Here is a 57,671-nt window from a genome sequence, read left to right as displayed (position 1 = left end):
TCCACTTTTTTAGTATGACTTTCCTTGATTTTCATTATTGTAGTTTATTAAAGCAGTCTATCCGTTATTGGCTATTTAAGGGAAGCCGATTAGGAGAAACGCCGTATTTCTTTTTGAAAATAAAGGAAAAATGGGAGAGGTCTTCAAAGCCGACTTCGAGGTAAATCTCGGTCGGTTTTTTCTTTTTCTCGGTCAGGTAGTAATGGGCCAGTTCCAGTCTTTTATCAGTCAGCCACTTCTGGGGCGTGGTATGGAATAGTTTTTTAAAATCCCTGTTGAAGGTGGACAGGCTACGGCCGGTCAGGTAGCCCAGTTTTTCCAGAGACATGTTGAACATGAAGTTGCGCTGCATGAAGTCGATCAGGTCAATCTTACCCGGAACATCAAAGTTGGCAAGGACACTATCTATACTGGGATCGATCAGCCGTAGGATGTTGATCGCCTCTTCAATTTTAAGGGTGGCCAGGCTTTCCGGGAACTCACTTTCCACATCAAAATAGGGGATCAGGGAAGCCAGACAGCTTTCCAGTAGCGGGTGGTTGCTGAAACGGTAAATTTTCTGCTGGGGCTGTGTTTTCTTGTTATGCTCGGTTTTTTCATAGAACTTTTTTAACCGCTCGGTAGATAAATGCATCACCACGGTTTTATGCGGCAGGCCGTTTTTCGGATAGTTGATGATTGTAGCCAGTTCGTTCCTTGGGATCAGAAAAATATCGCCTGTTTTAAAGCTGAAGGTGGATTCTGCCTGTATGATCTTAGTTTCTCCGGAAATGAACCATACCAGCATGTGGTCGTCAAACATCAGGTCGGATTTGAACAGCTTATCTTCGTAGCTGGAAAGCTTGATGTCCTTGGTCAGGTATTTGGATATATGTTCCATTGTGATAAAGTTATTGGTTTTTCATTACATTCCATGAGATGCAATGGCCGCCATCGATCAGATACGCTGAGCCAGTGATAACCACCTATGCTCCGTTTTCTTTCAGCTGTTCAACAGCAGCATAGCCGATGCCGCTGTTTCCGTCGGTAATCAGGGCGGTTTTTCCTTTTAAGTTTTTCATGGCCTAGTTCACGTTGAATTTAATTCCTGTCATTTCCTCGGTCAAGTCCCATAGCTTTTTAGCACTGCTTTCATCCAATGAATAGTCCATTGCGCCACTTTGGTGCAGTTTAGCATCAGTTTGAATGGAAGGATTTTCTGACAGCAGTTCGGCGATATCGGTATCTTCGCAGTAAACACCTCCTATGTTGTTGAGCTGTGGACTGGTGGCGGCCCAAATGGATGTTGCAGCACCCTGTTGAATGGTTTTCAGACTGGCCAATATTTCTGGGCGCATATCGCCGTTTTCATCAAAAAAGCCCATTTGTTTGAACAGTTCCATATCGGCATCCCTGGCTAGTTCTGTTCCAGCGATCGATCCGGGGTGTAAGGAGTAGGCCCTTACCTGATGCGCTTTTGCGCGGTTATCTAATTCGAGCGCGAAAAGGTTGCTGGCAGTTTTTGATTGTCCATATCCAAGGAGCGTTTGATATTCCCTGTGCTCGAAATTGGGATCATCGAAATTAAAGGATGCCATGTGGTGACCCAATGAAGAAACGTTAACTACGCGTGCGCCATGAGCATCTTTAAGTGCTGGCCATAATCTTGCGACCAGCTGAAACTGTCCAAAGTAATTGGTGGATAGCTGTGATTCGAAACCACGGCTGTCTCTTTGCAAAGGCACCCACATGATTCCTGCATTATTGATGAGTATGTGCAGTGGTCTGCCTGATGCCAGGAATTTTTCAGCAAACGCATCGATAGTGTCAGGTCTGGCAAGATCCATTATTTCGATTTCCACGTTAGGAATGCCTTGGAGGTTTTTCCTTGCTTTTTCGATGTCCCTTGCCGGTACGATCACGGTTGCACCCGCTGAGGCCAGTACTTTTGTGGTTTCCAGACCGATGCCGGCGTTGCCACCGGTCACGATGGCGATCTTTCCTTTAAGGTCAATGCCTTTGATGACTTCTGCTGCTGTTGAGGTAGCGCTAAAACCTGACCCCAGTGGGTGTTGTAACGCGCCTTGATAATTGTTTTTTTCCATCTTGTTTTTGATTAAATGTTATAGGACAAATGTAGGCGGTTACTCAAAGGTGGATTTTGTTTAGCGTGTCAATTTACTTTGTTTATAAGGTCAGTTTTTTTTGAGCGCGTCGGATTTATGATCGATAGGGGGATTAATGCTTATTGTCTGCTGATTTTTTCGATGATGATGAAGTTCATAAAATCAATATCTTCCTAGGGTTAGATGCCATGGGAATTCCTGTGACAGGAAGAAAAATTGAAGTCAATCCTGGTATCCTGTCAGGTTATTGGAGGGATATATCCGAGAAAAATTTTGTACAGCATAAATAGAAGCTGTATTTTTATCAGTACCAACAGCAAAAATGAGAATCGAAGAGTATATACCGACCGAATTACTGAGACCTTTCATCAAGGCATACAGAATTGTTGAAAGTGAAGTGGAAATGACAAATAGGATTTTGCCGGGAACCTCGCTTGTTGTTGCTTTTCGTTACAAGGGGCAGGTCAGTTACCTATCAGACGATAGAGAAGAACTTTTGCCTGCTTCAACTATTTCTGGTTTAAGAAAGTCGGTAAGACTCATCCACTATTTACAAGATTCCGCTACCATAGTTGTTCAGTTTAAAGAGACAGGAGCTAAAGCATTTTTTAACGAACCGCTCTATGAACTCTTTGAAGAAAGTATTTCTCTTGATGCTTTCATTAAGAGAGATACAATTGAAATTATTGAAGAACAATTAGGCGAAGCTCAAAACAATATTCAGAGGATTGCCATCATTGAGCAGTTTTTATTATCGCGATTAGATAGCCATAAACCTGACAGATTAATCTCAGCAGCCGTAGAAATAATTCATTCAACAAAAGGTGCAATCAGAATAAAAGAATTAGCAGACACGCTTTATATCAGTAATGACGCTTTTGAAAAGAGGTTTAGAAAAACAGTTGGCACATCGCCAAAACAATTCTCCTCTATTATAAGGATGGAGGCAATTGTGAGACAGAAACAACAAGCAGAAAGCCTGGCAGGCATAGCTTTTAACGCAGGATATTACGACCAACCTCATTTCAATAAAGACTTTAAGCTGTTTACCGGGCAAACACCATCAGTGTTCTATAAATCGCCTAACTTTTGGTAATTCAATGATTTTTTACAATGATTTGGCTTGAGTTGTTCTGAAATTTGAAGTATAAAAAATATAACCGATGACTTCAATACTCAGAATAACCTTCGCATTATGCACCGTAATGATGTGCAAGCAAAATAGCTTTTCCCAAGTTACTAACAGGTCACTAGAAAAATCAAATAAAATGGATAACATTAAACAAAAAGGGCTCATTTATTTCCTCTACGATACGGTATTTTTAAAAAAACGGTATGAGAAGTTATCAGAGATAATTTCGCCGGATTATATAAACCAGTTTGGAGCCAAGGGCGCCGCTGGCTTTCAAGAAACAATATCTGAGTTAACAAAAGCATTTCCAGACGCTCAATGGAAAGTAAAAGAGATAATTGCTGGTGGAAATAAAGTAGTCGTGAAACAAAAATTTAGTGGAACTCATAAAAATCAATTCCAGAATATTCCGCCAACCAATAAAACTGTTTCTGTTGATGGAATAGTAACCTATGAATTTAAAAATGGCAAAATAACTGGAAGTCAGACACAAACGGACCGCTTAGGCTTTTTACAACAGTTGGATGTCTTACCCATCAGCCTCACAAATTTATCCAATAAAAAAGAAAATCGTGATGAGGTATACTTCGTTGATAAGTTTTCAGTTCCCAAAGTATCAGTTGAAGAGTTTGTAGAGAGAATGAATTATAACAGGGTGTTTATAAAAACTTTGCCAGGCTTTATAAGTGATCAGGTTTTCGAACAAAAAGACAGTGAGGGTAATTTGGTCATTATAACAATTGCCGCTTGGGAAAATCAGGACAAACTGAATCAAGCGAAAACAACCGTACAAACAGAATATAAGCGAATAGCATTTAATCCTGTTGAATTTTACCAGCGATTAAATATAAAAATGGAAAGAGGACTATATTCAAAATTTAAAGAGTGAGAAATGTGCAAAGATAAATGCAATGTGCCTGACGATCGAAACCACTTTGATGGGATTGAACGGTGAAAAAAAATCTGGGAACATCATTTCAAAAAATGGCATTATCGATTGATTACTATTTACCCCTGTATTCTACGCTATTTGTAGGCTCAACTTTAACTAACTTTTGGTATAAAGGGGTATCTCGCAATTTTTTTAGAAATTGTTACAACTCAATTTCTCCATTCCTCAGCTAATTCGTTTAGGCTTTAAAAATTAAAGTAAGTTAATATAGTGTTTACATGGGGCGAGTAGCTTTGCCTGCATTCTAAGGGACCAAGAATATAAACTAAAACGGTTTAGGGCCGATTACTAATTTTTAATTAACATGAAAAAACCTTTACTGCTTAAGCGGAAGTTTTTGCTATGCGCGTCATTGGCAAGTCTATTATCCGGTGTAATCTCAGTACCTGCAAATGCGGCGATTTATTGGGGTAATGCAGTCCATTCCATAAAAAAGCAAGGCACAGGAACCATCAGCGGTAGGGTCGTTGATGAAAAGGGCGACCCACTCCCGGGTGCGAGTATCCTCATCAAGGAATTAAACAAAGTTGTGCAGAGCAAACCCGATGGTAGCTTTAGCATAAACGTTCCTGATGGAACTTACAATATCCAGGTAAGTTTCATATCCTATACTGCAGTAACCCTGAATAAAGTTGTGGTGAAAAGCAACGAAACAACCACGCTGAATGTAACCCTTAAAGGCGAGACTGGAAGTTTAAACGAGGTGCTTGTTGTGGGATATGGTACCCAAAAGAGGGAAAATGCAACTGGTGCTGTTGATCAGATTACGTCAAAGAGCATTGAGAACAGACCGATTACCAACCTTACACAAGGGCTTCAGGGACTTCTTCCTAATCTAAATCTGAAAATGATGGACGGTAAGCCCACACAATCACCAAACTATAATATCAGGGGTACAACTTCTATTGGTCAGGGGGGTAATGCACTCATCCTTATTGATGGTTTTGAAGGAGATCCGAGTTTGCTTAACCCTAACGACGTTGAAAGTGTCTCTATCTTAAAGGACGCTGCATCTGCGGCCATTTATGGTGCGAGGGGTGTTTTTGGGGTTGTGCTGATCACAACTAAAAAAGCGGAGAAAGGACGCACTAATGTTTCATATTCATCCAACTATGCTATAAAAAGTCCATTGCAGGTTCCCGATTATGTAACTGATGGTTACACCTGGGCAAAAATGTTTGCCGAAGCTTTTGTAAATGGTGATGGTGCTTTTCCTCAAAATGCGAACAAAACTCAGAAATTCTCGCAGGCATATCTTGACGAATTTAAGAAAAGAGCAGAATCTGGTCAGCCTTACAATCAGATCGAGGTTAACCCAACTACCGGAGAATACATTTATTATGGTAGCACCGATTATTATGCCGAGCTGTATAAAAGAAATACTGCTGCTTTTGAAAATAATTTGTCGGTAAGTGGCGGTAGTGATAAAGCTTCGTTTCTGGTTTCAGGCCGTTTCTTAAATCAAGGTGGGTTGTTTAGATACAATAGCGATGATTACGACATGAAAAATATCCGGGCAAGAGGTTCGGTTCAGGTTTTTCCATGGCTGAGTATCGAAAACAATGCCGATTACTCTGTAATGAATTACCACAATCCAATTAATGTGGGTGAAGGTGGTGGTATATGGCGAAACATTGCCGATGAAGGAAAACCAACAATGCCTTTATTTAATCATGATGGATCATTAACGTTTGCTTCTGCGTATACCGTAGGTGATTTTATTTACGGGAAGAACGGGATTGATACCCGACGCCAGGTTTTTAGGAATATTACAGGCTTAAGGAGTAATTTCTTAAATAATAAATTGAGGATAAATGCTGATTTTACTTTTCGTAATACCAACAACGATATCGAACAAAAAAGGGTACAGGTGCCTTATAGCAATGTACGCGGGGTAACTGCCTACGTGGGTACAACCACGAATGATCTGTTGTTCGATAAGCGCGAAACCAATTACCTTGCCACCAATATTTATGCGGAGTTCGAAAACCATTTTGGGGCTGATCATTATTTAAAAGTAATGGCAGGTTACAACTATGAGCAATCTACTTATAACCGTGTTGCCATTCAGCGTAATGGGATTATTTTTGAAGACGCCACAGACCTTAACCTTGCTTTGGGCCAATCAATTAATACAGGTGGAGGTTACGAACAGTGGGCAATTTTGGGTGGATTTTCCAGATTAAATTACGCTTTTAAAGATCGTTATCTGGTAGAGGTGAATGCACGTTATGATGGGTCTTCGAAATTCCCTTCCGATCAGCGTTATGGGTTTTTTCCGTCAGTTTCGGCAGGATGGAGGATCAATAAAGAGCCTTTTTGGAAAGTATCCGATAAGTTTATTTCTGATTTAAAATTAAGGGCTTCTTACGGCTCTCTTGGAAATGGTAATATTGCTTCATACGCATTCCAAGAGATCTTCAATATCAGCCAATCAGGTGTTATCCTGAATGGTGTTAAACCACAAACAACCAAGATTCCGGCAGTATTGCCAGATGGCTTAACCTGGGAAACCTCTACAACGACCAACTTGGGTTTAGATCTGACCATGCTTTCAGGACGTTTGACTTTCACAGGAGATGCTTATATCCGTAAAACTACTGACATGTTTACTTTTGGCCTTACCCCACCTGCAGTATTTGGTGCCGATGTGCCCAAAGGCAACTACGCAGACTTAACAACCCGAGGCTGGGAAGTTTCAATTGGTTGGAATGATCGGATCGGAAGATCAGACAAACCCTTTAGGTATAATGTGAGGCTAACCCTTTCTGATAATAAGACCAAGATCGATAAATACAATAATCCAGATAAGTTATTGAGCGATTACTATGAGGGGCAGACTTTGGGGGAAATTTGGGGTTATGAAACCGAAGGTTTCTTTATTGATGATGCCGATATAGCAGCTCACGCCAAACAGGATCCGCAGATGAGGGCATCTCCAAGCGGTAAATGGTTCGCTGGCGATATCAAACTTAAAGACCTGAATGGAGATGGTTTCATCAATGTAGGCGAGAACAAGGTAGGTAAATCTGGAGATAGAAAAATCATTGGAAACTCAGCACCGCGATATCTTTATGGCATTAATCTGGGTGCAGATTGGCATAATATCTCATTTTCTGTCTTCTTCCAGGGGGTAGGCAAACAGCAATGGTATCCAAGCACAGAAACAGAAATGTTCTGGGGGCAGTATAACAGACCATACAATAATATACCAACTTTTCATTTGGGCAACATGTGGACACCACAGCATACTGATGCCTATTTCCCAAGAACGATGTCGAGGGCTGCATCGAGCAATACCAACCGTACACTGGGCGTGGCGCAAACGAAGTACCTCCAGAATGTGGCTTACTTAAGGATGAAAAATCTTCAGGTTGGGTATAATCTGCCAAGCAAATGGATAAATAAGATCGGTGCACGTAGTGTGAAGGTGTTTTTCTCAGGTGAAAACCTATTTACCTATTCACCGATGTACAAAATTGTAAAACATACCATCGATGTTGAAAATGCGGTGCCTTCAGATCAGGACTTGAATCCGAACAGTACAAATGGTGATGGTTATAACTACCCTTTAATGAAGTCTTATTCTTTTGGATTAAACATTGGTTTTTAGGCTATTGATTAAAAATAATAGAAATGATGAAAAAACAATATATCTGGATTCTTTTAGCCTGCCTGGGTTTGGCGGCCTGCAAAAAATTAGATCAGCAACCAGAATCTACAGCCACTAAAAAAGCGGTTTTCGGTACAGAGAACGGACTTAAATTATATACTAATTCCTTTTATGGTATGGATTTTCTTCCCAAAAACTCTACCAGCCAGGATGCCATGTCCGATTATCTTGCGGTTAAATCTGTGCCTGATTTTATCCGGCAGGGTGGTTTTGCCGCCAATAATAGCTCTGGCTGGACCTGGAGAGATTTAAGGAACATTAATTATTTTATAGAAAACTGTAACGATCCTGCTGTATCGCCAACAGTTCGCAACAACTATCTAGGCATAGCACGTTATTTCCGTGCTTATTTTTATATGGAAAAGGTAAAGCGTTTTGGCGATGTACCCTGGATTAACAAGCCTTTAGATATTGATGACCCGGCATTAAATGCAGGCAGAAATAAAAGAGAACTGGTGATGGACTCTGTACTGGCTGATATCAATTTTGCCTGTGCCAACATTCTGGCTACCAATGATCCCAGTCGCACCACAATTACCAAATGGGTCGCCTATGCTTACAAATCGCGGATCTGTCTTTTTGAGGGCACGTATAGGAAATATCATACGGAGCTAAGTTTGGGTGCAACGGCAAACAAATGGCTGGAAGATGCTGCCTCAGCTGCAGATGAGATTATCAAAAAGGGTGGTTATTCACTCAATACAGCAGGAGGTGCAGGGGCATCTTATCGTCAGGTATTTACCAGCAATACGCCCTTGATAAATGAAGTGCTCCAAGCTGCTGTTGCAGATGTTAACCTTGGTGTATTAAATGAGGCCAATTGGTGGTGGACTAGTGGTACATATGGTGCAAAAGCAAGTTTTACCCGAACCTTTATTAATACCTTCCTAAAACTGGATGGCACGCCATATACCAATGATCCGGCCTACAGTACTATGCTTTTTAAGGATGAGGTGAAAAATCGTGATTTAAGATTGAAACAGACCATCCGCTCAGGCGATTATAAAAGAATAAGTAGTGGACAACAGGTACCCGCGCCACCGGTTTTCTCTTATACCTTTACCGGTTATCAGCCGATCAAATACACACTTGATGATACTTACTTTGATGCAGGTGCACTAAATACCAATGCAATTCCATTGTTTCGTTATGCAGAAGTGCTGCTAAATTATGCGGAGGCAAAAGCCGAGTTAGGCACGCTAACAGATGCGGAATGGGCTTTAACTATTGGTGCACTACGATCGAGAGCGGGAATTACCGGAGGTTTAAATATCAAGCCAACCTTTGCCGATCCATATTTAATTGCCAATTATTTTCCTGGAATTACTGATGCTACTTTGTTGGAAATCAGGAGAGAAAGGGGTATTGAGCTTAGTTTAGAAGGACTGCGTTATGCTGATTTACTGAGGTGGAAAAGAGGCCCCTTGATGGAACAGGAATGGAACGGTTTCTACGTGCCAGCTTTAAATACCCCTATGGATTTAAATGAAGATGGCATTCTGGATGTTGCATTTTATCAGGGTACGCGCCCAACACCTGGAGTGGCTGGCGTAACTTATGTTGATGTTTCTGCAACTATTGGTAGCGCTGCCAATTCGCAATTGTTAAAGAACGGCAGTAATGGCGAACTCACCTGGATGAAAGAAATCTCACGGAAATGGAATGAGCGAAATTATTATTATCCAATTCCTTTAAGCGATCTTCAACGAAACCCTAACCTGAAACAAAACCCAGGTTGGGAATAATTACTGATTTACAGATAAATAAAGATGAAAATAAAATTATTATTACCTGCAACCTTGTTATCCTTTACAACATTGATGGTGAAGGCGCAGCAAATTACCATTGGTACCTTTAATATCCGTTATGATAATCCTTCCGATTCAGGCAACCTATGGGTAAACAGGGCACCTATTGTTTCCAACCTTATCCGCTTTCATAAGTTCGATGTACTTGGAATTCAGGAAGGTTTAAAGAACCAGTTGGATGATATCTCTAATGCACTTCCAGAATATGCACGATATGGCAAAGGAAGAGATGATGGCAAGGATGGCGGGGAGCATTCTGCTATTTTTTACCGTAAAGACCGTTTTAAACTACTTAAAAGTGGCGACTTCTGGTTATCTGAAACTCCTGATCAACCGGGGAAAGGATGGGACGCCACGTGTTGCAATAGAATTTGCTCGTGGGTGTTCCTCGAAGATGTGAAAACCAAAAAGAAGTTTTACACCTTTAATGTGCATTACGATCACCAAGGGGTTATTGCCCGCAAAGAGAGCAGTAAACTGATATTAAAAAAGATTGCTGAAATTGCCGGCACTACACCAACATTGTTAACTGGCGATTTAAATGGGGGAAGAGACAGCGAATGGTATCAAAGCATCGCAACTTCAGGTGTTTTATCAGATACACATTCAAAAGTTAAGTTTCCGTATGCCAATAACTCATCTTCAAATGGCTTCCGTACGCCACGTGGGCAAACTGTAATTGATCATATTTTTATGAGTAAACAATTTACAGCAACCAGGTGGGGTATTTTGACTGATACCTATTTTGGTAAATTCCCTTCAGATCATTTTCCGGTATTGGCCGAGATTGAGCTGAAATAGTAAACTTATTTGCGGCTGCGCTGCGGCCTAATAATGTAAAAAGGATCTCTTGGATAATTGTTCAAGAGATCCTTCTTTTATGTCTTAAAATTCTCACGATAATTTAACCGCTTTCCTTTATCTTTGCCGCGAATTTAATATTCCCAATCGTGATTAATGTAAATAACATCTCCGTTTCATTTGGCGGAACCACCCTTTTTAGCGATGTAACCTTTTCGATAAACGAGAACGATAAAATCGCCTTAATGGGTAAAAATGGTGCGGGCAAGTCGACCATTTTAAAAATCATTGCAGATGTAGCTAAACCTACTTCTGGTAGCGTAACAGGCCCGAAAGAAGCTGTGATTGCGTATTTGCCACAACATTTGCTCACTCATGACAATGTTACTGTTTTTGAGGAGACTATGAAAGCTTTTGCCGAGGTAAACCAGATGCAAAAAGAACTTGATGAGCTGAATGAACAACTTACTATCCGTACCGATTACGAAAGTGACGACTATATGAAGCTTATTGAGCGGGTATCGGAGCTAAGTGAGCAATTTTATTCGATTGAAGAAACCAATTACGATGCAGAAGTAGAGAAAGTGTTAAAAGGTTTGGGTTTCGAGCGTAAAGACTTTACCCGCCAAACTTCTGAATTTTCTGGCGGATGGCGCATGCGTATCGAATTGGCCAAAATTTTATTAAAGAAACCTGATCTTATTTTACTGGATGAGCCTACCAATCACATGGATATCGAAAGTATTCAATGGCTGGAAGATTTTCTGATCAATTCGGCAAAGGCGGTGATGGTAATCTCCCACGATCGTACCTTTGTAGATAATATTACCAACCGTACTATTGAGGTAACCATGGGCAGGATATACGATTATAAAGCCAAATACACCCATTACCTCCAACTGCGTGCCGAGCGCCGTGTACACCAATTGAAAGCCTACGAAGAACAACAACGTTTTATTGCCGACAACCAGGAATTTATCGATCGCTTTAGGGGAACCTATTCTAAAACCTTACAGGTACAATCGCGTGTAAAAATGCTGGAGAAACTAGAAGTAATCGAGATCGATGAAGTGGATACTTCGGCATTACGATTAAAGTTTCCTCCATCACCACGTTCAGGTCAGTACCCGGTAATGGTCGAAGAGTTGACTAAAACTTACGGCGATCATGTTGTTTTTGAAAAAGCATCTATGGTGATCGAACGAGGAGAAAAAGTGGCTTTTGTTGGTAAAAACGGCGAAGGTAAATCGACTATGATTAAAGCCATTATGGGTGAGATTGATTTTGAAGGTGGTTTAAAAGTAGGGCACAATGCTAAGATTGGCTATTTTGCGCAAAATCAGGCTGCATTGCTGGATGAAAACCTAACGGTATTCGAAACCATTGATCAAATTCCATTAAGCGACGGCTCAATAAAAATCAAAGACCTTTTAGGCGCCTTTATGTTCAGTGGCGATGATACCACAAAAAAGGTTAAGGTACTTTCTGGTGGTGAGAAAACCCGTTTGGCCATGATTAAATTGTTGTTAGAACCCGTAAATGTATTGATCCTGGATGAGCCTACCAACCATTTGGATATGAAAACCAAAGATATTATTAAAGACGCGTTGAAAGATTTTGATGGTACTTTGATTTTGGTATCGCATGACCGTGATTTCTTAGATGGATTAGTTCAGAAAGTATTTGAATTTGGCAATAAACGTGTTCGTGAACACTTTGAAGATATTAAAGGATTCTTAGCTTATAAGAAAATGAATAGCCTGAAGGAAATAGAGCAAAGTTAAACGTATTTCCAATACTAAATTTTTAAAAGCAGTTCTAAAAAAGAGCTGCTTTTTTGTTTTAACAGATTTTGGATTTTAAAGCAATGTAGCTTTGATGATTTTATTTTACTTAAATTCTTACCTTTAATTCTACCTACTATGATGAATAAATGAAAAACATTGTTGTTTTAATTGGCTTACTACTTACTTTCGGATTGGCCAAAGCCCAATCTAATCGTGAAGATCTCGAAATGAACTGGCCTAAAGGTGAAGAACGGGAGCTTGACGAAAAACTATCCTCAACCCAGACCGATTTCTCTCGTCGTCGTCAAAAATGGAACCTGAAGGGCGGTGCTAAAGAAAAATGGCAAGAAATGGTAACGATACTTAGTGAAGATATCACCAAAAATACCATAAGCTTCGATAGTATTAATGCCTTCTTTGATCCATCAAAAACAAAAGGCGCCATTATTAAGTTCTTGAAAGAAAAGAAGGATGGCCCATTTCCTTATAAACTGATCAGTATTGAAAGCGAGAATATTAAATCCAAGCAAATACCTACTTCTACTCTTGTTTATATTATAGATGGTAAAACTTGCAGGCATACTGTCTTCGTTTCGATGATAACCTCAAGGTTTCCGGCAGATTTCCTTAAACAATGGTCAGAGGTGTTGTTAAACAGCAAGGTTATTCCGTCTAAGGCAGGAAACTTTGAGTATACGGATGATGCAGTTTTTGACGTCAAGGAGATAAATGGAAGCAAGACATTTTTAGTTAAGGCCAATTTTAGATCAGTTCAGGAACAACACCTGCTTAAGGGACAGTCTGTTAAAGTTGTTTTAGATGATCTTCCAGAAACCAGCCTTTCTGGTAAAATATTAGAGATTGGCGGATTGAAAAACAACTCGGCCCTGATCTCTCCCAATACCGCGACTGGGAAATTTGTAAAAATGATTGAGCGATTTCCTGTTGTGATTAGTGTAGAAATCCCCTCGGCAACTGAAGATAAGTTTAAAACTGGGATGAGCTGTACAGTTAAAGTGGCTACAGCGCCGTAAAAGTGAAATCTAAAATTGAAATAGATGCGCCTATGGAAAACAGGTTTGAGGAAATGTTGAGCGAATATAACCTGAATAAAGAAAACAGTATTTTACCTCTTTTGGATGATTTTAGAGATGAGGATGAGGTTCGCGCATATTGTATGAGGGTTTTACAAACCTATCCTGACCTGAAAAAAGAAGACTGGATGATTGGGATTGAAGGAGGAGATTACATTTACAGTTTTGAGGGCAATTTTATTTTTATCACGGATGATATCTGGAGTTTTAATTTAATTGCAACGCAGCCCGTATTGGAATTGCTGGCAGGGAAAATGCGAATGCTGAAGCAATCAGAGCTTTGAAAAAGGTAGCATAAGCTAAGGGAAAAAGGTTGTCTTAAAAACTTTTCCCTTTTTAAGCAAATCAATAATTTCTTCATTCGTATTATCTATTAAAATACCTGAACACTTTATTCAGAAATAAGACTACTGTTTAATACTAATTGAAGCTTTTAGTGGGATTTCTAAATTTTTTATGGCACCAATTGGAGCAACCTTAATTGATCTGTTTCCTTTGGATAGGTAGAAATAATAAATACTATTTGTGGCGATCAAATAAATGTCTTCAGATTCGCCGTTCGAATAATTCAGCTTGCGGTCGTATTCGAGTTCGTTATTGCGGATGTGTTTTGATAAGTTTTTCCCTTGTCCAAGTCCAATCCCCAAAAACAGTGATAGTAGTCCGATAGCAAAAATAATAGTGAAAAGTTTTGAAAAATGGTTTTCTACTTCCTCTTCACTAAGTGTTTCAGGGTTTTTTAGGCCAGAAAGACGTTGAGCCCACTTTTTATTCCTACGCCTTACCAGGTAGGTTGGATAGGCATAGGATAATAGAATAAAGCCTGTTGTAACAACCAACACTACCGGATGAGATGTTAGTGTTGCCACCGGACTGATCAATACATCCATAATTGTGGTGTACTTTAAAATGTTTATACCAATCTGATGGTAAAAAATGCTTTCTTTTAGTATTCCCATCACCACAAGGAACAGGTAACCATATGGCAATAGTTTTTGCAAGTTTTCAGAGAGTTTCATTTGCTAATGATGTTATTTAGTCTAGAGGTAGGCTTTGTTTTGAATGCAAAATAGAAAAAATAACTGTCTCTATTGGTTGTTTGTATAATAAGCAAAATTATTGGCCAGAATAATTTAATTTAAAGCTCCAAGCTCCTGTCATTTATTGAACTGAGGACGGAACAAGGGCAACAATTTCTTCTGTTGTGGTTTCTACCTGGCTAACATCTGTTTGGGTGGCAGCAAAACGATCGATAGTTAAATTTGGTGCTTTGCCCATAACCAGCGTGTGGCGATTGGTATTGCCTTTGAGTTTTAATGTACTATTGTCGAGAATTTGAGTATATAGGCCCTCACTACTGGTATCGATATCGGCAAAGGCATTTCCCTTAAGAATGATCTGGAGAAATTTAGTATTGAGCTTTGTTTCTGTTTTTGCTATAGCATTTTCATCAGCCTCAATGCGATAGATGTCGTTTACATAAATAACAAGTTTACACTTCTCTTTATCGAGGCTGGTAATGCGTAGTACCTCGCCCTGCTGGGTAACTTTCACATTTCCGGTGTTATCATCTGCAAAAGATATTCCAATCGCGGGCCGCTGTACCAACATCACTTCTACATTTCCCTTTATCACAATCTTTCTAAAGTTTTGAATGTTGTAAAGCATCGTCGTGTTTTTTTCTGTAGCCTTTAAGTTGTTCGGAAGGGCAGCCGTTAAGGTAATTACTGCTAATGCAATAACGATTAGCGTTTTAATTGAAGTTTTCATCGTATTTTTTATTTAAATGTTAAAATTTATTAAGCTTATGGGTGGTGCACTATTTAAAATCAGCTTGCACCAACATTATTCAGTTTCGTGGTTAACCAAGCAGGTGCCAAAAAGCAAATGTCATCTTAATCGCTTTGTAAGGGCTATTTTTGCTTATTACCCGTTTAAGCATGTTCATTTCCGAACAGTAGTTGTGCGGCAGCGAACAGTTTATGCGTATTAGCAGGTAATTGCTATTTCAATTGTTTATTAGGGCACATGTAAGATTATATTCATTATTTTAGTAAAAGTTAAAGTATATTGAATCAGTCGTTTTGAATAGAAATCACGATGTCAGTAAAAATTAATCGGCAAACACAGCAAAAACTTCAGCAGTTATTGGTCATTATTCTGGCTTGGGTAATGGCTGGGATGGTAATTGCCATTTTTGAAGACCTTGTGCTGCATACCCGAAATTCTTTAGGGCCTGCACCAGGCTATACCTTAATTTCTTCAATTGTACTAAATGCAGTTATTGGCTTGTTTGGTGCACTTTTAGGAGGAAGTTTACTCGTGTTTTTTGTAAATGTAAAATATAACGATAAGCCTTATGGTTATACCCTCTTAATTGTTGCCGGATCGTTTTTAGGCGTTATTTTGATTGTAAACGAGATACTGAGCCTCTATGAATTGGGCGATTCTAAAAGATTTTTAAAAAACGGATTGGTGTGGGCCTTTGTGGTTTCCATAACGCAGTTGCTGCTGCAAATAAACAGTAAGTTTGGGCAAGGTATTTTCTGGGATATTATCAGTGGAAAATACAATACACCTAAAGAAGAATCAAGGATCTTTATGTTTCTCGACTTAAATTCATCAACCTCAATCGCCGAAAGCCTCGGAGATAAAAAATACCACGAATTATTAAAAGATATCTTTATCGATATTACCAATCCTATTTTAGAAAATAGGGGAGAAATATACCAATATGTGGGTGATGAAGTGGTAATTGCCTGGCGGTATGATGAAGGGTTAAGAAACAATAAATGCATCAATTGTTTTTTTGATATCAAAGCGCATCTGTTACTTCTGAGGGATAAGTACATTGGAAAGTATGGTTTAATACCTGCTTTTAAAGCAGGTATTCATTGCGGAAAGATTATAGCAGGCGAAGTGGGGATTATAAAACGCGATATTACCTATTCTGGAGATGTACTGAATACCACTTCAAGAATTCAGAATATGTGCAAGGAGTTTAACCAGGAGATGCTGGTTTCGATAGCGCTAATTGAAGAACTACAGTTAACAGATCATTATACCACGCAAATGTTAGGTGCAATTAAGCTCCGCGGAAAGGAAAAAGAAATGCAGCTTGTAGCTGTACAGCCTGTTTAATACACCCAAAGCATAAAAAATATGCGCAAAACATATTATATTTTATGAGCCTATAAATTATTAGTATGTCAGTCTGAGCGGAGTCGAAGACCCGTTTTTGATATATTAAAAGCAATCGACTCCACTACCATTGACGTTATTTTGCAAATAATTATTAATCAACATTTTAACAAATTTCGCATTTCCATCCAGCTAGGCCATAGTACGGTATCCCCGTTCTACTTAAATCCGGCCTAACAAATTTTTCGGGCCGCACTATCCAAGCCAACGTACACGCTTCGAAAGAAAAATTTTCAGCCGGCATTTTTTGTTTTTTCATGAGCTTTTATGTTTTCAAGGGCATTCAAGCTAGCTACGCTGGTCTTTTGATGCCAAAAAGAAAGAGCCCTTCGGCGGCGGTGAGCCGAGGCAAGACTGCGCCGTAGACCAAGAGAAAACAATTGTACGTCACTCATATTGATTTTAAACAATTAATTATCCCTACCATTGACAGATCTTTTAAGAAGGGTCGTCATTGCGAGGCACGAAGCAATCTTAAAGCGCTCGCTACTAGCGATAGTTGTAAGATTGCTTCGTCGGCTGAAAAAGCCTTCTCGCAATGACGATAATCTGAGGAGATTTAATTTTTTAAATTCTTCTGTCATTAATATTGATTTTTATACAATAAATTACCCCTCAGTGTGACAAAAATATTAGATAAGTAAAAATAATTGCGTCAAATTTAAACAGGCTCTATATATACTGTAATAATTTCTTTACTAAAAAAGCAGGACAGAGCAGGTTGCTTCTTTTTTTTAATTGTGATAGATTGGCTTGATTAACCATTTATAAACCCTATATGTTTTGTCCCATTGGGAGCAATGATATAGTTTAAGCCATGTAATATGTTTACCAATCCGATTAAAACTTCGGGATTTAAAATATTATTTCTTTGTTCTGCGATATGCGCTGGCATACCAGCTTCTGCTCAATATGTAGAACATAAAGGGAATGATGTTACTTCGCCGCTACATCTGTTAAAACCGGCCTATGTTACACCTTATGGTGAAACAAAAATGGCAGATATTAAAGTATCGCTGGATCGCGTTTTTAACTACCTGGATAAAACGACTCCTTTCGAACTGATAGATAAGGCTTCGGGAAAAGTGGTTTCGGATTTAAAAAAAGCAGATTCCACTTCGATATTTAAACCGGGAGACTATCGTTTAACAAGTTACGAATGGGGTGTTACCTATACGGGGATGTTGGAGGTTGCTACTGCAACAGGAGATCAAAAATTTAAAGATTATACCATCAAGCGGGTTAATTTTTTGGCAAATGTTGTTTCTGCTTATCAAAAACATTTAAAAACAAATAAAGGGGTAGTAACGCCCGTTCGTTCGGTAATAGATCCACATGCACTGGATGATGCAGGTTCTATTGCTGCTGCAATGATTAAGGCGCAACGAACAGGAGAGGTGAAAGCCGATCTCCGCCCGGTTATCGATCATTATTTAAATTACATCATGACCAAAGAGTTCCGTTTGAAAGATGGTACATTGGCCAGGAACAGGCCGCAACCCAATACGTTATGGCTTGATGATCTCTACATGAGCCTGCCTGCAATTGCGCAGATGGGCGTATTAACTGGCGATACGAAATATTTTGACGAAGCGGTGAAACAATACAGATTGTTTGCCGAACGGATGTTTAATCCAGAAAAAGGATTGTATATGCATGGCTGGGTTCAGGATATGGATCCCCATCCGCAGTTTCATTGGGCGAGAGCCAACGGTTGGGCACTTATGACCAAAATAGAACTGCTGGATGCCTTGCCTGTAAACCATCCAGGTAGACCCTATATTTTGCAAATGTTAAAAGCACATGTAAAAGGTTTGGCAGCTTTGCAGGATGGGACAGGTTTTTGGCATCAGCTTTTAGATCGTAACGATTCTTATTTGGAAACTTCTGCTACCGCTATTTATAGTTATTGCATTGCCCGTGCAGTAAACAAAGGCTGGCTTGACGCCAAAGCTTATGGCCCTATGGCGCTGTTGGCCTGGAATGCCGTGAGCACTAAAATAAATGCAAACGGTCAGGTAGAAGGTACCTGTGTAGGTACGGGCATGGGCTTCGATCCTGCGTTTTACTATTATAGGCCTGTAAATGTTTTTGCGGCACATAGCTATGGCCCGGTGCTTTTAGCAGGAGCAGAAACTTATCGTTTGTTACAAGCGCACCCTTTCGTAATAAACGATAGTTCGGTACAGATGTACAAATAGTCAGCACCGCATTTAACCAAAATAAAGATGAAATATACATCCTGTTCATTTCTTATTGCCGTTTTTACCTGCATTTTAGTATTTAACCATTACGCTGGCTACGCACAGATAGGAAAACGTTTTCCTTCAGAAAGAAAAGTTGTTAAAGATCCCGTTACGGGTGTTGTACTTACTTTTCTAACCAGTAGGCCGGCAGGAGATTCGAAGATTTATCAGACACATAACCAGTGGACTGCTGATGGACGATGGCTGATATTCCGATCTGGCAGGGTTAAGGGAGAAGCAATGGCGGTAAATGAGCAGACGGGAGATCTTGTTCAGGTTACCGAAGGTGGCTACACCGGAATGTTGAATGTGGCCAGAAAATCGATGAAACTATATTTTATGCGGAATATTGATTCGGGCAAACACATAGGAGGTGCAGTAAAAATTATAGAGTTAGATCTGGCTAAGGTATTTGCCGATAGTAAATCTGGTAAAATGAAACCTGTATCGGCTTATGAGCGTGTTTGTGGAATCACACCCGAAGAAATTGGTGCTGGTGGCGATATGGCGCTTGATGGCGACGAAGACTGGGCCTATTTCAGGGTGGGTAAAGAAGAAGCGGCTAAACATCTTGCAGCAGGAATTAAAATGGAACCAAACTTTGGGCCGCGGAAAATGGGCGCTGGCCCATCGGGTATAGCAGGGATGAATATTTATACCGGCGAAATCAAATATGTAATTTCCGTTCCTTTTCAGATAGGGCATATACAAACCAATCCCTGGCTTGCTGGCGAAATTGTTTTTTGCTGGGAAACCGGCGGGAAATCGCCACAGCGCACCTGGACCGTATTGGCTGATGGAACAGGGTTACGGCCACTATATCCAGAGGCCGATTATGAATGGGTTACCCACGAAGCCATAATTTCGCGTGATGAGGTAGCCATGGCCATAATGGGACATAGGCCTATACCTGGAACTGGTGCTGTATCTGTCCCACAAACTGAAGTGAACGGAGCCAATCCCGGACAAGAAAATGCCTGGGGACCATCAGGCACCCGCGAAAAACCTACCGGGCTGGCCATTGTAAATTTAAGAACAAGGGAAATGAGAATTGAAGGGCAAACGTCAACTGGTAGTGGGCTTTGGCATGTAAGCGGTTCTCCAGACGGAAAGTGGGCCGTTGGCGATGATTTTTCGAGAAGCATTTATCTGATTAATAGAAAAACACATGAAATGAAATTGCTCTCGGCAGGGCATAAGCAAACAGCTGCAGATCATCCGCATCCTACCATGAGCCCTGATGGTAAAAAAATCGAAATCCAGTCAGCAATGTTATCTGAAGACAACCGATCCATGAATATCTGTGTGATTGCTATCCCAGAAGGATGGATGAATATCAAATAACTTTAAACCAAACAACATTACATGCTGCTGCGAATTGCAGGATAGCCCTCTTATTTTGTATTATTTGTTGTACTGTTAATGTTTTTTTTGAACAGTAATGCTGTTGTTTAATTTTTTTTAAAGGCAATAAGACTTGCTTAAAACGATTTAGGTATGCTGAAGATCGATATTATCTTTTTATGATAATATTTTATAGTAAGAAGACAGGATAGTACAGGATGGGAATTTTGTTCTGCCTCTATATATTTAAGAAATAATTCACTAACCAAATAACTTTTTAACCAACTATTTAATTAACGAACGTTAATACGATTCTATGCAGTAAAAATCTACTCACCCTTTAAGTCAGTTTTTGCATTTTTTAATTTCTAATTGATTTAGATCCATAGCTTTTTATTGTCCAGTATTTTAATGGCCGTTTATCCAATGAAATTGCTATGAGTAAAATTTTACAAAAATTTTTAATCGTTAATTTGGCGGTTATATTCATTCTCAGCGCTTGCCGGAAAAAAGAATTTGATGAGTTCTATGGCCGTCCTGAAACATTAGCCGATCCGATTTATCAACAACTTCAGGCCAAAGGGAATTTTACCAGATTTTTAGATTGTATAGATAAATCGGGCTATAAAGAAACCTTAAGCAAAGCAGGTTCGTGGACGGTTTTTGCACCAACAGATGCAGCTTTTGCTACCTACATGACCGAAAACAACTTAACCGAGATAAATGCAACGCTGGCTTCGGCAATTGTACGTTATTCAATGACCTATGATGGAGAGAAAGTAGAACGTTTAAGCGATAATTTAACGGCAAAAGGTTTCGTTAAAAATGTTGGTTTTAGGCGACGTACCGTTTATTACGATTTTGTTTACGATGGCGTAGACAATGATGGTAAAGCGATAAAGGTAATTGCGGGTAACCGAAACGGAACTTATTTGCCAACCGATTTTAACAATAAAAACCTGCCCTATTTCCTTGCCCCCTTCGTCTCTTTTGCAGGCATTAGCGCTTTAGACTATAATTATTTTTATCCCAATACCGAGTATACCGGAAAAAATGTTGGCCCTGGGAAAATTATCGAACAAGATATAGTAGCTGAAAATGGCGTAATCCATATCGTAGATAAAGTGCTTACCCCGCCACAAAGTATTGATCAGTATATAGGTGCTAAAGCGCAATATGGTGCCTTCAAATCCCTTTTGGATAAATATGTAAGCTATAATGTGAACACTGATATTACCCACCGTTATCAGGTGTTAACGGGTAAAAGTGATAATGTTTTCGTTAAAAATTATAGCGTATTGCTTGGTTTTTCGCCTAATAACGAAAATTACCTGAAAGATGATGCCAACGATGCACAGATTGGCATGTATACCATTTTTGCACCAACTGATGACGCGGTTGAGGCCTATGCAAAAGTGCTGTTAAAATATTATGCAAAAAACAGGTTACAGCCGGGAAACTATAAAGCACAGCTGAACGAACTATTTTCTTTAAGATCCGATATCATCAGAGATTTTATCAATTCCCACTTATATAGAACTACGGTATGGCCAAGCAAGTTTAATACGGTTAACAGCTTTTTGGGGGAAGCCACTAAACTTACGCCTGCAAACGTTGTAGACAAGCAGTTTTTAAGTAATGGATTGTTTTATGGCGTAAACGCTGCCCAAAATGCCAATGTATTTTCAACCGTGTATGGGAAGGTAAATTTAGATCCTACCTATTACATCATGAAACAGGCACTTGATGTATTGGGTTATGCTATTCCGATTAAAACGGCCTCATTAAAATACATTGTTATTCCAATTCCCGATGCTACCCTGGTAAGTTTAGGGTTTTCATACGATCCCTTTTATCCTTCGTCGCCAATTAGGGGCGACCTCAATATCTTAAGACGACTCTTGCAAACGCATATTATCCCACTGGGCGACCGTGCCGTACCAAATTTTGCCACAACGGCTGGTATTTTAGAAACTTCGGGTGGTGAATACATTAAATATAACAACGGTTTTTTCTCTTCAGCTGGTACAGAAGATTTACCCGCAGTTGCCGATAAAAGCATTAAGATCGATTCGGTTGCCACAGCTGTTAATGGAGCTGATGCCTATGCTGCCAAAGTACTGATGTATACTATACTTCCGGTAAGCAAGCATATCGAAAAATATGGTACACTAACAACCGATCCTTATTATGCTTTCTTTCAATACCTTAAAAATAACGTTACGCTTTATACAGCTGCTACAGGCGCAATTCAAGGGGTTACCGATGGAAGCGCTTACACCGTTTTCATTCCAACAAATGCGGCTATACAAGCTGCCGTAACCGCAGGATTATTACCAAAACTAGCCAGCGGAGCGCCAAATTATGCGCCAACAGACGCCGGAGATATTAGCAAGGTGGCCAAATTTATCCAATACCATATTATTAAAAGTACAGTAGCAAGCGACGGACAGAAAACTGGTTCTTTTGAAAGTTTGCTTAAAAATGACTCGGGAGATGCAGCCAAGGTTACGGTATTTACCAATACCACTAATACACTCACACTAAGAGATGTAACCAATACTTCTGTGAATGTTTTGCTGGGTACAACCGATAAAAGCAACGTGTTATCTAACAGAACGGTGATTCACCAAATCAATTCTTATTTAAAATATCAATTCTAAACCGAGATGACTAAAAGATATAATTATAGTTTTTTTATTTTACTATGCTGTTTGTTGGTATCGTCCCTAACCTATGCACAACAAATTAACTATGTAAAGGGTAAGGTTATTGATAAAAAAGATAAGCAGCCCATTATTGGTGCATCTGTTGTAATTGTTGATAAAGACAAAAGGGTAATTAAAGGCGTTTCGACAGATATTGATGGAAACTATTCTTTACCTGTAGCAGATAAAACCTATAGGATCTCGGTTTCATATATTGGTTATAGGTCTTCAGCACCTGTTAATATCGATAAAGCAGTAATCAATTTCCAGTTGGAACCTTCTGAAAATCAGATGGATGAAGTTCAGATTGTTTCAAGAGCCAAAACGAACAACGGAAGTGGAATGACGATCGATAAACGCGATCAGACTTCGGCTACGGTTACCATTGATGCCAAAGAACTCGAAGACCTCCAATCGGCATCAATCGATCAGGCTTTGCAAGGCCGCATGGCAGGGGTCGACATTACCGCCAGTACTGGCGATCCGGGCGCGCCGATGCAGATCCGTATCCGCGGTACATCTTCCATTAATGGTGCTACCGATCCGTTAATTGTATTGGATGGTATGCCTTATGATATTACTATTCCTTCTGATTTTAACTTTGCCACCTCTGATGAGAACAATTATGGTCAGTTATTAAATATTGCCCCATCTGATATTAAAGAAATTAGTGTGCTAAAAGATGCTGCGGCTACAGCCGTTTGGGGATCGAGAGCAGCAAATGGTGTATTGATTATTACTACAAAAAGAGGTTCAATTGGTCCGCCAGCTATTTCATATAACTTTAAAGGTTCGTATTCTAAACAGCCAAGTCCGATCCCGATGTTGGATGGCAATCAGTATTCATCACTCGTTTTGGAAGAATATTATAATGCGGGCCGTCAGTTTTCCACTTCAGAATTTGCAAAGCAATTTCAATATGATCCGAACGATCCTTATAATTACTATAATTACAGCAACAATACCGATTGGCTGTCAGCCATAACGAGGGTAGGTTACCTTCAAGATCACAACCTGTCTATTTCTGGAGGTGGTGAAAAAGCCAGATACCGTGCTTCTGTGAATTATTTTAACCAAACAGGTACTACCATTGGCACCGATTTAAACCGTGTTTCGGCAAGGGTGAATTTAGATTATATGGTGTCGAACAAAATCAGGTTCAGTTCTGATATTTCGTACACACACATCGATCAGAATGGACTTTTTACACAGACGGTTAGAGATGTAGCTTATACCAAAATGCCTAACCAGAGCATTTACGAGTACGATGAATATGGGAATTTAACTTCAAATTATTTTAGCCCTGCGGCAACAGCTCAAGGCTTATTTATCTACAACTCCGATAAAAAGGAAAAGGTAAGCGGAACTTTTAATCCATTGGCTATGGCAGCTGCAGGCAGTAATCATCAATTGGGTGAACGGATTACACCTAAATTTAGTTTACAGTACGAGATTTTGCCAAGTGTATTGCGTTTAAATGGAAGTTTTATGGTAAATATTAACAATACCAAGGTAAAAACTTTCCTACCACAGATTGCAACAGGCCGCCCTTATACCGAATCGGTAGTCAATATGGCTTCAGATGCGGATGGCGATTCATTCACCATGAACACCAGTATGACATTGGCTTATACGCCTAAACTGAACGACAGACACGATATCATAGGTTTTTTACGCTTCGATAGTGAAGATAGCCGCAGAACCGGGCAGTACTTGTTTTCTACCAATACGGCATCATCGTATTTATCCGATCCTTCTGTTGATAGCCGTACCAATTACACAGGTTCTGCATCATCGTCTTTAGGACAAACCAGGTCAGTTGGCTTATTGGCTAACGTTCAATACAAATTTTTAGACCGTTATATCATTAATGGTAGCATCAGGGGTGACGGTAATTCCAGGTTCGGTGCCGCTAACCGATATGGTATTTTTCCTTCAGTTTCTGGCCGTTGGCGGATATCTGGCGAACCTTTTATGAAGAAGGCCAATAAATATGTAGATGATTTTAGTTTAAGGGCCAGTTACGGTAAAAGTGGTAATGTGCCGCGTAACGATTATTCTTATTTTAATATTTACCAAAATTATGGTTTTAGTTACCTGGATAATGCCGGGGTATATTCTACCAATATGGAATTAACCGATTTAAGATGGGAAACTGTTACACAGTCCAACCTCGGTATTACCTTAAACCTCTTTAAAAATTTAAACCTCGATTTCGATTTATACCGTAAACGTACAACAGATCTGTTTTATCCGGGTTTACAGGTAGCAAGTTATAACGGTTATGGAGGGGTTGATATGAACGTGGGCACTATGGATAATCAGGGCTGGGAAGTAAACCTGAATGCTACCGTGATCAAAAAGAAAAAGATAAGATTAGATCTTTCTTTCAATATCGCGCACAACGAAAACGTAATCCGTGAGGTTTCGCCGCTATACCCTCGAGAAAACAAAGGTAGGGTAACCAGCAACAATGTGTACAAAGTGTTTGTACAGGAAAATAATCCTTTCGGGTCGTTTTATGGCTTCAAATTTAAAGGTGTATATCCTGATAAAAACGCAACTGTTGCATTGGATGAGAGTGGAAACCAGATTGTTGGGCCGAACGGCGATAAAATTTATATGCGTTTTGCTTATCCATCTATCGATTATGTTTTCCAGCCGGGCGATGCCATGTATGAAGACATTAACCATGATGGGAACATCGATTATAAAGATATTGTGTACCTGGGTAATGGTAACCCGAAACTAACAGGGGGATTTGGATCTAACCTAACCATCAACGGAAACCTTCGTTTAGGTTTTAATTTCACTTTCCGTACCGGATACGATATTATTAACGGTACTAAGATTAACACCACCAATATGTACGGTTTTAATAATCAAAGTACAGCGGTATTGCGCCGGTGGAAAAAAGAGGGCGATGTTACTGATATGCCAAGAGCCATGTACGCTACAGGTTATAACTTTTTAGGCTCCGACCGCTATATTGAAGACGGATCATTTTTAAGATTGAGCTCGGTGGTGTTAAAGTACGATTTTGGCAAAACCTTTATGAAGAGATTGGGCATGAAGTCGCTTACCACCAATCTTACCGTTCAGAATATCTTAACATTTACTAAATATACTGGTCAGGACCCAGAGGTGCCGATTAAGTTAAACGGGTCTAACACAGTGATAGATAATTCTACCACGCCGCCAATTAAGACAATTACTTTCGGTTTAACTGCTAACTTTTAATTCAAAACTGATGAAAAATATTTTATATAGCACTTGTTTGGTAATGATGCTGGTGATGAGCAGCTCTTGCAACAAATGGCTCGATCTTAAACCTAGAGATGGAATTACCAGACAAGAGTTCTGGAAAACGAAAGAAGATGTTTTAGCAGCAGTTTCTGGTTGTTATACCTCATTACTAGCGCCTCCTCCGGGTATTGGTGATAAATCTTTATTGGAGTACATGTTTATGTACGGTGAGCTTAGGGCAGATATGATTGCAGGCGGGCCTAGTATTACAACAGAAGAAACGGATATTATTAATGTAAATATTACCCAGGATAATACAACAGCAAGATGGGCAGCCTTTTACCGTACCATTAACTATTGCAATACGGTGCTCGATTTTGCGCCTGGCGTTAAAGCTACAGATCCCACTTTTACCGATGCAGCATTGAACGGTTATGTGGCAGAAGCACTTACGCTAAGAAGCCTGATGTATTTTTACCTGTTGCGTACCTTTAGAGATGTACCCTTAAAATTAACTGCCACTGTAAAAGATACCGATTTACAGGATCTGCCCAAAACAAAACAGGCTGATATTTTAAAACAAATTGTTGCCGACTTAAAAAAAGCAGAGCAAGGAGCGGTTACCACTTATGGTAGCACAAGGTTTGATAAGGGTAGGGTGACCAAATTTACCGTAAATGCTTTGTTAGCCGATGTGTACCTATGGATGGAAGATTATCCGAACTGTATTACCGAGTGTAATAAAATCATCAGTTCGCAAAGATTTGCCCTGGTTGGTGCAGGTTCGGGCTGGTACAATAATGTGTTTTTTAAAGGTTCATCCATAGAAACCATATTTGAATTTGACCAGGCGATTGAAAACCCGTTTTATACTTTACTGGTAAATCCCAGACGACGTTTTATCGGTTCCCCGTTTTTGAGTACCGAAATCTTTATTCCAGATGACGTTGATCCGGATAATAACTATGATATCAGACCTGACTCTTATTATAATGCAGCCTTTACCATTCAAAAATATGGCACGGAAAATCCTTCTTACGTAAAATGGCAGGCATACCGTTATTCAGATATCATGATGATTAAAGCCGAAGCTTTGGCCTTAACCGGAGGCGGTGTAGAAGCTTTGGCGCTGGTTGATGAACTGAGATTAAGGCGTAATGCTGTAAATGCGACGAAAGTGACTGTAGACCCGTCAGAAACTGAAGCTTTATGCGATTATATTTTGGCTGAACGCGCCAGAGAATTTGCTTTTGAAGGCAAAAGATGGTTCGATCTTTTACGCCACGCCAAACGCAATAACTATAGTCGCATCGATATTTTGTTAGATCTTGCAGCCAAAACAGTATCACCTACGCTTCAACAATCGGCTATTACTAAATTTAGAGATCCCAATAGCCATTACTTGCCGATTTATCAAAGTGAGTTATTTACAGATCCTAATCTCGTACAAAATCCATTTTACACTAAATAGAATAAGTGATATGAAAGTGAAATTAGACATCCGCAACATTACCTATTTGGTTATACTCAGCGCATTTATAATCTTTGTGATTAATGCCTGTAAAAGAGAAAGTTTAACATTAAGTACTACTGATGATGTAAACATTACCGGATTTTTGGAGAAAAATCCAGAAAAATTTTCTCTGTTTACCCAAATCTTAGAAAGGTCGGGTACAAAAGGTTATTTAGCAGCATATGGTAAATACACCATGTTTACTCCTGATAATAATGCGGTTAACGATTGGTTGAAAAGTTTAAATAAAACAGCAGTCGACCAATTATCAGCCGCAGAACTTAAAGACGTTGTTCGTTTCCACGTTTTGCCAGATACCGTTGCTACAGGCAAATTCACCGACGGGAAGTTAACCCAGATCACCCTTTATGGTCAGTATTTGCAAACTGGTGTTACTTTCAAAGATGGTGTAAGTAGTTTTATCATTAACAAACAGGCGCTCATTACCCAGTCGAATGTTCGGGTTGGGAATGGTATTATCCATGTTATCGATCATGTTTTAATACCATCAACCAAAACATTGGCAGCAAGTATAGAAACGAATAACAGGTATAGTATTTTTACGCAAGCCTTAAAAGAAACCGGATTCTATGATTCGTTGAATTATGTGCAATCCGTTATTCCTGATACTACACGTCGTTTTCAAACTGTAATTCTCGAATCCGATTCGGCAATACAAGCTGCTGGTTTTAGTAATTATGCGGCCTTAAAAGCCAAACTTTCAAAAACAGGTAATCCGAAAAGCCATACTGATAGTTTGTGGATGTATGTAGCTTACCATATTTCAACAGGAGCAAGTTATACACCCGATATTGTTTCTTCGCCTTCATTGGCAACATTGGTGCCTAGTGAAATTGTAACCACCAAATTAGTGGGAACCAAAATTTTATTAAATGATGATGAGTTTAATGGTGTGATAGAACCCGGAGTAGAAGTAAACAGAACTTTTAGTAATGTTACTACTTCGAATGGGGTTTTACATGAATCGAAAGGTTTTTACAAAATTAAACCAAGGGTGCCTACGGGTGTTTTCTTCGATATAGGCGATCAGCCAGAATTAAAATTATTAGCAGCCTGGCGGGCCCCTGGACAAACTATTCAGCTTTTACAAAACGGAAAATTGATTACAGCAGGTATAAGGCTTGATGCTTACCGGTCAAACACAATTGGTCCTGTTTATGCTGTTTCCTCAACGCCAATTGGTGCATCTGATGGGAGGAGTTATGCCAACAGGGATGTAATTCAGTTTAACCCAACCACAAGTAATACCGCGCGTTCTATCTGGATGGAAATCAGGACCCCTATGCTGGTAAAAGGTAAATACAAAGTTTGGATCTGTCATACCTACAACGTCTCCGGACCGCTTACGCAGGTTGGGGTAGATGTGGGCACAACACAAGAGCAATTATTGCCGAATTTGGTCGATTTTGCCCAAACATTAGGTAGTTCTGGTGTGCCTACCGCCAATGCTGCCTTGCCTTCTGCAGATGGATTAATGTTAACCAACGGCTTTAAACGCTATATGGCTACCACTGCAGACGTTAATCAGGATGGTGTAAGAGGCATACAGCCCATATCAGTTAATAACCAATGGTCGGTTATGGTCGGGAAATTGGCTGGTGTAGTCGATATCAAAACGACTGATAGACACTGGGTTAGGTTTACTACACTACGTGGTAATGGATCCGGAATTATGAATATGGATATGATTCACTTTATTCCGATTGATGATGATCAGAACTATCCAAGATTTAGTCCGTCGGGCCTGATTTATAAACGCCCATAACTAATTGAGCTATAGAACTAATAATATAAATAATGACTAGAAAATATATAATATATGTTGCCCTGCTCAGTATCAGTGCAGTTTTATATTCCTGTAAAGATAACCTGGAACTGCATAACGAGCTTACCAATGTAGATAACAGTTTAGATCTTGCACAAAAGCTCGATGCCCAGGCTAACCTTAGTGTTTTTAACGGTTATGTTAAAACTACAGGTTATGATAAGGTGCTTGCAGGCGCGCAAAATTATACGGTTTGGGCACCAACCAATCAGGCTTTAGCCAGTTTAGATGCAGCAATTGTTTCGGATCCTGCAAAATTAAAAGATTTTGTGGCCAACCATATTGCATTATCTACTTTCCCGTTAAACAAAGAGGGCGATACCACAAGGTTGAAACTGCTTAATAATAAATTTGGTGTTTTTACCAGCACTAAATTTGAAGAAGGCATTGTTTCTGCTGCTGGCCAGTTCGTAAAAAATGGGGTATTGTATACCGTAGATCAGGCTGTTCCAACCAAACAGAATATTTGGGATTATATGCTCAACAGTACTGATGGTGCTTTGCAAAAAAACTATATTAATAATCTGTCGATTACCGTTATCGATACCGCAAATGCTACTGTTATTGGTTATAATGCATTGGGAAACCCAATTTTTGCCCCCAATCCACCCATGATATCCAGAAATACTTACTGGGTAAATGTAGCCGATCTGAGAGACGAAAGCCAGCAGTACACTTATTTTATACTACAGGATGCCGCTTTTACAGCCGAATCAGCAAAACTTTCAACCTATTATCCAAGTGTAAATCCGAATTTGAATGCTTCCTACTTCTTGGTAAAAGATTTAACCGTTAAAGGTGTTTACCCGATTGAAAAGTTGCCAGATACACTGATTTCTTTACAAGGCGTAAAAGTGCCAGTTAATAAGGCTAATATTATCCGTTCGTATAGGGCCAGTAACGGGATGGTGCATGTGGTAAATGCACTGCCCTTCCGTTTAAAAGATAAAATACCCGAATTTAAAATCGAAGGTGAAAAACCACAAGCCATTAGTGCTGCACGTACGCTTTTATACCGCACAAAACTCGATAATTTAGGGAAAACCTTTAACGATATCGAGGTTTATGATCATAAATATGCCGAATTTGGTGTGTTTTATACCAAAGCCAATTTACCTGTGGTAAAATATAAAGTTTACGCAAGGGCTATTTCTGGTTTGCCTGGCGACCCACAGGTGGCGGCATTTACACAGCGTTACTTCTTTTTTAACCCCGCCACAGTAAGTTATACTTTGTTTTATACCCATCTGGTAAATCCCTTAACCTATAACGAAACCTACTTAGGAGAATACACTCCAGCACAGTTTGGCAATTTTCAGGTGAGGTTAACCGCTGCAAACAGTACGAATGTAAATGTGAGTACGCTCATATTGGATTATCTACGCTTCGAACCAGTTTTACCTTAATTATGAATCTTGCTTTCAAAAAAAATACTATGTATAATTTTACAACGATAAAAAAAGTTTGGGGCATATTGCTTTGCTTACTGGTGTTTGGCTTAGCTGCCCAGGCACAGGAAGTAGATTCGATGAAAACCGAAACAGATACCACTACCGTAAAAGTAAAGGCCCGCGCAGTTAGGGGCGAAAAAATAAAGGGAGTTGTGCTCGATGGGAATACCAATAAGCCTTTAGTGGGCATTAATATCACGGTTACTGGTTTTAATGCCGCCATTACCGACGAAAAAGGAAGGTTTACTGTAGTCGTACCCGATTACAAGGCCAGCATTATTATTTCGGGCAATGGTTTCCAAACCAAGGTGCTCCCGGTTTATAAAGACAAGGAAATCAGAACCAAACTTTACCCGTTATCGTTTGCCTCGGTTTATAACGAGGTAGTTACGCCGATAGGTACGGTTTCTCAGGCACGCGCAATACCTGCCATCAGTAATGTGAGTTTGCAAGGTAACTGGGCCAGCAATTCTGAAAGTGTAATGAGTTACATTCAAGGCAGGGCAGCAGGGGTTAAAGTTACCAGACGCTCAGGAACGCCTGGTGTAGGTGCCGATGTGCTCATCAGAGGGTTTAACTCTTTGTATGCTACAAATCAGCCTTTATATGTGGTTGATGGAATGATTTTCGATGCCAATAATTACGGTACTTCGCTGATTAAGGGGCATGTTAACAACCCACTTCAATTTATCGATGTTCGGGATATTGAAAACATCAGTATTATTAAAGATGCGGCTTTGGCAGCTACTTATGGGGTGAAAGCTGCAAATGGAGTGGTGTTAATTACCACCAACCGTGCACACGATCTGGCTACCAATATCGATTTTTCTGGTTACGCAGGTTTCAATTTCAAGCCTAAAAACTTACCTGTAATGGGTGCTTCTGATTATAGGTTATATCTTTCCGATATTTTAAAAAGTCAGGGGTTAAGCAATAGTGCCATTGCCGCAAAACCTTATATGAACGACAGTCCAACCAATCCCGATTATTTTAAATACCACAATGAAACGAATTGGCAGAATGAAGTATTAAAAAGCAGTTTCGATCAGAACTATTTTTTAAAGGTAACCGGTGGCGATAATATTGCGAAGTATGCACTTTCCGCTGCTTATGCAAGGGATAGGGGCGTAATTGATAGCACTGATAATTTAAAATACAGTACGCGCTTTAATAGTGATTTAAACCTGACTAAAAAACTGCAGGGAAGCACCAGTTTATCTTTTACCTATACCGAACAGCGTTTAAAAGACCAGGGAGTTGCTCCTGTAACCAACCCACTGTTTCTAGCTTTGGTTAAATCGCCTTTTATGGCCAGAAATGAAATAAATTCGACTGGGGCAGTTTCACCAAATTTAGCGGATTACGATACTTTACAGGTAAGTAATCCAAGAGCTTTAATTGAGAAAGGACAAAATTTAAAAAAGGCTTATCGATTTTATGGAAACATCAATTTCGATTTTACTTTCAACAAAAACTTTAAAATATCTAACCTAAGTGGTGTAACTTACGATAAAACACAGGAAACGCTTTTTATTCCAAGAAAAGGGGTAACCAACGATACGCTTTCCAATTATGTAGGCGATAGCCGTTTGGGTACACAGGTAGGAAGGTTTTTTAATGTGTTTAACGATCTGCGTTTAACCTACGATCAATCTTTTGGCTCATATAGTAAATTACATGCAATTGTAGGTACACGTTATTCGCAGAGCGAAAGCGAACAGGACTATGCTTTGGGTTTTAATTCTGCAACAGATGAGTTGATCAGCATTGGGAATAGTAATGCCGCTTTTAGAACATTTGGCGGTGATATTGGGAAATGGCGTACGCTGAACAATTACTTGTCTGCCAATTATAGCTATGCCGATAAATACCTGGTTAATTTCTCAATGGCTGTTGATGGTTCTTCGCGCTTTGGTGCAAAGGCCGGTCAGGGTTTCTTAAACTTCGATGATGGTTTGAGGATTAATGGAAGCCGTTATGCCGTTTTACCCGCCCTTGGTGCTGCCTGGGTAATCTCTTCAGAGAAATTTATGCGCAATTTACACCGCGTTGACCTGCTGAAATTAAGAATGAGCTATGGTTTAGTTGGAAATGATGATGTTGGGAATTATACCGCCAGAAAATATTATACCTCTCAAAATGTATTGGGCATTAGGGGTATCGTAACCGGCAATTTTGCTAACCCCAATCTACAATGGGAAACCGTACACAAGTTTAATACTGGTATAGATGGCTCCTTTTTTAGTGAGCGTCTAAGCATCAGCTTAGATTATTGGAGAAACAGCACTAAAAATATGCTAAGCTATCAATTGCTGAGTGTTGTTACGGGTACTGCTTCTTTTATCAATAACAATGGTGGCATGCAGACAAATGGTTTAGATTTGTCCTTAAACGGTCGGATTCTAAATGAAAAATTAAAATGGGATGCGGGTTTAACCATCGGTACATCAACCAATAAAATTACCAGTTTACCCGATGGAAATTCAGTTATAACCAGTTATGCAGGTGGTGCTTACATCAGCCAGGTTGGGCAGTCGGCCAATCAGTTTTATGGTTATAAAACCAATGGTGTTTTTGCGACCAATGCAGAGGCCGCTGCCTCAGGTTTATCTAGCCGCAATAGTTTGGGAGCACTTGTACCATTTACAGGGGGGGATGTAAAGTTTACCGATAGCAATGGCGATAAGATTATTGACGATGCAGACCGCACCGTTATTGGTAATCCTAATCCGAATTTATTTGGAAGCTTTAACAATACCTTCACTTACAAAAACTGGAGTTTAGATGCTTTAATCACTTTTGTTAGCGGTAACGATGTTTACAATTATACCAGGGCACAGCTAGAATCTGGAAGTACTTATTACAACCAAACACCAAATATTGGCAACAGGTGGAAAGGTGATGGACAAGTTACGTCGGTACCAAAAGCTACTTATGGCGATCCGGTAGGGAATGCCCGTTTTTCTGACCGCTGGATAGAAGATGGCTCCTATTTACGTTTGCGAACCGTTAATGTAACCTATAATGTACCCTTAAAACTGAAAGCCATTAAGTACGCAAAAATTTATGCTACGGCTAATAACCTGTTTACTGTAACCAATTATTTAGGCTACGATCCGGAATTTAGTAATTCCGGAAGTTTATTTAGCCAGGGCGTAGATACCACCCTTGAGCCCCAGTTCAGGTCGTTTCAGCTAGGTGTTAGAGTTGGATTATAATTAAGAAAGATATACTCATGAAAATGAACATAAATAAAAAAATTGCATCCCTTTTGCTGTTGGGTATTTTATCGGCAGGTTCGTGGTCTTGCAAAAAAATGCTTGACGTACCAACCGAAGATAAATTGGATAGTGTAAATGCTTTTAAAACAGTGTCAGATGCAGATGCGGCGGTTATCGGTATTTACGGCCAATTTTTGGGCCTGGAAAAACTGTATATCCTGCAGAACGAACTGCGTGGAGATTTAATGGATGTTACCTCCAGATCAAGTACTGATCTGCAGGAGTTATCATCACATACCGAAACAAAAAACAATCAATATGTTGATCCAAGACCATATTATCAGGTGATTGTGAATTGTAACGATGTGCTCAAAAACTTTAAAATGATGGTCGATGATCGCCGGATGAGTGTTGATGATTACAACAAACGCTATTCAGATATTGCCACGTTGAGGAGCTGGATTTACCTGCATTTAGGTATTCAATATGGCAGCGTGCCTTATATCACTGATGCGATAGAAACGGTTGATGATTTAAAAAACCTGGCCAATTATCCGAAAACGCCGTTTGATCAGCTGTTGGATAAATTAATTGCTTTTAACGAAAGCCTGCCATATAAGGAAGCTTATGCTTATCCAACAGGCACATCATTATTGGTAACCATTGATGCTAATAGTACCCAAAAACTGTTTGCATCAAAAGCTTTCCTGTTGGGCGATCTTTACTTATGGAAAGGCAATTATATTAAAGCAGCCGAAAATTATGCCAAGCTGATGAACGCCGAAAATGGCAATGCGAATGATAACTTTAGGTTTAACTTTTACAAAATCAATAACTCCGGTGATGTGGCTTATGCCAATTTAGCCGTTCTGTTTAGCAGAAGCGGGCAAGATCCTACTAGTTTAATCAATAGTTTAGATGCTGGCTGGCGTGCTATTTTTGCCTTGCCAACCACTTCGAGCCCATGGAGCACCGAGTGGTTATGGGCCATGCCTTATAATACCGCCTTTAAACCTGTAAACCCAATGATTGATTTGTGTTCGCCGTTTAAAAGCTATCAAATAAAACCTTCGCAGGCTATAAAAGACTTGTGGAATAGCCAGGTTACCACTAGCGGTGTTCCTTTCGATCCGAGGAGCAAATTATCGTTCAATGCTTCGGCCATGGGCGAAGAAATTACCAAATTAACTGATAACGGTGGGAAATGGGGCATTTATCGTGCATCACTATTACACCTGCGTTTTTCGGAAGCTGCCAATAGAGATGGACAGACCAAGTTAGGCTGGGCATTGTTAAATACGGGGATCAGGAATACGTATTACGTAGGTACCATTACTGCCGGAGCACAGGCCCCGGTTTCGGTAGCGGAGTTAAACACCATGATTACCCCTTATCCACAAACCTCACCTTATTATTTCGATGCCAGAAAAAATAACGATGTTTCAGGTACCTGGTACCGTAATTGTGGAATTAGAGGTAGGGCAGTTGTAAATGCGATCGATGTAAGCTACCAGACGGATATGATTGGCTTAGAAGGCAAATTAATTGATGAGGCCGCATTGGAGCTTGCTTTTGAAGGTAACCGCTGGCCTGATTTGGTCCGTATTGCCCGCAGACAGAACAACCCGGCCTTTTTAGCAGATCGCATTTACCAAAAACTGTTAAAAGCAGGCAACCCTAATGCAAGCCTCGCCAGACAAAAATTAATGGATCCGGCCAACTGGTATTTGCCGTTTGATTGGAAATAGAAAAATATAATAGGAGGTTGCATCATAATGGCAATTTCACCTCAAATGCTGTCATGTTGTCCAAAGGACTCCTGTGGAGAGCTTGTCGAAACACCTCAAAAATTACTTAACAGGCCCTTCGACAGGCTATCCATTGACGGATCTCTTAAGAAAAGTCGTCATTGCGAGGAACGAAGATAACCGAACGAAACGAGCTCATGAATGCCTTTAAAAACAACTGCAAAAATGAATAATCTTAATGCGCACGCTAGTAGCGATCGTTGTAAGATTGCTTCGTCGGCTGAAAAAGCCTTCTCGCAATGACGATTTCTCGCAGCTAACAATAGGATAAAAACCTCTTGTCGTTTATATTGATTTTTATAAAATAAATTATCCCTCAGGATGACAAAACTATATTTTTGGATACAATCTCTTATTCCTTTTAAAAAGCTTCGAGGCCCAAAATCTGTGCCTTGTACGCTGCAGGAAGAATTAAGTTTCTTAACGGTTTGTTCACCTTCAGTTTCCTGCTTATTTTATATAAAGTAAGTATTGGTTTAATGGGTTTCCCTTCCCCCAGTTTAAGCAATTCATTCACTTTAAATGGAACGATGAGTGCTTGAATTTTTCGCATTAATAAATACCTCAGCGCACCCAGGTGTTTTTTGTACTGATCATAAAGATCATGAGAAAAACAGCTGTAAATTAAATTTTCCTGTAGCTGTTGTTCATGCATCATTTGCCAGGCCGCAAAACTACCAGGAAGTCCATTTATTTTCATGCGGCATCCAACTCGATGGAAAGTAGTAAATATTTCTTCTTTTTCTGTTAAAGTGAGTTTTCTTTCCAGTACCTCGAAAGCACGGATTGAATAGTCAATCAGCATAAATAATACATCTCTATAGGCCCAATCTGGAATTTTAGCGTTTCTTCCAGCTTCAACATGCTGATGGATCATGGTAATCTGATCTATCGCTGCGTTAGCTTCAGTTAAAGTGGAAAATACGATTTTTTGCGCATAGGCAACAGTAGAAAACAATCTCCCTAATGGATCTTTAGGCAGTTTGCCTGTAAAATATAGCCAATCAACAGCTTTATTCAGGCTAAATTCTGCTGCGGCACCGGCAAAAATAAAAAGCACAACATCAGTGTTGCCCCATATTTTCCTTACGATAGAATGTTTGCTTACAAAGTCCATAATCCATAATGCTCTTCTAATATTTCAATTTTTTTGATGTTGATGCGGCATAGTATCAGTGGGATAACGCCAATGATGCCAAAAGAACAATCTATCATTTGCCAAAATACTGGGATGTGGCGGATATTTCCGGCAATTAAGGCCAATGGAATAATCGAGATACAACAGATGATACCAAATTCGATTACCCATTTGTTTTTGATCGGATCTTTTAATGGGCCGATAAAAAGCACAGCCAACATAATATGTGCAAACGCCAGCCAATCGGTACCATAACTTAAAAATGAATAACGTAAGTTGGTCGCTTTAAGGGCCTGATAAACCGATTCAATCCAGTTTTGAAGGCTACTTGGTAAAATTGTACTATGTTTAGCCAGATAAGCCATTTCGGTTTCTAACGGAAAAGCAGTTAATCCGCTCATTGCCAATCCTACAATGATTGTGCAGACGTATATTTTGGAATGTAGCCTTAATTTTTTTTCTTCCGTATTCATTGCTTGCTGGCTAAATAATGGTGATTTGTAAGTAATTGTAATCCTGCTGATAATACAATAAAATCCAGGGGACGAAACTTTGTGCTAAAGTATTGCGGAGCAAGCAAGCCTGATGGGTTAAATTGATTCATATCTCTATGTTTTGTAAAGTGCTTTGTATTTCAAAGTAAAAGCTAAAAACTGAATATTCCAAAAAAATATGGAAGATTTTTGCGACTGGATATTTTCGGCTCTTGTTTTGGGCTTGGAAAATGGAGATCCGCCAGGCTTAAAAATGCGAAAAGGGCGATTATTTACCTTGGCTTTGCATCGAATTCTAGTATAATTTAAAAGCAAAAGCGCCAGCATCGCGCTGGCGCTCTTGTTATCATTAACTAAACTAAATCAACGCGCTGCTGTTAACAGTTGTTTCATTCGTTAAACAAATATCTGTTGCATTGACAATTAAAACGAAGGTGACTGATAAATACGGAAAATGTCCTGTAGAATAGGCTTTTTCGGAATTTAATTCTGTTAGTCGTTTTAATTATACTTTTTATCAAAATTTTGTTCTTTTTTTTTGTGCTCCCTTTAACGTTTTGACAGAGAGTATTGATATATTTGGGTATTCATTATAAACTGAGCCTAGAAAAGAAATAAATAGACTAACCACTATAATGGAATTATACACCCCAGACCAAACAGATAAAGATATTTTAACACTATTACAGAAGGATGCAAGGCTAACCTATAAGGAACTGGCCGCTATGTTGCATTTGTCAAAATCGCCCATTCAGGAACGGGTAAAACGCTTAGAACGTTTAGGGTTCATTTCTTCGGTAGTGGCATTGATTGATCCCAATAAATTCGAGAACTGTATGATATGTTATCTACAGGTTCAGCTTACCAATCATTCTGTTAATGCCTTCCGGTTATTTCAGCAGGAGGTAAGCAAACTCGATGAAGTATTGGAGTGTTACCATACTACCGGAGGCTTCGATTTTATGTTAAAAGTTGTAGCAAAAAATATGGTCGCTTACAACGATTTTCTAATCAATAAATTCGGCCGTTTGGATAATATAGGTACCCTTAATAGCTCGCTTGTAATTACGCAGGCTAAACGCGAAACCGCTTTACCCGTATAGCAAGATCATAAAGTTTATAAATCAAAAAAGCACCCCAATTTTAATCTGGAGTGCTTTTTTGGTTTATAGTAGCTTATATCGCTACATTGATCTGTACATTGATGTTACCACGGGTAGCTTTAGAGTACGGACAGGTTTGGTGAGCAGCTTCAACCACTGTTTTTGCTTCTTCGTAGGTAAGCCCGGGTAAAACCACATTTAACCTTGCCTGAAGATTAAAACCACTATCGGCCAAAGCCAGATCAACTTCTGCATCAATTGCAGCATCTGCTGGAAGTACGATTTTAAGTTGGGGAGCATTGTGTTTCATTGCACCAATAAAACATGCAGCCCAGCCAGCGGCAAATAATTGCTCAGGGTTGGTCCCTTTTCCTGTACTGCCAGGAGATGATAGTGCGGTGTTAAGCGCTCCATCGCTACTTTTTGCAAAGCCCTCACGGCCACCGCTCACATGAACTTTTCCAGTATAAAGCACTTTGTTGATTACTACATTTAACGTATTTGCTGATTCGATTACATTTTGATTTTCCATTTTTTTTAAATTTATTGTGATTGTTAAAATTATTAGAAGAATATTTAGTTTTTTTTACCCCATCATTGCTGCCTGGATAATGGCATCTGCAAATGCCTTAGGTGCTTCCTGAGGAAGATTATGGCCAATGCCTCCACTTAGAGTATAGTGCACATATTTGCCTTTAAACTTAGCTGCATAATGATCTGGGTTGCCATGCGGTGCACCATTTGCATCACCTTCGAGTGTAATGCTTGGAACCGTTATGGCTGGGAATGTGGCTAATATTTTTTCATATTTATCATATTTTACTTCCCCTTCGGCCAGCCCCAATCTCCACCTGTAGTTATGAATTACAATGGCAACATGATCTGGATTATCCAGTTCAACTCCCGACTTTTCGAAAACGGCATCAGTAAATTTCCATTCTGGAGAAGCGCTTTGCCAGATCAGTTTGGCAAAATCTTTTCGGTTAGCTTCATATCCTAAACGGCCACGTTCAGTTGCAAAGTAGAACTGATACCACCATGATAACTCAGCTTTTGGTAACAATGGTTTTTGGTTTAGCTCCTGGCTTCCAATGAGGTATCCGCTTACCGAAACCATTGCTTTACAACGTTCTGGCCACAAGGCAGCCATAATATTGGCCGTTCTTGCTCCCCAATCAAAGCCACCAATTACTGCTTTATCTATTCTTAAGGCATCCATCAAAGCAATAATATCTGCAGCAATAGCCGATTGTTGTCCATTTCTCGGTGTTTTTGCCGAAAGAAACTGGGTGCTCCCATGGCCACGAAGGTGCGGAACGATTACCCGATATCCTTCTGCAGAAAGTAGCGCAGCCACATCGGTATAACTGTGAATTGTATAAGGCCATCCATGTAACAGTATAACTGGTTCGCCATCTGCAGGTCCGCTCTCTACATAACCCATGTTTAACACGCCGGCATGAATCTGTTTTATCTTATCGAAGGATACATTGCGATTGATTTTATTATTGCTGGTTTTATTTCTTGTAATTTCTTTGGCGTTCAAAAGGTTTAACCCTCCAAGTTCTGCAACAGCCACGGTTAAAGCAGCTACACTTAAAAAGCGTCGGCGGCTATAATTATTTTGATTTTCCATAGTTCTAAAATTTGTTGACGATTAATATTTTGCTCCGTTAAGTATGTCAAAATTAATGCGGATGGAAAGGGGAGATTAGCCTTTTCGGGATGAAATAGACAAAATAGGTTTTGACTTATACATTGTTAGCCCTGAGTAAGACTATAATCTTTTATGCGTTTTGCCAATTACTTTAACGAAACACGGATACTACCGAAATAAAAACACAATTCTTGTGCTGATTTAAACCTGGCATTGTCTACTTAAGCGCCGAATCTGTCTGGTTCAGGCTTAAAATTGCTTAATTATAAGATTTACGTGGTTACTTTAGGGAAAAAAGAAGAGATACGTGTGGTGCAGCCATCATATTTAAAAAAATATTATTTTTGATTATCCCAACCCACCTAATTAGCCTGGCTAAAAACTGATATGACCAAAAACCCTTTAAAGATTTCGCCTGCCATTATCTGGGTAAGTTCCATTTTTCTTGGAGTTTTATCTTCTGTTCCGCAAATAGCAGAACATCATTTTAATGCAGCCGAAGCGGCAGTTAATGCTGGTATTACCTCGGTATTTGCTTTGTTGATGTGGTATTTGAATATTTACATGCTATCGCGAAAGAGCAGTAGGCCAAACAAACAGTGGATTTCCTACTCCAGGCTATTTAAAAGCCTTTTAATTGGTATTGCTGTTATGCTTTGCCTGGCATGGATTCAGCAATTGATCCTTTCGCACATTAATTTCGGCCCGGTGATGTTGATGGTTGAAGTAAGGGGAATATTGATCAATTTAATTTTTTATATGTTCCTTCATCTGTTGCAACAAAATTACGAAAATCAACAGGTGAATATGGAATTGGAGAAAATCAAAAGCGATAGTTTGGGCGCGCAGTACGAATTGCTGAAGCAGCAGGTTAATCCTCATTTTCTTTTTAATAGCCTCAATACACTAAAGGCTATGGTAGAAATCGGCGATGAAGAGGCTGTCGATTTTATCCTTAAGCTTTCTAATTTTTATCGATATACCCTCGAGAGCCGTAAATTAGACCTGATTCACGTTTCGGAAGAAATGGAAATACTCAATGCGTACCTGTTTTTACAACAGGCAAGGTTTGATGGTGGTTTTAGTTTTACTTCCACATTAAATGAAGAAATATTGCACACCTTAATTCCTCCCTTTACGCTGCAGCTGTTAATCGAAAACTGTATCAAGCATAATGTAGTTTCGCTGGATAAACCTTTGCGCATCAGCTTGTATGCCGAAAATGGACAAATTGTTTTGGAAAACCCTATCCGTTTAAAAACCGCCGATAACAACTCGTTGGGGGTTGGACTAAAAAATATCACGTTGCGCTACCAGCATCTTCTCGAAAAGCCAATCGAGATTATTAACGATGGCCAAATTTTTAAAATTAAACTCCCATTAATTCATGAACATCATCATCATTGAGGATGAGCTGAAAACAGCTAAATCACTCGAAAATATAATTTTGAGCCTAAGGCCCGACGTGAAAATAGTAGGGCAGTACCAGAGCATCGAAGGATCGGTAAAAGCGCTGTTAGAACAGCCACAGCCCGATTTGATATTTATGGATATTCAATTGGCAGATGGATTATGTTTTGAAATATTTAAACAGGTTAAAGTAAACAGTCCCATTGTGTTTTGCACGGCCTTCGATGAGTACTCCTTAGAAGCTTTTAAGCGTAATGGAATAGATTATGTGTTAAAACCATTTTCCAAAACAGATATTCAGGAGGCCTTTCAAAAGGTAGACGGCCTTCAGAATTTTTTTCAGCAAAAAGTAATTCCCGATTTAAGCAATTTATTGACAAAATTGAGCAGCCCCGCCGGGAAAGAGAGCTTTTTAGTGTTTAAAAACCAGAAATATACCACAGTTCAAACCGAGAATATTGCTTTCTTTTACATCAGAAATGATGCTTCAACCATTATGTGCTTCGATAAACAAGAGTTTACATTAAGTCAATCTCTTGATCAGATTACGACATTGGTCTCATCTAAACAGTTCTTCAGGGTTAACCGCCAATATTTAGTGAACTTTAAAGCCATTAAAGAAATAGAACATTATTTCTTAAGAAAATTGTTTGTTAAACTGGTGATTGAAACTCCGGATAAATTGCTGATTAATAAAGAAAAAACACCTGCTTTTCTTTCCTGGATGGAAGATAGGTAAAGAAAAATCAATATTTATCTGTTATTAGTAACAAGCTTGGCCAGAAACTGATCCGTTTCTGGCCTTTTTGCTTTAAGGTGTGCTCGTAGCTAATTTGTCTTATTTATCGGCTTCCTGTCTAACTCTTCCACCAATTTGTCCGGTTCAGCTATTTTTCACCTCATTTCAGGCATACTACCTGCTTATTTTTGATAAAAAAGAATAGAAATTATGAAAACACTAAAAAGAATAGCGATCGTAAATGCGGTCATTGTGGCGGTAATAGCACTTAGCGCATTTATTTGGGTAGGAACTGCACAAGAAAAAAAAGTGGAGCAGCCCGTTAATGGGAAAGGCTTTGCCGTTTTGGAATTATTTACGTCTGAAGGATGTTCGAGCTGTCCGCCAGCAGAAGAACTGTTGGCCAAAATAGAGAAAGAATCTAATGGGAAACCGGTATATGTACTTGGATATCATGTCGATTATTTTGATAATTTAGGTTGGAAAGATGTTTTTGGGAGTCCGGAAAATACAAAAAGGCAAAAAAAATATAGTGCTTGGTTAAACGCACAGGTTTATACCCCTCAATTGGTTATTAACGGCGCTCAGGAATTTATAGGATCTAATGAAAACGACGTGAGAAATGCCATTAATAAACAGCTTCTGAATAAAAAGTATACAGCCAGTTTAGCCTTCGATACGAAAAGGGATGGGGATGTACTGAAAATAAATTACGAAACCAAAGATACTCAGGCTAGCGACGATCTCCTTTTTGCACTGGTACAAAAGGGTGGCAACACCGATGTACAGCGTGGGGAGAATGCAGGACTTAAATTATTTCACGTCCAAATTGTAAGAAAAACCTTAACACTGTCTTTAAAGGATGCAAAATCTGGAACCGCAGTATTAAATATTCCTAAAAGCAGCAGTACTGAAAAATGGGAAGTAATCGGAATGGTTCAGCATAAAACAACAGGCGCAATTTCAGCAGTAAATGCATCAACAACTTTTTAATCATAATATCATCATGGAAAATCATCAAAATATCACAACCAACAGTTTATTAGTTGGATTGGCAACCTTAATGTCGACACTTTTTCTGGTTAGCCCTCCATTTGAAAAAAATCCACAGCAATGTGAAATGGTGCAAAGCATCGGGAAGAAAAAACACAAAGGACTGGAGAATGAGCCAGTTGTATAACATAAATCTGGTTGCAAATTCATAAGCAATGTTTATTAGTTAGGAGGTCGCCATATATTTGGCGACTTTTTTATTTAAAAACAATTTGCACTGTGCTTTAGCATCAAACAAAGAGATTAGCAACGCATTCAAAGCCTTGGATATTTAGCTGTTGTATAGATTACAGACGCTGTATCAGGTAAAATTCTCACCAATAAAAAAGGCGCTACTAGCGCCCTTTATGTTAAAACTGATTTAATTAGAACTATTCGAACCTTAAATAGCAGTTAAATTAGAATAGTGGGTAGGATAAAGTTTTTGGAACATCAGGTAGGTTATTGTAACGATACCAAAGGCTATAATGGCATCAATAGTGGCTAGCGGACCGATCACAATTAGTTTTGAGCAGAATGCAAAAATGATATCAAAGAATATCCCTGCAAATACCCATTCTTTTAACCTTAACGATCTGTTGGGGATCAGTAGAACCACAATTCCGGCTAATTTAGCAACACCAAGTACATAAATAAAGTACGCTGGATAGCCCAGTTGTAATGTAATGTCCCAAACAATAGGGTTTTTTGTGAGTTCACAAACTCCGCTGGTACCAAACCATAACGAAGTTAGTGAGGCGCCGATCCAATAAATGGTTTTTGTTGTTTTAAGTGTCATAATATTTTTTTTAAGTTGCCCAAAAATGTTGCATAAAAATTCCAAAAACCAGTTGAATGGATCTGAACCAGACAAATTAAATCCTGAGTTAGACAATTGAATGAATTTGTTTTTAAACACTAGTTTGTGATGCATTTTAACTTAAAAAGGCCTACTAATAAATGTGTAGATCAAAGTCAGATATTTGTTACGGATAAAATCCTCCTGAATATTTACTTTAGTTTCGATATTGGGTATTCGTTTACGGTTTATTGATCGTTATCCACTGATATTTTTAGAATTGAAATCAAATTAACACCATAATTAATCAACTATGTCGAATCGAAACCACGCAGCCGATACTACTGGAGCCTTAACAGATGCCGGGATAAGCCCGGATAAGAAAACATTTTTACAATCACTCACCGAAGATTGGTGGGCTGTTATATTAGGAACGATTATCATTGCCACAGTACTTTATTTAACCAACAATGGTACTGTAATAAGTTTACCTGCATTTAAATGGGCAACCAGTGAAGACCTTTTGGGTAAAATATTATCAGCATCCAACTTATTGTTAATTATTGAAATGGGGGCAGTTTTTCTGGCCTTAGCTTCGGTAGCGATAGGTTTATCTGGAGGCAGTGTTGCGCGGTTTGCTGGCGGTTTTGCGCTCATCTATTTTTTAGCTATCGTTTCTTTTATTATCGGAGGCAATAAAAGTGTATCCTATTTTGGGTTAGAATATGTGGTATTTGCGCTGCTTATCGGTATCGCATTGGGCAACCTGATCAAGTTGCCATCTTGGCTAAAAGAAGCAGTACGGTCTGAATTTTATATTAAGACAGGTTTGGTAATATTAGGAACCACTATTTTATCGGCCGATCTGATCAAAGCGGGTTTACCGGGTATAATACAGGCCGTTATTGTTGTTACTGTAGTTTGGTTTTTTTCGATGTGGTTAAGCCGCAAGTTAAAAGTAGATGATGAATTTGGTGTAATATTGGCCTCAGCCGTATCTATTTGTGGTGTTTCTGCAGCAATTGTTGCTGCAGGAGCTATTAATGGTGATAAACGTAAATTATCTTATGTAACTACTTTGGTATTGATTATGGCTATCCCGATGATGATTATTCTGCCTTGGGCAGTAAAGTATTTTCATATACCTGAGGTGATTGGTGGGGCATGGCTGGGTGGTACCTTAGATACAACGGCAACCGTAACTGCTGCAGGCGATTTGGTTGGACCAATAGCCGTTAAAGCAGGTGTTATAGCCAAGTTTTCGCAAAATGTTTTTATTGGTGTTGCTGCTTTTTTTATCGCTATATGGTGGGCCTATAAAAAACCTAAAGGTGAAGATGGTGTACCCTTCAAAGCAGAACGCCCTGGGTTGAAAATTGTGTGGGAGCGATTTCCGAAATTTGTACTGGGTTTTGTTGCAGCATCTTTGGTGTTTTCTTTTCTGTTATCGCCCACAACCGCAAAAAGTGTTGGACCAACCTTAAACGGCTTACGTACAGTGTGGTTTGCAATCGCTTTTATTTCAATCGGTATGGAAGCTAAATTTTCATCACTGGTAAAACTTCAGGGCGGTAAACCAGCATTTACATTTGTTACAGCACAAATATTTAACATATTTTGGACCCTCTTATGGTCGTATATTTTATTTGGCGGATATCTATTTCCTATACCTGATTTTAAATAGACGAAGAATTAGGTTTTACGCTATCATTCACAGATTCCTATAGAAAGGTCGTCATTGCGAGGAACGAAGCAATCTTAATGCGCACGCTGGTAGCGATCGTTGTAAGATTGCTTCGTCGGCTGAAAAAGCCTTCTCGCAATGACGATTCTTCGCAGCCAAAACTACAAAAAAAAACAGCTCTGTAATATTTGAATTTTATACAATAAATTAACTCTCAGACTGACAATACTCGGCTCACGGTCAATAATCAGCAATAGTGATATAACTTCTTTCCGCAAAAAAAAAGCGACATAACTGTCGCTTTTTTTATTTCATTATTTTGCCAATGCAGCAGTTTGCACAGCATTTGTATCTGGGCTAGTCATTTCTGTACTTCCATTTATTCCGTTTTCTTCAGGATCTGTGATTTTGCTGATACAAAACTTAATGATTAGATTTTATATTATCTTTAAGGGAGAATTCTCAGGCACTCACCAACAAGTTGTTCAGTTAATTAGGAGAATGGGAACCTGAGACTTCATTTTTTGACCAAATCGTTTAAATAATAATATGAGAAGTACAAAATTTAGCTATCTGGCTTTTTTTATCTGCCTGGTTTATACCGGTTTTTGTGGTTTTATTTCTGATAAGCAGGTATATCCGCGTTTAGGGATTGTATCTGGTTTAACGCAGGATAGTTTAGCTTATGCCTCTGGTTTTAAAATGATTGGCGAATCTGTTCCGAAGATGCTTTCACCTGCATTAACAGATGATCAGTTTCGTGCCAACGTGATAAAGATTAAAGCTGCAAAATGTAAAGTATTAACCTGTAACCTTTTCTATCCGGCGAGTATAAAAATAGCTGGCCCGGAGGTAGATGAAGCAAAGGTTTTAACTTATACCGAAACTGTTCTTTCAAGAGCTCAACAAGCAGGGATCAAGTTTATTGTTTTGGGCAGCTCGGGTGCAAGGAGCATTCCGGCTGATTATAATGTCGTTAAGGCAAAATCAGATTTTATCAGCCTGGGCAAAAAACTAGCGCAAATTGCCGGGAAATATAAGGTTACAATTTTGCTGGAAAATCTAGAAACCACCGAAACTAACTTCATCACCTCGTTAAAATCAGCTGCAGAAATTGTAAGGGAGATTGATCATCCAAATTTCAGGCTTAATGCTGATATATTTCACATGATGCGTGAAGGAGAGTCCCCAAATGAAATTATTGAGGCCGGAACATTAATTGCATTTTCTGAGGTTGCCGAAAAACAAAACAGGTCGTTGCCAGGTGTTATGGGCGACGATTTTAAGCCTTATTTAAGAGCCTTGCACAAAATAAACTATAAAGGTTTCATCTTTATGGAAGGAAGTATCAAAAATGCTGCTGTAGAAATGCCGCTTGCTTTCAAATATCTTTCTGCCCAGATTGCAGAAGTGTATTCGGAAAAGAAAGCAGATTAATTATTGTTCTTTTCTACTGAAATAAGATATATAAATGTTGTTATTTTGACAATAATACCAGCGATTGCACATTTGATTTTTCTGCAGCTTTATCAATATTTGGTAAACGCATTTTTGCAACGTTGGTCTCGACGGTTAAAGATGGATTTTCACTTTTAGTAAGTGCGGCTATGTCTCTTACAGTACTCGATAACATTTTAAGTGTAAGCATAAATTGACGGTCGATATTCCTGATCTTCTGAAAATCAACATTTGGATTAAAATGTTCGGTATTCGACCGCTCACTTTGATTAAACTGGATGCTGTCTAAAAGAACCAATTTGTCTGTAATCTGGTTCAATACTTCGTCCGAAAGATTTAATCCTTGTATGCCTATTACCCTATTGTTTTTTATGTAATAATCTAAGCCATTAAAGCTAATGAGGGTTAAGTTATTCCTGTTGATGATGTATTCTGCCTTTGGAAGGCTGTTTTTCGAACGGTTTTTATTGTATGCACTGCGCTGAGTAGCTAAACGTTCAATCATATCGTTTCCGTTCAATCTATCTACATTCTCGAAAATATCAGCTAGTTTTGTTGGCTTGTTTTGAGCAAGAACATGAATTGATAAGCAAGATAATGAAGTGATTACAAGGAATACAAGAGCGGATAATTTGGTGCTTTTCATGCCGCAAAGATATATGTATAATCGCTAAAATTAAATTTTTTGTATGTTTAATATTACGTTTTTAAGGTGTTTTTGATTTTTTTTGATGATAAAAATCAATTTTTTATTTAACAGGTATTTAATAATTAAAAAACATGCGCAATTCTTTGGCTTAGGAGATTGAACTTTATGAAGAAGATTCTCAATTAAGTTTTTAATTCTGTGCTTAAGAAATAGTTCTATACTTTTGGGTTCACGATAGATAGTATTACCTCATTATTGATGATCGAACTCGACTTTTTCTTTAATCTGCCTAATGGCGATATCATGCATTTTCAGCTTATCCAGCTTTCGAGAAGTGAGCCGTGGACTGTTCTTGACCATAAACAGGTATTGGAAAGGATAACAAAAGAAGATGGGAAATGGAAAACATTGCTAGGCAGTTCCCTATCTGAAGAACTTATACAAAACATCGGACTGTTTATTGATCGGCAGCAATATCAAAATTTGCCTATCGAGATTAAATTGAGATGGCCAAAGCTTATTGAGGAAATTATAGTGAATTCAGATGCTGAATATATTGTAGTCTGCAAGCCCTTTGTAAATTTCAGATCATTTGAAAAAATGTTTGAAAAATTTGTGCCTGCCATGATAAAGGATGAGTGGGCAATCAATTTTAAAGTTTACAGCCACGATTTTGGCGAAGATTTTATAAAGAAACTTAGCCGCAAGGAAGAAAAATCCAGTTATCAACCTATTCAGAAATGGTAATCTTGCATTGGAAATCCAGATTTTACCTCATGTTAACTATTGAGTATTTAACACAATGTTAATACTGGGTTTATGTGCTATCGTACTTTTGTTGTGTAAATATTTGGTTAGTATTATACAAGTTTAGTTAGTTGATAAGGAAAGGCCTCAATGGATATTGTGGCCTTTTTGATTTTAATATTGCTTATCAGTATCAAATTAAAAGTTGGTATTCCTACTAAGGTTTCGATACGCTCTTAAAAAACTTAATTACAACTGAGCTTGCTTCCTGTGGGTAAACGTGCCCTCCGAGATGTCGGTAGAGTACCACTGGTGTTTTTGTATCTGAAGGATAAAATGTGGCATAGGGGGCATATGGCTCTCCTGTTTTGTTACACCTGTTAATTTTTAAAATCTTATTGCACATCGCCCTTTGCCATTCTGGTTTTACCAATGGATCTTGTTCGCCCATAATATGCATTGCGGGCATAGGTTTAAGCACATTAACTATCCGACCTCCTACAGCAGCTGATGGGGCAACAGCAGCAAATATATCACTTCGGGTTGCCCAAAGTAAATACGTAAATGCACCGCCATTAGAGTGACCGGTTGCATAAATATGCTGATTATCTATGCGGTAATCTTGTCGGAGCGTTTTTAGCATCGCATCGAAAAAATGAAGGTCACGGTCATTCATATCGCCTGGTGCTTTCTGCCAGCCAGGTAGTTTACCTGCTGCGTCTGTTAATTGTCCAGGGGTATTCAATCCTTGCGGACATATTATAATTGCCTCTGGCCACAGTTTTTCAAAACCTCTGCTTCTAAACATATTTCCCATAGCACCGCCATGTCCGTGAAAAACAAAAACGATTGGTGTGGCTTTTACTTTTGCGCTGTTCGGGATGTAAACCATTGCCTCGCGCGTTGTGTCGCTTATCTTCCAACGCATTATTTTTACATCCTGATAGGTTGAATTTGGTGAGGCATTGGATAGAAGTAGAAATATTACGGATAAAATCCCAAGTGAAGTTATTTTGCTACAGAACCCTTTCGGTTTATTGAACATACATTTAGGACAACCGATAGCCAATTAGGTTTAAAACAATATTAATTTCCTTAATTAGAACTACTATGGTTGCTAAGTTTGGTTGAGATTGCTATTAGGATGTTAATTCTGCAGTATTAACTAAATGTATTTTTGTTGCAGCAAGTCCTCTTGCTGTAAGCTCTATTTCAAAAGAAATTTCATCATTGAGCCTGATTTCTTCCTGGAGTTCCATTAAAAAGAATTGAATTTTCTGTTCATTTTCATCTTTAATAATGCCATGTCCACTATTTTGATCTACATAGCATATTGTACCCTTTCTCATTTTTTATCTGTTTTGTTAAGATTTACACTTAATTCTTCAATGAAGATTTATTTAAATATTAGAACGTCAATTAGGAAGGTTTAATATAGTAATAATTTCGTTACATTAAGTTGGAAAAATCGATAAATATTTCTTGATGGTGAAAATGTGGAAGGGTTTCTTATTGGGCCAATTTAATTGCTAAAGAGGGATAGTTTGTTCAGCTTTTTTATCTTCTGATTCCATTATTAATGCATTTAAGGAAATACTTATGCTTACAATATAGAAGCCTTCTTCGTCAATTCCTGCAGTTATTTCAGCATTTTGGTGATAAGCGTATTTTAATCGGTTACGGATATTGTCCATTCCTGAGCCAAAGCCTACCTTGCTTTGTACTAATCTGGGTAAATTTCGGCTTTCAATACGCAGTTTGTCATCAAAGGTGTAAACATCTATAGTGGCCTTATTTTCTATGTCATTAAGATTCCCGTGTTTAAACATGTTTTCCAAAATAGTAAGCAAAACAAGCGGAATTAATTTGATTTCATCAAGATCAGGGCCGCTAGCAAGCTCAATATAAATTGCACCTTGCGTAATGCGGTGCAAACCAATCAGGTTTTCGCATTGTGCAATCTCTTCACTTAAATATACATAGCCTTCATTATGTTGGGTATTGGCAGCAAAACGCATCATATCTGAAAGATAAAGCATTACCTTGGCGTCTTCCGGAGAGTAAGTGCTTAGTTTCTGGTGTACAAACTCAAATGTATTAAAGAGCAGATGTGGGTTAATCTGTGCTTTCATGAAAGCATTCTTAGACATAGCTAGTTCCTTATCCATTTTTTCCTTATCAATAAGCATTTGAAAACGCTGTTTTTCGATACGGGATTTTTCTGCTTTTTCTTTGATGAACCGTTTTAAGAAATAGTAACCTGTAGAAAAAAGAAGGAAAAATGAACCCCTATAAAGTACCCTGGATATTCTGATCCTAAAACTTGGCAATTTACCCGGTAAAATATTGGTATAAGTATTTAATAGGATATCTACTCCGGTAACTATGCCCAAATAAGTCAGGATTGCGAGGATAACCACGAGAGGAACCTTCCATACCGCTCCGCTAGGGAACTCTGTTGCTTTTTCTAACAGTAAAGGATAAGTGTAAAATAAGGTCATATTAATCAAGTAGTGAATAGCATAATTGCCGAACGTTCCTAAGATACCTGCAAAATAAAGCACCATCAGCGTTTCCCAAATGATAAATATAGTCCATGCAATTATGTGTATCCGGTAAGTATGCAGCCAGTTTCGTAACATACTGTTGCTCCATTTTAAACTATTCATAAAGACTTATTTACTATTTGTGTAACGATTAAAGTTATAGCGTGTTCTCGCAGCTAGTTTTCAAAAAAAAAATATGGAAACTCAAAAATTAGCTAAAAGAACACTTTTTGTATTTAAAAAAAGATATAATGGAAAAATAAATGAACCAACAAGTACTTCCGAACCGACCACTTCAGGAGTTACGACCACTTCCGTTATAGTTTAATACTATTCTTTTCATCAGTAGCCGTTATTTTTTACGGCTACTGATAATTAGCCTTTCAGAAATAAAATTTTTAAATTCATTATAATATATATCTCCAACGGTAAAATTTATGTGGTTATTCATAGTAATCCGATTACCATCCACATACAAAATCTTATCAATAGCAACAATATAACCACGGTGTAACTGTATAAAACCTTTCTTAATGCTAAGCTGTTCCCGAACATCTTTTAGGCTTAAATAAGCAATAATTACTTTTTCTACGGTATGTATTTTAATGTAATTGTGGAAACTTTCAAAAGCAATAATATCTTCATATTTAACCATTACCGCGCGGTGTTCCTCTTCTTTGTTTTTAACCAGAAAGTAATCTTCGTTGGCACCACCGGTCATTTCCTGTCCAAAAAGTCGGGTAATGGTTGTGGCAAATTTGGCGTAACTATATGGTTTAAGCAAATAAGCATCTCCTGCAGCTTCAAAAGCATCAAAAGCGTATTCCTGGTGTGAAGTAGTGAAGATGAGCTTTCTGGTTCTAAAGCGGATGGCCTTCGCCAGTTCCAGGCCGGAAATCTGGGGCATTTCCACATCCATAAAAATTACATCGACTGTGTCTGAGTTGGCTAGCTCTCTTAAAGCAGTAACTGGATCAGTATATTGCTGGACGAGTCGCATGTTCGGGGTATCCTCAATATATTTTTGTAGCCCCGCTAAGGAACTGAACTGGTCGTCTATGGCTATGCACTTAATCATCTTCAAAAATCTGTTTCTCTTATAACGAAATTACGCCTTTTCGTACCGAAAAGGGTACTATCTGTACGGATTAATTTAAAGTCTTTTCTTATTTACTAATTTAACGCAAAAATGTGTCAATTAAGTTTAAAAGATGCAGGCAATAGCTATAATCCATAAAAATATTCTAGAATACCGGTAAAGAAATATACTCCGCCTTTAATGGTTTTGCTAATCGAATTACAAGTTTTAATCAAGCTAAGAGCGCAGATTTGTACGTTTTGTTACAATAACATATATACTTCTACATCCCTGTAGTGCCTGTTGTCTGACTGGTTTCACTTTGCACAGATTCCTTGCGTAATACCCACTTGTACCGATTAGTGTTGGTTAAACGTCATATATATTCAGATAAACCAGACTTGGCTTTATTAAGGATATTTTTGCAGCATAGATTTTATTCCTATTAATTTATGGCTGATCACTTATTGAAAAATATACGTTATTCCGTTCTCGATCTTGCAACCGTGTTAGATGGTTTTACTGCTGCAGATACCTTTAAAACAAGCCTCGATTTAGCTAAACAGTCTGAAACTTTAGGTTATACACGTTACTGGTTTGCCGAACACCATAACATGGCTGGTGTTGCCAGTTCGGCAACAGCTGTGCTTATTGGTTATATTGCTGGTGGCACCGATAGCATCCGCGTAGGCTCTGGAGGCATTATGCTACCCAATCATGCACCTTTAATTGTTGCCGAGCAATTTGGTACTTTGGCCTCTCTTTATCCCAACCGTATCGATCTGGGCTTGGGCAGGGCGCCCGGAACCGATCAGGTTACGGCAATGGCCATCCGCGGCGAAAATTTTAGTGCTGTTCATAGTTTCCCCAGGGATATTGAGAAACTACAGCAGTTTTTCTCTGCGAATAATAATCGTGCGAGTGTAAGGGCCATTCCGGGAGAAGGATTGGATATCCCGATCTGGATTTTAGGTTCGAGCACCGATAGTGCACGCTTAGCAGCAGAAAAAGGTCTCCCTTATGCTTTTGCCAGTCATTTTGCACCAGCTTATTTCGAACAAGCCATCGCAATTTATAGAAATAACTTTAAGCCCTCCCCATTTTTACAAGAACCTTATGTAATGGCCTGTGTAAATGTGGTTGCTGCTGATACCGATGCAGAAGCTGAACGTTTATCAAGCTCGGTAAAGCGGATGTTCCTGGGTGTAATTACAGGTAAAAGAGAATTGTTAAAGCCCGCAGTTGATGATATCAATCAATATTGGGACCAGTTGGAAAAAGAAGCTGTAGAACAAATGTTGTATTATTCTTTTATTGGTAGTGCCGAAACCATTAATGGAAATTTAGAAGCTTTTGTTGCAAAATTTGGCGTAAACGAGATCATGAGCACCTCGCATATTTACGATCATCAGGCAAAATTGCATTCGAATAGAATTTTTGCAGGGTTGTTTGGGTAATTGTAGCGTACAAATCAATCATGTTCCTGTTGATAGCTGATTTACGCAGGACCTATTGCATTTTGCCATTAATCAGTTAAGAACATTAAGATTTTCGTAGCTCAGATCCTGCGATCGTCTCCTGAACTTGTTTCAGGATCTATCCAACTTGGTTATTCTCTGCCACGGAAGCACAGATTTGCACGGAATTAAACTTATCCTTTTTGCTTTCAGCTTTAGTCTTTCCTACCATTAAGCAGTTAAGGGCATTAAGACTCTACTGTAAATCATCAGCGGCAATCTTCCTAAATCTGCGGGAACTCAATTGCATCATGTTTCCCGCGGAAATCACTGATCACCGCAGAATTCTGTCTATTTCCCATCTTACATTCCTCATCATTCATCATCTACTCTTTAAGATTTGTTAATACTAAGGGAATATTGGGCCCTTAGCTTTGCGCTTTATAAAGCGGCATCCCTTGAACAATTCATTATTTTCATCTTTGCAACTTGGCGACCACCGGGCTATGGAGGAAATCTACCAGACCTACTGGGAGAATGTTTTTGATGTGGCGTTTAAAAAAACGGGTGATGAGGCATTGGCACAGGATATTACACAGGAAATTTTCATATCCCTCTGGGAGAACCGAACAGCAATTAACCTAACAGGAAGCCTCGGTGCCTATCTTTATGGTGCTGTAAAATATAAGGTGATTAATTATTTCAGGTCAGGCAGCATTAAAGAATATCACCAAACTGCACTTAAAGCACTAATGGATGAGCAGCATATTGCAGCAGCTGATGATAAACTGATTTTAAAAGAGCTTCATTTAGAAGTTGATGCCGCCATTGCACTTTTACCCGTAAAAATGCAATTGGTATTCTCGATGAGCCGAAAACAGGAAAAATCCATCAAAGAAATAGCTTCAGAACTTGATGTTTCGGTTCAGACAGTAAAAAACCAGATTTCTGCAGCGCTAAAATTGCTCAAAAAAAGCCTTTCCTATATCCTGCTCATTGCGGCTTTAATCGGCTTAACATAAAGTTAATTTATAGATAACATTCTTGGTTAGTACCGATCTGCTTTTCAACTGACATGTATTTAAATGACAGAAGAACAGGCAAAGGAACTGCTGCAGAAATATCTCAATAAGCAGGCAAGTCCGCAAGAGCAAAAAAAAGTTGAAGAATGGTATGCCACGCTCGATCAGGAAAATATTGAATTGGCGGCCGACCGGAAAGCAGCAATAGGAGAGCAGATGCTTGTTCACCTTCAGGACGCAATGCGTCAAAAACCAAAAGGTAGCCAAGTATTCAAACTTCAGCCTTTCATCAGGATTGCTGCCACCGTACTCATCATCATTACACTGGGAATAAGCATTTGGAAACTCAATATTCCAGTGAAGCCTGAAAATCAGGTTACCATAGTTACCGGAAGTACAGAACGGAAGCACATTACCTTATCAGATGGTTCAGTGGTTTTGTTAGGTCCGTCTGCAAAACTCTGTTATCCTAAAACATTCGCTTCAAACAACCGCCAGATTGCATTAAAAGAGGGTGAAGCTTTTTTTGATATTACCCATCAGGAAAAAAGACCATTTACGGTACATACTGCATCTGGGGTCGACATTCGGGTGTTGGGCACCTCTTTCAAGGTTAAGTCGTATCAGGCCAGCAAACACATCGAAGTTGCCGTAATTACCGGAAAGGTTGCCGTAAGCAACAAAAAAGTAAATCTGGGCACATTGATTAAAGATGAGTTTTTAATCTATGATAAAACTGCCGGGCGAACTGACATTGGCAAAAGTAAATCTGCGGCCTATATCGAACTCGCTTTTGACGGAGCAAGTTTAGAACAGGTAATCAGCAAACTCCAATATGCCTATAGCATTAAAATTTTGCTGAATGACAACGCTTTGGCCAAACTTAAAACCACTGCTTCTTTCAGTAGCAAACAATCGCCTGAAGAGATTTTGGATATCATTTGCAGCCTGCACCACCTGAAATTCAACGGATCAAAAAATCATAAAACATTTAATATATACAGATGAGATGAGCAGGTAATATAGAAATACTTAGCGGTGCCAGTTAGACTGGCCACCGTAATCTTTCTTTCTGGTCAAAGGGCCAGCGTAATTAAAAGCTTTAAAAAAACAAATCAAACAAATGAAACCAACCTCCGCTAAGAGGACATCAGCTCTTTATAAGATCATGAAATACTCATGTTTAACATTTTCAATTCTCTGCATATTTTGCAGCTCAATCCTGGCCTCGGCTGGTATGGCACAAAAGTTAGAGAAAACTACAGTCAGTATTACGCTAAACAAAGGCCGTAAGATGACCGAAATTATCAAAGAAATTGAGTCGCGCACCGGACTTAGCTTTGTTTACAATCCAGATCAGCTGCAACAAAAAAACATGTTTGTAAGTGGCGATTTTACCAAAGAGCCTGTAAGGTCACTATTGGATAAGCTAGGATTACAGGTTTTAGAAAAAGGCGAATATGTAATTTTGAACAACGCCATTCAGAATAAGCCAGACCGGATTATCACTGGAGTTGTGCGCGATTCAACAGGTTTGGTGCTGCCCGGTGTTTCGGTGAAGGTACTGGGCACGCAAAGTGGCACCGTAACCGATGGAAACGGTGCTTACCGCGTTGAAGTAGGCGCTGACGCTGTGTTATCATTCTCTATGATCGGTTACCGTACCAAAGAAGTAAAAGTAGGCGAAAACCAGGTCATTAATATGGTGTTGAGCGAAGAACGTTCAATGCTTGCCGATGTGGTGGTAGTAGGTTATGGAACACAGAAGAAAGAAACCTTAACAGGTGCAATCAGCATTGTTGGGTTGGATAAGCTTTCTTCGCGCTCATTAAATAGTGTAGGAGAGGTATTGGCTGGAAAATCACCAGGTGTAATTGTAACTAACGAGGGTGGAGATCCAACTTCTGCTCCACGCATTAATATCCGCGGTGCGGGAGGGATTAACGGAGAAAATGTATTGTATGTAATCGATGGGTCTATATTTTCAGGTACACCACAGCTTAATCCTAACGATATCGAATCTATTTCGGTATTAAAGGATGCATCTGCGGCAATTTACGGCGCCAGGGCATCAGGAGGTGTGGTATTGGTCACAACTAAAAAAGGAAAGAGCGGTAAAATGCAGATTAGTTTCGATGCCAAACTTGGACAACAAAGCGCATGGAAGAAATTAGAGCCATTAAATGCTCAGCAACGCGCACAGGTGGCCGCAACTGCTGCCAAAAACGGTGGTACAACCATATTACCAGCTTTTGATATTTCGAAATATCCTGATGGACAGATTACCCGCACCAACTGGATGGACGAGGTTTTTAGAGATGGATTGTTACAGGATTACAATGCCGCAATAAACGGTGGTAGCGAAAAATCTAATTATTACCTAAGTTTCAATTACCGTAATGCAGAAGGCATTGTATTAAATACCAAAACTAAGCGCTATAACTTCAGGATCAATACCGAGCATGAAGTAACCAATTGGTTAAAAGTTGGCGAAAACCTTTCGTATAGCAATACCAACGGTAATGGTGCAAATACCAGCAGCGATTACACTGGTGCCTTACTTTCGGCTATCTATTATCCAACCAACGGAACGCCATATAATGCCGACGGCAGTTTTGCCGGTTTACCAGGCGGACAGTATGCTGGTGATTATGGCGATATTGTTAATCCAGTTGCCGATCTGCAACGTATTGATATAAACAATCCTGTAAATGTGCTTGTG

Annotated in this window: 44 protein-coding genes (1 of these 44 only partly in view); 30 read left to right on the top strand and 14 right to left on the bottom strand. The window is 39.1% G+C overall.

Features of this window, described 5'->3' with window-relative positions:
* Positions 1 to 64: 64 nt before the first annotated feature.
* Together LQ201_RS00375 and LQ201_RS00370 are read right to left on the bottom strand one after the other, a co-directional pair.
* Positions 65 to 880, bottom strand: a complete 816-nt coding sequence (locus LQ201_RS00375) for an AraC family transcriptional regulator (RefSeq protein WP_230144223.1) — start codon at positions 878 to 880, stop codon at positions 65 to 67.
* 184 nt (positions 881 to 1,064) lie between these two features.
* The gene (locus LQ201_RS00370) at positions 1,065 to 2,084 is read right to left on the bottom strand and encodes an SDR family NAD(P)-dependent oxidoreductase (protein ID WP_230144224.1); all 1,020 of its coding nucleotides are present in this window, start codon (positions 2,082 to 2,084) and stop codon (positions 1,065 to 1,067) included.
* A gap of 343 nt (positions 2,085 to 2,427) precedes the next feature.
* On the opposite strand from LQ201_RS00370, the gene LQ201_RS00365 reads away from it, so the two are divergent.
* The 8 genes from LQ201_RS00365 (at position 2,428) to LQ201_RS00330 (ending at position 13,636) form a co-directional block, all read left to right on the top strand.
* The gene (locus tag LQ201_RS00365) at positions 2,428 to 3,201 is read left to right on the top strand and encodes a helix-turn-helix transcriptional regulator (RefSeq protein ID WP_230144226.1); all 774 of its coding nucleotides are present in this window, start codon (positions 2,428 to 2,430) and stop codon (positions 3,199 to 3,201) included.
* A 172-nt stretch (positions 3,202 to 3,373) separates the two neighbouring features.
* A complete protein-coding gene (locus LQ201_RS00360; protein ID WP_230144227.1) occupies positions 3,374 to 4,126 on the top strand; it encodes an ester cyclase in 753 nt (250 codons plus the stop codon).
* Positions 4,127 to 4,493: 367 nt separating this feature from the next.
* On the top strand, positions 4,494 to 7,802 hold the full coding sequence (locus LQ201_RS00355; protein WP_230144228.1) for a TonB-dependent receptor: 3,309 nt from the start codon (positions 4,494 to 4,496) through the stop codon (positions 7,800 to 7,802).
* A gap of 23 nt (positions 7,803 to 7,825) precedes the next feature.
* Positions 7,826 to 9,607 carry a RagB/SusD family nutrient uptake outer membrane protein gene (locus LQ201_RS00350; RefSeq protein ID WP_230144229.1) on the top strand — a complete coding sequence of 594 codons (1,782 nt, stop codon included), beginning with the start codon at positions 7,826 to 7,828 and terminating at the stop codon, positions 9,605 to 9,607.
* Positions 9,608 to 9,631: 24 nt separating this feature from the next.
* On the top strand, positions 9,632 to 10,471 hold the full coding sequence (locus LQ201_RS00345; protein WP_230144230.1) for an endonuclease/exonuclease/phosphatase family protein: 840 nt from the start codon (positions 9,632 to 9,634) through the stop codon (positions 10,469 to 10,471).
* Positions 10,472 to 10,620: 149 nt separating this feature from the next.
* Positions 10,621 to 12,255, top strand: coding sequence for an ABC-F family ATP-binding cassette domain-containing protein (locus LQ201_RS00340; RefSeq protein ID WP_230144231.1), 1,635 nt, complete (start codon positions 10,621 to 10,623; stop codon positions 12,253 to 12,255).
* Positions 12,256 to 12,404: 149 nt separating this feature from the next.
* Complete coding sequence (locus LQ201_RS00335; protein WP_230144232.1) at positions 12,405 to 13,292, top strand: hypothetical protein; 888 nt, start codon at positions 12,405 to 12,407, stop codon at positions 13,290 to 13,292.
* A gap of 2 nt (positions 13,293 to 13,294) precedes the next feature.
* A complete protein-coding gene (locus LQ201_RS00330; RefSeq protein ID WP_230144233.1) occupies positions 13,295 to 13,636 on the top strand; it encodes a hypothetical protein in 342 nt (113 codons plus the stop codon).
* Positions 13,637 to 13,759: 123 nt separating this feature from the next.
* Here the strand turns inward: LQ201_RS00330 and LQ201_RS00325 are convergent, their stop codons facing one another.
* Positions 13,760 to 14,371 (bottom strand): hypothetical protein, encoded by a 612-nt coding sequence (locus LQ201_RS00325; protein ID WP_230144234.1) that lies wholly within the window; start codon positions 14,369 to 14,371, stop codon positions 13,760 to 13,762.
* 142 nt (positions 14,372 to 14,513) lie between these two features.
* A complete protein-coding gene (locus tag LQ201_RS00320) occupies positions 14,514 to 15,122 on the bottom strand; it encodes a GIN domain-containing protein (RefSeq protein ID WP_230144235.1) in 609 nt (202 codons plus the stop codon).
* 330 nt (positions 15,123 to 15,452) lie between these two features.
* Here LQ201_RS00320 and LQ201_RS00315 point away from each other — a divergent pair, with 330 nt between their 5' ends.
* The 10 genes from LQ201_RS00315 to LQ201_RS00270 all read left to right on the top strand — a co-directional run bounded on the left by LQ201_RS00315 (position 15,453) and on the right by LQ201_RS00270 (position 35,876).
* Complete coding sequence (locus LQ201_RS00315; RefSeq protein ID WP_230144236.1) at positions 15,453 to 16,493, top strand: adenylate/guanylate cyclase domain-containing protein; 1,041 nt, start codon at positions 15,453 to 15,455, stop codon at positions 16,491 to 16,493.
* An 884-nt stretch (positions 16,494 to 17,377) separates the two neighbouring features.
* Positions 17,378 to 18,754, top strand: a complete 1,377-nt coding sequence (locus LQ201_RS00310; RefSeq protein ID WP_230144237.1) for a glycoside hydrolase family 105 protein — start codon at positions 17,378 to 17,380, stop codon at positions 18,752 to 18,754.
* A gap of 27 nt (positions 18,755 to 18,781) precedes the next feature.
* The gene (locus LQ201_RS00305) at positions 18,782 to 20,143 is read left to right on the top strand and encodes a hypothetical protein (protein WP_230144238.1); all 1,362 of its coding nucleotides are present in this window, start codon (positions 18,782 to 18,784) and stop codon (positions 20,141 to 20,143) included.
* A 437-nt stretch (positions 20,144 to 20,580) separates the two neighbouring features.
* Positions 20,581 to 22,806: a fasciclin domain-containing protein gene (locus tag LQ201_RS00300; RefSeq protein WP_230144239.1), complete on the top strand. Its 2,226-nt coding sequence runs from the start codon at positions 20,581 to 20,583 to the stop codon at positions 22,804 to 22,806.
* 6 nt (positions 22,807 to 22,812) lie between these two features.
* Positions 22,813 to 26,091, top strand: a complete 3,279-nt coding sequence (locus LQ201_RS00295) for a SusC/RagA family TonB-linked outer membrane protein (RefSeq protein WP_230144240.1) — start codon at positions 22,813 to 22,815, stop codon at positions 26,089 to 26,091.
* Between the two features lie 10 nt (positions 26,092 to 26,101).
* The gene (locus LQ201_RS00290) at positions 26,102 to 27,568 is read left to right on the top strand and encodes a RagB/SusD family nutrient uptake outer membrane protein (protein ID WP_230144241.1); all 1,467 of its coding nucleotides are present in this window, start codon (positions 26,102 to 26,104) and stop codon (positions 27,566 to 27,568) included.
* Between the two features lie 10 nt (positions 27,569 to 27,578).
* Positions 27,579 to 29,396, top strand: coding sequence for a fasciclin domain-containing protein (locus tag LQ201_RS00285; protein ID WP_230144242.1), 1,818 nt, complete (start codon positions 27,579 to 27,581; stop codon positions 29,394 to 29,396).
* A 32-nt stretch (positions 29,397 to 29,428) separates the two neighbouring features.
* Positions 29,429 to 30,862, top strand: coding sequence for a fasciclin domain-containing protein (locus LQ201_RS00280; protein WP_230144243.1), 1,434 nt, complete (start codon positions 29,429 to 29,431; stop codon positions 30,860 to 30,862).
* A 29-nt stretch (positions 30,863 to 30,891) separates the two neighbouring features.
* Positions 30,892 to 34,125 (top strand): SusC/RagA family TonB-linked outer membrane protein, encoded by a 3,234-nt coding sequence (locus LQ201_RS00275; RefSeq protein ID WP_230144244.1) that lies wholly within the window; start codon positions 30,892 to 30,894, stop codon positions 34,123 to 34,125.
* A gap of 23 nt (positions 34,126 to 34,148) precedes the next feature.
* Positions 34,149 to 35,876, top strand: a complete 1,728-nt coding sequence (locus LQ201_RS00270) for a RagB/SusD family nutrient uptake outer membrane protein (RefSeq protein ID WP_230146581.1) — start codon at positions 34,149 to 34,151, stop codon at positions 35,874 to 35,876.
* A 421-nt stretch (positions 35,877 to 36,297) separates the two neighbouring features.
* Here LQ201_RS00270 and LQ201_RS00265 read toward each other — a convergent pair whose 3' ends face one another.
* The gene (locus LQ201_RS00265; protein ID WP_230144246.1) at positions 36,298 to 37,053 is read right to left on the bottom strand and encodes an oxygenase MpaB family protein; all 756 of its coding nucleotides are present in this window, start codon (positions 37,051 to 37,053) and stop codon (positions 36,298 to 36,300) included.
* Positions 37,041 to 37,547 (bottom strand): hypothetical protein, encoded by a 507-nt coding sequence (locus LQ201_RS00260; RefSeq protein ID WP_230146580.1) that lies wholly within the window; start codon positions 37,545 to 37,547, stop codon positions 37,041 to 37,043. Before LQ201_RS00260 ends, LQ201_RS00265 begins: the two co-directional genes overlap by 13 nt.
* A gap of 656 nt (positions 37,548 to 38,203) precedes the next feature.
* Here LQ201_RS00260 and LQ201_RS00255 point away from each other — a divergent pair.
* On the top strand, positions 38,204 to 38,671 hold the full coding sequence (locus LQ201_RS00255; protein ID WP_230144248.1) for an Lrp/AsnC family transcriptional regulator: 468 nt from the start codon (positions 38,204 to 38,206) through the stop codon (positions 38,669 to 38,671).
* Between the two features lie 73 nt (positions 38,672 to 38,744).
* On the opposite strand, the gene LQ201_RS00250 is transcribed toward LQ201_RS00255, so the two are convergent.
* Together LQ201_RS00250 and LQ201_RS00245 are read right to left on the bottom strand one after the other, a co-directional pair.
* A complete protein-coding gene (locus tag LQ201_RS00250; protein ID WP_230144249.1) occupies positions 38,745 to 39,203 on the bottom strand; it encodes an organic hydroperoxide resistance protein in 459 nt (152 codons plus the stop codon).
* A 54-nt stretch (positions 39,204 to 39,257) separates the two neighbouring features.
* Entirely contained in the window at positions 39,258 to 40,307 is a 1,050-nt protein-coding gene (locus tag LQ201_RS00245) for an alpha/beta fold hydrolase (protein ID WP_230144250.1), read from the bottom strand.
* A gap of 408 nt (positions 40,308 to 40,715) precedes the next feature.
* On the opposite strand from LQ201_RS00245, the gene LQ201_RS00240 reads away from it, so the two are divergent.
* The 4 genes from LQ201_RS00240 (at position 40,716) to LQ201_RS00225 (ending at position 43,657) form a co-directional block, all read left to right on the top strand.
* Positions 40,716 to 41,735, top strand: coding sequence for a sensor histidine kinase (locus LQ201_RS00240; protein WP_230144251.1), 1,020 nt, complete (start codon positions 40,716 to 40,718; stop codon positions 41,733 to 41,735).
* Positions 41,716 to 42,477 carry a LytTR family DNA-binding domain-containing protein gene (locus LQ201_RS00235; protein WP_230144252.1) on the top strand — a complete coding sequence of 254 codons (762 nt, stop codon included), beginning with the start codon at positions 41,716 to 41,718 and terminating at the stop codon, positions 42,475 to 42,477. The genes LQ201_RS00240 and LQ201_RS00235 overlap by 20 nt, the downstream gene beginning before the upstream one ends.
* A gap of 210 nt (positions 42,478 to 42,687) precedes the next feature.
* On the top strand, positions 42,688 to 43,470 hold the full coding sequence (locus tag LQ201_RS00230) for a thioredoxin family protein (RefSeq protein ID WP_230144253.1): 783 nt from the start codon (positions 42,688 to 42,690) through the stop codon (positions 43,468 to 43,470).
* A gap of 13 nt (positions 43,471 to 43,483) precedes the next feature.
* Complete coding sequence (locus tag LQ201_RS00225; protein WP_230144254.1) at positions 43,484 to 43,657, top strand: hypothetical protein; 174 nt, start codon at positions 43,484 to 43,486, stop codon at positions 43,655 to 43,657.
* Positions 43,658 to 43,912: 255 nt separating this feature from the next.
* On the opposite strand, the gene LQ201_RS00220 is transcribed toward LQ201_RS00225, so the two are convergent.
* Complete coding sequence (locus tag LQ201_RS00220; RefSeq protein ID WP_230144255.1) at positions 43,913 to 44,308, bottom strand: DoxX family protein; 396 nt, start codon at positions 44,306 to 44,308, stop codon at positions 43,913 to 43,915.
* A 313-nt stretch (positions 44,309 to 44,621) separates the two neighbouring features.
* On the opposite strand from LQ201_RS00220, the gene LQ201_RS00215 reads away from it, so the two are divergent.
* Together LQ201_RS00215 and LQ201_RS00210 are read left to right on the top strand one after the other, a co-directional pair.
* Positions 44,622 to 45,992 carry a YeiH family protein gene (locus LQ201_RS00215; RefSeq protein WP_230144256.1) on the top strand — a complete coding sequence of 457 codons (1,371 nt, stop codon included), beginning with the start codon at positions 44,622 to 44,624 and terminating at the stop codon, positions 45,990 to 45,992.
* A gap of 549 nt (positions 45,993 to 46,541) precedes the next feature.
* Positions 46,542 to 47,429: a sugar phosphate isomerase/epimerase gene (locus LQ201_RS00210; protein WP_230144257.1), complete on the top strand. Its 888-nt coding sequence runs from the start codon at positions 46,542 to 46,544 to the stop codon at positions 47,427 to 47,429.
* Between the two features lie 40 nt (positions 47,430 to 47,469).
* On the opposite strand, the gene LQ201_RS00205 is transcribed toward LQ201_RS00210, so the two are convergent.
* Complete coding sequence (locus tag LQ201_RS00205) at positions 47,470 to 48,096, bottom strand: hypothetical protein (protein WP_230144258.1); 627 nt, start codon at positions 48,094 to 48,096, stop codon at positions 47,470 to 47,472.
* Between the two features lie 261 nt (positions 48,097 to 48,357).
* Here LQ201_RS00205 and LQ201_RS00200 point away from each other — a divergent pair, with 261 nt between their 5' ends.
* On the top strand, positions 48,358 to 48,846 hold the full coding sequence (locus tag LQ201_RS00200) for a hypothetical protein (protein ID WP_230144259.1): 489 nt from the start codon (positions 48,358 to 48,360) through the stop codon (positions 48,844 to 48,846).
* 217 nt (positions 48,847 to 49,063) lie between these two features.
* Here the strand turns inward: LQ201_RS00200 and LQ201_RS00195 are convergent, their stop codons facing one another.
* The 4 genes from LQ201_RS00195 to LQ201_RS00180 all read right to left on the bottom strand — a co-directional run bounded on the left by LQ201_RS00195 (position 49,064) and on the right by LQ201_RS00180 (position 52,470).
* On the bottom strand, positions 49,064 to 49,891 hold the full coding sequence (locus tag LQ201_RS00195) for a PHB depolymerase family esterase (protein WP_230144260.1): 828 nt from the start codon (positions 49,889 to 49,891) through the stop codon (positions 49,064 to 49,066).
* A 94-nt stretch (positions 49,892 to 49,985) separates the two neighbouring features.
* A complete protein-coding gene (locus LQ201_RS00190; protein ID WP_215126053.1) occupies positions 49,986 to 50,195 on the bottom strand; it encodes a cold shock domain-containing protein in 210 nt (69 codons plus the stop codon).
* 180 nt (positions 50,196 to 50,375) lie between these two features.
* On the bottom strand, positions 50,376 to 51,515 hold the full coding sequence (locus tag LQ201_RS00185; protein WP_230144261.1) for a sensor histidine kinase: 1,140 nt from the start codon (positions 51,513 to 51,515) through the stop codon (positions 50,376 to 50,378).
* A 229-nt stretch (positions 51,516 to 51,744) separates the two neighbouring features.
* On the bottom strand, positions 51,745 to 52,470 hold the full coding sequence (locus tag LQ201_RS00180; protein WP_230144262.1) for a LytTR family DNA-binding domain-containing protein: 726 nt from the start codon (positions 52,468 to 52,470) through the stop codon (positions 51,745 to 51,747).
* A 452-nt stretch (positions 52,471 to 52,922) separates the two neighbouring features.
* Between LQ201_RS00180 and LQ201_RS00175 the strand changes: the two genes are divergently transcribed.
* From LQ201_RS00175 to LQ201_RS00160, 4 genes are all read left to right on the top strand, one after another.
* Positions 52,923 to 53,927 carry an LLM class flavin-dependent oxidoreductase gene (locus LQ201_RS00175; RefSeq protein ID WP_230144263.1) on the top strand — a complete coding sequence of 335 codons (1,005 nt, stop codon included), beginning with the start codon at positions 52,923 to 52,925 and terminating at the stop codon, positions 53,925 to 53,927.
* A 458-nt stretch (positions 53,928 to 54,385) separates the two neighbouring features.
* Complete coding sequence (locus LQ201_RS00170) at positions 54,386 to 54,949, top strand: RNA polymerase sigma factor (RefSeq protein WP_230144264.1); 564 nt, start codon at positions 54,386 to 54,388, stop codon at positions 54,947 to 54,949.
* Between the two features lie 63 nt (positions 54,950 to 55,012).
* Entirely contained in the window at positions 55,013 to 55,957 is a 945-nt protein-coding gene (locus LQ201_RS00165) for a FecR family protein (RefSeq protein WP_230144265.1), read from the top strand.
* Positions 55,958 to 56,186: 229 nt separating this feature from the next.
* Positions 56,187 to 57,671, top strand: partial view of a TonB-dependent receptor gene (locus LQ201_RS00160; RefSeq protein WP_230144266.1) — the 5' end (the start) only. 1,749 nt of this gene lie beyond the right edge of the window; only the first 1,485 of its 3,234 coding nucleotides appear in the window; it begins with the start codon at positions 56,187 to 56,189; its stop codon lies beyond the right edge, outside the window.

Origin of the sequence: Pedobacter sp. Bi126, assembly GCF_918698245.1 — a bacterium.
GTDB lineage: Bacteria > Bacteroidota > Bacteroidia > Sphingobacteriales > Sphingobacteriaceae > Pedobacter.
The sequence above is the reverse complement of the archived record's forward strand: the minus strand, read 5'-3'. Positions and strand labels throughout refer to the sequence as shown.

What these genes read in the sequence shown, in the direction of transcription:
- LQ201_RS00300 (WP_230144239.1), top strand. Translation starts at nt 20,581, where the DNA reads ATGAGTAAAATTTTACAAAAATTTTTAATCGTTAATTTGGCGGTTATA.
- LQ201_RS00350 (WP_230144229.1), top strand. Translation starts at nt 7,826, where the DNA reads ATGATGAAAAAACAATATATCTGGATTCTTTTAGCCTGCCTGGGTTTG.
- LQ201_RS00175 (WP_230144263.1), top strand. Translation starts at nt 52,923, where the DNA reads ATGGCTGATCACTTATTGAAAAATATACGTTATTCCGTTCTCGATCTT.
- LQ201_RS00250 (WP_230144249.1), bottom strand. Translation starts at nt 39,203, where the DNA reads ATGGAAAATCAAAATGTAATCGAATCAGCAAATACGTTAAATGTAGTA.
- LQ201_RS00270 (WP_230146581.1), top strand. Translation starts at nt 34,149, where the DNA reads ATGAACATAAATAAAAAAATTGCATCCCTTTTGCTGTTGGGTATTTTA.
- LQ201_RS00290 (WP_230144241.1), top strand. Translation starts at nt 26,102, where the DNA reads ATGAAAAATATTTTATATAGCACTTGTTTGGTAATGATGCTGGTGATG.
- LQ201_RS00190 (WP_215126053.1), bottom strand. Translation starts at nt 50,195, where the DNA reads ATGAGAAAGGGTACAATATGCTATGTAGATCAAAATAGTGGACATGGC.
- LQ201_RS00335 (WP_230144232.1), top strand. Translation starts at nt 12,405, where the DNA reads ATGAAAAACATTGTTGTTTTAATTGGCTTACTACTTACTTTCGGATTG.
- LQ201_RS00260 (WP_230146580.1), bottom strand. Translation starts at nt 37,547, where the DNA reads ATGAATACGGAAGAAAAAAAATTAAGGCTACATTCCAAAATATACGTC.
- LQ201_RS00320 (WP_230144235.1), bottom strand. Translation starts at nt 15,122, where the DNA reads ATGAAAACTTCAATTAAAACGCTAATCGTTATTGCATTAGCAGTAATT.
- LQ201_RS00310 (WP_230144237.1), top strand. Translation starts at nt 17,378, where the DNA reads ATGTTTACCAATCCGATTAAAACTTCGGGATTTAAAATATTATTTCTT.
- LQ201_RS00200 (WP_230144259.1), top strand. Translation starts at nt 48,358, where the DNA reads ATGATCGAACTCGACTTTTTCTTTAATCTGCCTAATGGCGATATCATG.
- LQ201_RS00245 (WP_230144250.1), bottom strand. Translation starts at nt 40,307, where the DNA reads ATGGAAAATCAAAATAATTATAGCCGCCGACGCTTTTTAAGTGTAGCT.
- LQ201_RS00345 (WP_230144230.1), top strand. Translation starts at nt 9,632, where the DNA reads ATGAAAATAAAATTATTATTACCTGCAACCTTGTTATCCTTTACAACA.
- LQ201_RS00180 (WP_230144262.1), bottom strand. Translation starts at nt 52,470, where the DNA reads ATGATTAAGTGCATAGCCATAGACGACCAGTTCAGTTCCTTAGCGGGG.
- LQ201_RS00215 (WP_230144256.1), top strand. Translation starts at nt 44,622, where the DNA reads ATGTCGAATCGAAACCACGCAGCCGATACTACTGGAGCCTTAACAGAT.
- LQ201_RS00235 (WP_230144252.1), top strand. Translation starts at nt 41,716, where the DNA reads ATGAACATCATCATCATTGAGGATGAGCTGAAAACAGCTAAATCACTC.
- LQ201_RS00275 (WP_230144244.1), top strand. Translation starts at nt 30,892, where the DNA reads ATGTATAATTTTACAACGATAAAAAAAGTTTGGGGCATATTGCTTTGC.
- LQ201_RS00375 (WP_230144223.1), bottom strand. Translation starts at nt 880, where the DNA reads ATGGAACATATATCCAAATACCTGACCAAGGACATCAAGCTTTCCAGC.
- LQ201_RS00365 (WP_230144226.1), top strand. Translation starts at nt 2,428, where the DNA reads ATGAGAATCGAAGAGTATATACCGACCGAATTACTGAGACCTTTCATC.
- LQ201_RS00360 (WP_230144227.1), top strand. Translation starts at nt 3,374, where the DNA reads ATGGATAACATTAAACAAAAAGGGCTCATTTATTTCCTCTACGATACG.
- LQ201_RS00295 (WP_230144240.1), top strand. Translation starts at nt 22,813, where the DNA reads ATGACTAAAAGATATAATTATAGTTTTTTTATTTTACTATGCTGTTTG.
- LQ201_RS00185 (WP_230144261.1), bottom strand. Translation starts at nt 51,515, where the DNA reads ATGAATAGTTTAAAATGGAGCAACAGTATGTTACGAAACTGGCTGCAT.
- LQ201_RS00230 (WP_230144253.1), top strand. Translation starts at nt 42,688, where the DNA reads ATGAAAACACTAAAAAGAATAGCGATCGTAAATGCGGTCATTGTGGCG.
- LQ201_RS00205 (WP_230144258.1), bottom strand. Translation starts at nt 48,096, where the DNA reads ATGAAAAGCACCAAATTATCCGCTCTTGTATTCCTTGTAATCACTTCA.
- LQ201_RS00240 (WP_230144251.1), top strand. Translation starts at nt 40,716, where the DNA reads ATGACCAAAAACCCTTTAAAGATTTCGCCTGCCATTATCTGGGTAAGT.
- LQ201_RS00305 (WP_230144238.1), top strand. Translation starts at nt 18,782, where the DNA reads ATGAAATATACATCCTGTTCATTTCTTATTGCCGTTTTTACCTGCATT.
- LQ201_RS00165 (WP_230144265.1), top strand. Translation starts at nt 55,013, where the DNA reads ATGACAGAAGAACAGGCAAAGGAACTGCTGCAGAAATATCTCAATAAG.
- LQ201_RS00370 (WP_230144224.1), bottom strand. Translation starts at nt 2,084, where the DNA reads ATGGAAAAAAACAATTATCAAGGCGCGTTACAACACCCACTGGGGTCA.
- LQ201_RS00265 (WP_230144246.1), bottom strand. Translation starts at nt 37,053, where the DNA reads ATGGACTTTGTAAGCAAACATTCTATCGTAAGGAAAATATGGGGCAAC.
- LQ201_RS00325 (WP_230144234.1), bottom strand. Translation starts at nt 14,371, where the DNA reads ATGAAACTCTCTGAAAACTTGCAAAAACTATTGCCATATGGTTACCTG.
- LQ201_RS00195 (WP_230144260.1), bottom strand. Translation starts at nt 49,891, where the DNA reads ATGTTCAATAAACCGAAAGGGTTCTGTAGCAAAATAACTTCACTTGGG.
- LQ201_RS00255 (WP_230144248.1), top strand. Translation starts at nt 38,204, where the DNA reads ATGGAATTATACACCCCAGACCAAACAGATAAAGATATTTTAACACTA.
- LQ201_RS00210 (WP_230144257.1), top strand. Translation starts at nt 46,542, where the DNA reads ATGAGAAGTACAAAATTTAGCTATCTGGCTTTTTTTATCTGCCTGGTT.
- LQ201_RS00220 (WP_230144255.1), bottom strand. Translation starts at nt 44,308, where the DNA reads ATGACACTTAAAACAACAAAAACCATTTATTGGATCGGCGCCTCACTA.
- LQ201_RS00315 (WP_230144236.1), top strand. Translation starts at nt 15,453, where the DNA reads ATGTCAGTAAAAATTAATCGGCAAACACAGCAAAAACTTCAGCAGTTA.
- LQ201_RS00280 (WP_230144243.1), top strand. Translation starts at nt 29,429, where the DNA reads ATGACTAGAAAATATATAATATATGTTGCCCTGCTCAGTATCAGTGCA.
- LQ201_RS00355 (WP_230144228.1), top strand. Translation starts at nt 4,494, where the DNA reads ATGAAAAAACCTTTACTGCTTAAGCGGAAGTTTTTGCTATGCGCGTCA.
- LQ201_RS00225 (WP_230144254.1), top strand. Translation starts at nt 43,484, where the DNA reads ATGGAAAATCATCAAAATATCACAACCAACAGTTTATTAGTTGGATTG.
- LQ201_RS00285 (WP_230144242.1), top strand. Translation starts at nt 27,579, where the DNA reads ATGAAAGTGAAATTAGACATCCGCAACATTACCTATTTGGTTATACTC.